Consider the following 56,263-nt stretch of genomic DNA (forward strand, 5'->3'; position numbering starts at 1 on the left):
ATGACGCGCGCGCGGTTCTCCGCCGTCCTTTTTGATATGGACGGCGTGCTGCTTCAATCTCGTCAGGTGATCGAACGCGCTTGGACCAGCGTGGCGCGCGCTTACGGCATTACCCTGACCGAGGCCTGCATACAGGCGCACATCCACGGGCGACCGGGCAGTTACACGCTAGACGCGCTGTTTGGCAGGGTCTCCGAGGCCGAGCGCCAGGCGATCAAGCAACGTGTCGACGCGGAGGAGGAAACCGCCCCTTGTGCCCTGGTGCCGGGCGTCGCCGAGCTGCTGGACGCCTTGCGCCATGCCCGGGTGCCGCTCGCGCTGGTGACGAGCAGCTGGCCGGCACGGATCGGCTACGTATTACGACAGCACGATCTGAGGAGCGCCTTTGCCACCGTGATCAGCCGTGACGACGTGGCGCTCGGTAAGCCGCACCCGGACAGCTACTTGCTGGCGGCTAGGCGGCTGGAGGTGCCGATCGCAGAATGTCTGGTGTTCGAGGATTCCGAGAGCGGGGTCAAGGCGGCGGTCCAGAGCGGCGCCCTGTGCGTCGGCATCGGCGGCGATCCGACCCTGCTGCGGCACGGCGCCAGCGCGATCTATCAAGACTTCCACGGTCTCATACCGCAGTTTGCCGACGTGCCAAGTCATTATGTCGAACTACGCGAGCCTGCTGCCCTGGTCGTGGTGAAAAGCGCGCGATCGTGAGGAGCCCGAAAAGGAATCAACGAGCATGTCGCGTGGACTCACACGGCTCGATCGCGCAGGTCTCGCGGGTGATGTACCGGAGCCCGACGAGATCACCGTTCACGATCTCGACGTGATGGGGGCGCTGCCGCCGGAGCGCGCGCCTCCCACGTGCGCCGCGCCAAGCAACTCTACCCCGACGGCTTCAGCGAGGGCAGGGGCGGCCGCACCTACCGCTATACCAGCACCCAGCCCTCCGTCCTCAAGGCCTCCCCCTCCGACTGACGGCGGATGGATCAGCCCAGCGATCACCCCCTCATGAAGATCCCGTGAGCGCACCGGCAGCTCCTCGTCCGCTGGCAGGCTGAACCGCTCGATAGCGATCTCGATTGCGAGCACGTGGCTCACTCTCCCTGCTCGAGCTTTCCCTTCACCAGGAGCAGCCGTGCCGCGCAGGTCGCGCTCGCGCGGGTGCCCGGCGAGGCCCAGCACCAGCAAGACGGTCGCTCGACGCGTGCAAAGCGCGCGAGACCGTGTCACGGTAGGTGTCCGCCGCGCAGAGCTCGATGCTGAGGACCCCGCGTACGACAGGCCACCTCCTCTTCCTGCTGCTCCTCCTTGTCGCCGCGCCGGTCCAGGCCGAGGAGGGCGAGGGCGCGCCGGGCTCGGCCGTGCCCGCGCCGAGCGCAGCGCCTGCGTCCGCCGCATCGAGCGCAGCGCCTGCGTCCGCCGCATCGAGCGCAGCGCCCGCGGCCGCCGCGCCGGCGAGGGAACACGTCTCCACCGGGCGGCGCGCCCTCGCCGCGGCCGGCGCGGTGGTCCCCGGGGTCGTCGCGCACGGCACCGGGCACTTCCTCCTCGGCGAGGCGCGCACCGGCTGGATCCTCCTGGGGCTCGAGGGCGCAGGGGCCGGGCTCGCCGTGGGCGGCCTCGCGGGCGCGGCGGTCTCCGGGGCCTCGCGGCGCGTCATCGCCCCCATCGTGCTCACCACCGTGACGGGCGCAGGCCTGTTCGGGATCTCCCTCCTCGCGGACCTCTATGGCGTGCTCGCCCCGGAGGGCGGCACCGGCAGCCCTCCCCGGTCGCTGCCCTGGGTCGAGACGCAGCTCGGCATGGCGTACGTGTACGACCCCACGTTCGCCTACCGCACGTTCCTCGTGCCGGGCATGGATCTGCGCCTGCGCTCGCTCCGCCTCTCGGGCTCAGGCTGGTTTTCCCTGAACGACGACAACGCGCGCCTCCGCGCCGAGGCCGCGGTCCGCTTCCTCGGCCCCGGCACGCCGGACGGCCCGCGCGCGGCCGACGGCTCGTTTCTCGAGCTCGAGGGCGCGCTCACCCATCATCGCTACACCTCCGACGACTTCTCGATCACCACCGGAGAGGTCACCCTCCAGGGCCGGCTCGATCTCGCCCACATCGGGCGCACGCTGCGGGGCTCGTTCGCGGAGATGGGGTGGGGGATCGCGATCGAGGCCTACCGCTACGGCCGCCGCCCGTTCGAGGGGAACGAGCTCTTGATTCCCCATTTCGCCTTCGGCATGTACCTCGGGCACGCCGGATATCCGCGCGGCGAGGCCAAGGTGTTTTACGACCACCGCCACGACGGGTATGCCGGCGGCGCGAAGATCCCCGGCCTCGGCAGCGGCGTCCCGGGCCACCTCGGCCTCGAGGGCCGGCTCTACGCCTCGCCGCGCTGGGGCCTGCTCGCCGACGTGGAGGCCGGCTCCGCGTACGTCGGGCGCCTGTCGTTGCTCTTCCGCCCTGGAGGCTCGCCATGATCCCGAGACACGCTCTCCTCGCGCTGCTCGCCCTCACCGCGCCGCTCACCCTGTCTTGCCTCGACGTCGCCGAGGGCCGCGCGCGCCGCGACCTGGAGGTGGGGAAGGCCTCGCGGGGCCAGGCGCGCGTCGCCGTGGACGAGGGGCTCGCGGCGATCCGCCGCCTCGAGCCGGGCGCGCTCTCGCTCTGGGCGAGCGCGCCCGCGCTCTCGATGCGCCTCACCGACGAGGCGGGCGGGCCGTGGACGATCACGATCGAGAACATGCTCGCCGACGCCGAGCTCTCGGCCCGCGTCGGCGACGAGCGCGTGCCGGTGGAGCTCGTCGAGGCGCCGTTTCCGACCCAGCGCACCTTCCGCCTCTCCCTGCCGCCCGGCGCCGAGGCGGCGCTCTCGCTGCGCCCGCCGGACGAGGCGCGGCTCGAGCCGTGGCGGTTCGCGGTGTTCGCCGACGTCCAGGAGAAGATCGACAGCGTTCAGGACATCTACGCGAAGATGAACGAGGCGGAGGGCGTCCGCTTCGCGCTCATCAGCGGCGATCTCACCTCGCGCGGCTCGCCCGAGCAGCTCGAGCGGTTCCAGCGCGAGATGAAGACGCTCCGTTTCCCGTGCTATGCGACGCTCGGCAACCACGAGCTCGGCACGCGGGACGACCTGTATCACGAGTGGTTCGGCCGGGGGAACTTCAGCTTCCCGTTCCGGGGCGTGCAGTTCACGATGCTCGACTCGGCGAGCGCGACGATCGATCCGCTCGCGTACGGGTGGCTCGACGGCTGGCTCGCCGAGGGGCGGGAGCGCCTGCACGTGGTCACGATGCACCTCGCGCCCCTCGACCCGGTGGGCTCGCGCAACGGCGCGTTCGCGAGCCGCGCCGAGGCGAACAAGCTGCTCACGATGCTCGCGGACGGGCGCGTGGATCTCACGTTCTACGGCCACATCCACTCGTTCTATGCGTTCGAGAACGCGGGGATCCCGGCGTACATCTCGGGCGGCGGCGGCGCGATCCCCGAGCGGCTCGACGGCATCGGGCGACACTTCGTCACGGTGGACGTCGAGCCTCCTGGAAGGATTGCGCAGGTCGCGGTCGTGCGCGTGGATTGAGTCGAGTCGCCCCGCTGTCCATGGCCCGCCGCGGCGACGCGCCGCGAGCCGTCGACCGGGGCGGGCGCGAGCGCCGGCGCCCGCGCTATCCTCGGCCCCCATGACCTCCCCCGAGACGCTCGCCGCGCAGGCGCGCCACTTCATCGACGACGCGACCGGCGCGGTCGTGCCGCCGCTCCACGCGAGCACGACGTACGCGCGCGACGAGGGCTATCGCCTGCCCGCCGCCCACGAGTACACGCGCGACGACAACCCGACGTACCGCGCGCCCGAGGCGCTGCTCGCCGCCCTCGAGCGCGGCGCCGACGCGCGCCTGTTCGCGTCGGGCATGGCCGCCGCGACCACGGCCGTGCAGGCGCTCGTGCGGCCCGGCGCGCGCCTCGTCGCCTCGCGCGCGATGTACCACGGCCTCCGCCTCTGGATGACCGAGTGGTGCGCGACATGGAACGTCGATCTCGAGCTCGTCGACGCGACCGACCTCGACGCCCTCCGCGCGGCCGTGCAGCGCGGCCCGACGTCCCTCGTCTGGATCGAGACGCCCGCGAACCCCACCTGGGACGTTGTCGACATCGCGGCCGCGGCCGACATCGCGCGCGCGGGCGGCGCGCGGCTCGCCGTCGACTCGACCGTCGCCACGCCCGTCCACACGCAGCCGCTCGCCCTCGGCGCCGACCTCGTGATGCACGCGGCCACGAAGGCGCTCAACGGCCACAGCGACGTCCTCGCCGGCGCGCTCGTGGCCGCGCGCGACGACGAGGCATGGCAGCGTATCCGCCACCTCCGTCACGTGCAGGGCGCGGTCCCCGGCCCGTTCGAGGCGTGGCTCCTCCTGCGGGGCATGCGGACGCTCTTCGTGCGCGTCGGCCGGGCGAGCGGCACCGCTCTCGCGCTCGCCCGCCGCCTCGCGGCCCACGGCGGCGTCGAGCGGGTGCTGTACCCAGGGCTCGAGTCCCACCCGGGTCACGCGGCGGCAGCGCGGCAGATGCAGGGCGGGTTCGGGTCGATGCTCTCCATCCTCGTGCGCGGCGGCGCCGAGGACGCGCTCCGCGTCGCCGGCCGCGTGAAGGTCTTTCTCCGCGCGACCTCCCTCGGCGGCGTCGAGAGCCTGATCGAGCACCGGGCGACCGTGGAGGGCCCGCGGACGCTGGCGCCGCCGAACCTGCTCCGGCTCTCGATCGGCCTCGAGTCGCTCGACGACCTCTGGACCGATCTCGACGAGGCGCTCCGGGCGCGCTGACGGCCGCCGACGGCGCTGACGGCCGCCGAGGGCCGCGGGGTGAGCTCGGCCGCCGCGCCGGCGTCATTGATGAACCGCATTCACAGATCTTCGTCTCCGAGGGCCGATTGTGCGCTGCGGCCGCCGGGTGCACCTTGCGACGCGTGACGGGGACCTCTGCCGGTCCCCGCGAGGAGAACGCCATGCGCGCCGTAGGACTCCACCGTTACCTCCCGATCGATCACCCCGAGAGCCTGCTCGACGTCGAGCTTCCGGAGCCGGAGCCGGGGCCGCGCGACCTGCGCGTGCGGGTGCGCGCGGTCGCCGTGAACCCGGTCGACGTGAAGGTCCGCTCGCCGAAGCCCCGGGTCGAGGACGCGCCGCGCGTGCTCGGCTGGGACGCCGCCGGCGTCGTCGAGGCGGTCGGCGCGGAGGTCACCGCCTTCCGCCCGGGCGACCGCGTGTACTACGCCGGGAGCATCGCGCGGCCCGGCAGCAACGCCGAGGTGCACCTCGTCGACGAGCGCATCGCCGGGCCGATGCCGCGGACGCTCGGCTTCGCCGACGCGGCGGCGCTGCCGCTCACCGCGCTGACCGCCTGGGAGGGGCTGTTCGAGCGCCTCGGCGTCGAGCCCGACGGCCGCGACGCCGGGCGCACCGTGCTCGTCATCGGCGGCGCCGGGGGCGTGGGCTCGATGGTGGTGCAGCTCGCGAAGGCCGCCGGGCTGCGCGTGGTCGCCACCGCGTCGCGCGAGGAGAGCCGGGCGTGGGCGGCGCTCCTCGGCGCCGACGTCCTCGTCGACCACCGCGCGCCGCTCCGCCCGCAGCTCGAGGCGGCGGGCATGAAGAGCGTGGAGCTGATCTTCAACACGCAGAGCACCGAGGCCTGGTGGGACACGATGGTGGACGTCGTGGCGCCGCTCGGGCGCATCGTGGGCATCGTCGAGACGTCGGGGCCGGTCGACCTCGGCAAGCTCATGTCGAAGAGCGCGAGCTTCTCGTGGGAGCTGATGTTCACGCGATCGCTCCACGGCACCGAGGACATGGCCGCGCAGCGGGAGATCCTCGCGCGCGTGGCGGCGTGGGTGGAAGCGGGCCGCCTCCGCACCACGCGCCGCGAGCACCTCGGCCGGATCGACGCGGCGAACCTGCGCGCCGCGCACGCGCGCCTGGAGTCGGGGCAGACCGTGGGGAAGATCGTGCTGGAGGGGTGGGGCTGACCGCGCGGCGGGGCGGGCCGCGCGCGCGGTCGAGGGCGCGGGCGCGGGCGCGGGCCAGGCAAGCTCGGCCGGCCCCGGCGACGCCCGCGCGCCCGCGGCGAGGCGGTGCGATCCCGGGGCGCTGCTACGCTGAAGGAGCATGTCCGAGCCCACGTGGAAGAAGCTCGTCGATCAGCTCAAGGACCAGGGGCACAAGAGCCCGTACCTCGACCGCCTCCGGCAGCGCCTGCCCGCGGCCGCCCCGTCGGATCTCGCCGGCGAGATCCTCAGGGAGATGGCCTCGGCGCTCGGGCGATCCGAGGACAAGATCAACGTCGCGCTGCTCGAGCTCGAGCTGCAGGGCAAGGCGCTCGATGAGCTCGCCCGCGGCCAGGGCGCCGACGCGCGGGAGCGGGCGGCGATGATCGCGGCCTACAACCGGCAGCGGGAGGTGGCCGCACAGGCGCTCTGGGAGCTGCGCGTGCACCGGGAGGCGCTCGGGTTCCGGCGGAACGACGACCTGGCCGCGATGTACCCGATCCCGCCGAAGCGGGCATAGCGTCTCCTGTCACAGGGTGTCACCGGACACCCCTGTGACAGTGTGTCACCCGCAGAGATCCGCGGAGAGGGCGCGTCGGCGCGCCGGCCGTGCGGAGCGCGGGTGTCGCGGCGCCTCCGAGGCAGGCGCCGCGCGGCCGCGAGACGGCTCGATCTCCGGGGATCGGCGCGATCGCGCGCCTGGCCTGCCGGTTGCTGAGCGTGCCTCCGCGAGCGCGCCGTCGCGGTGAATCGACGGCCGCCCAACCCGAGGAGGACTCATCATGAAGCTCGATCGACGTGTGCTCGTCCGCCGGACCTTGATCGCCGCCGCCGCCATGTTGCCCATCGGCGCCGCGGTCGCCGCGAGCGTGCCGAACGACGCCGTGGCCGGGTGCCAGATCACGGTGCGCGTGCACAACTCCGGCAGCCATGGTTTCGATGTCAACTGGGATGCGAGCAAGGTGAAGGCGAAGGGCGGCACGTGGGACAAGCTCGCGAGGAACTCGTCCGAGCGGGTCGACCCCGGTGAGACGAAATCGATCGTTTACGGGGCGCTCTTCAACTGCGGCACGAACCGCCGGTACCAGATCCAAACGACCAGGGATGGCAACGACGAGACGACCTATTTCCCGGGCGAAACCACCTGGACGACAGACCAGACGCCCACGATCAACATCTCGAGGTGAACCTGCCGAGAGCGCTGCCCGGGCCTCGCCGGACGCGCATCGGCGTCAGCGCGAGCCGAGCGCCATCGCGTCCTGGATCGCCGCCACGGGCAGCCGCACGCGGGCGGTGACGCGGGCCGCGCCGGAGCCGAGCACCTCGGAGGAGACCGCGATCGGGATCGCGACCTCGCCGCGCGCCGGCAGCGTCGCGAGCCTGGCGAACTCCTTCGCGGCCTCTTCGATCGCCTCCTTCGTGTCCCCGCGCGCCGCCACCAGCGCGAGGCCCGCCAGCGAGAAGACCCCGCCGGCCAGCGTCCCGCGCTGCCGCAGCGCCTCCAGACCGGGCGCCGCGCCGAGCGTGCGCTCGTCGCGCCCCGCGTCGGCGGCGATGCGCAGCCGGGCCACCACGACGGCGTCGTCCTCGCTGAACCCGAGCCACGTCCGCTGGCCCGCGGGCACGACGTAGAGATGCGCCGTGTCCGCGGGCGGGGCGCCCTTCGTGGGCGGCTTGGATCGCAGCTCGACGTGCAGCGTCCCCGCGGGCAGCGCGGCGGGCGCGCGGACGATCGCGTACGCGATGGGCTCCCTGTCCTCGCCCTTGCTCGCGCGGCCCACCGGCGCGCCGCCGGGCGCGCCCGCGCCGCCCGCCGCCTGCGGGCTCGCCTTGCGCCTGTCCAGCTCCTCGCCGAGCAGGAGCAGCTCCTTCACCCCGGCGATCCAGGTCTCGGCCGGCTCCTCGACCGCGACCAGGATCCAGCTCTGCAGCGCCCGGCGCGCCGCCTTCTGCGCGCGCGCGTTGCCCTTGCCGGCCTGGTAGGCCGCGATCGCCCGCTCCGCCGCCGCGCGATCCCCGCCCGCACCCATCACGAGGGGGCCGCCCGTGAGCGCCAGCGCGTCGAGGCGCTGGATGAACCGATCGAGCATCGCCGCGTCGTAGCCGTCGCTCACCCAGTCGTCGCGCAGCGCCCGGAGGAGGGCCTCGCGCAGCGGGGTGAGCTCCGCGCGCGACGCGCCCTGGGTGTAGACGCCGATGGCCGTGTCGCCCGGCAGGCGCAGGAAGGCCGGCGGCGGGGCGGCGTCCGGCGCCACGGCCGGCACGAGGGCCAGCGTGAGGGGCGAGCGCCGGCTCGCGAAGCGCATGGTGAAGCCGACGTCGACCTCCGCGCCGCCCCACCTGAGGTCCACGCTCACGCCCTCGAGCTCGCGCAGCAGCGCGCCGCCGAGCTCCCGGCCCAGCGCCCCCGCGCGGTCGCCGTCGTCGCCCGCGTCGGCCTCGCTCTTCATGATCTCGCGGAGGGCCCACTCCGTGATCTCGATCCGCGCGTCCGCCTCGATCGGCTCCCGGCCCACGACGTCCACGAGGTAGGGCGCGGCGGCGGCGACGTCCTTCGCGTCCTCGGCGCAGAGCAGGCGCGCGCCGCCCCGGCGCTCGCCGAGATCGAAGGCGCAGACCAGCGGCGCGGCCTCCTCGTCGGGCTCCGCGTCGCGCGCGCGCTCCACGCGCAGCAGGCGCCGGTGCTGCTTGAGCACGAAGAGCTCGTGCAGCCGCGGCACCGCCTGCTCCGCGACCGACAGGGAGACCACGAGGCGCGACGTCGCCTCCGTGACGCCGAACCAGGCGGCGTCGATCGGCTTGTCCAGATCGACCACGTCGGCGAGCGCCGGACCCAGCGTTTGCTCGAGCAGCATCTCCGGTGCCATGGGGCCGGCGACCAGCAGCCACGCGCCGGCGCGCGTGCTCGCGACGAGCCGCGTGAGGTGGCTCCAGCTCCGCTGCGGGTCGGCGACCCGCAGCACCGAGGAGAGCCCTTCCGGCGCGGTCACGGGCGGCGCCGCCGCCGGGGCGGGCTGGGCGCGCGCCGGGGGCGGCGCCGGAGGCAGCGCCGCGACAGGGCCGCGCTGGGGGGCCGGAGCGCCGGCGCACGCGGCGGCGAGGGCGATCGGCAGCAGGAGGGCGGCTCGTCTCATAGAGCGCCGAATCGTCGCGCCCAAACGGCGCGCGTGGCAAGCGGCCTCGGCAGGAGCAGGCCCGAGGCGGCCGGCGGGGCTCATTTCGGCAGCTTCATCACCGTGCCGGCGGCGCTGTTCGTCCAGTAGACGCTCGTGGCGTCCACCGCGATGCCGAGCGGATGATCTTGCCCTGTCGCGAGCGTCGTGATGTCGCCGCCCCCGACAGGCACCTTCTTCACGGTCCCGTCATCGTTCGTCCAGTAGACGCTCTCGGCGTCGATCGCGAGCTTCCGCGGGTTGCGCTGCCCCTCCGCGAGCGTGAAGGGGCCGCCTCCATCGAGCGTGGCCTTCATGACGGTGCCTCCGTCGTTGGTCCAGTAGACGAAGGCGGCGTCCACGGCGATGTCCTTGGGCTTCGTCTGCCCTTCTGCCAGCGTGACGACGTCGCCGCCCTCGATCGGCACCTTCATCACGGTGCCCCCTTCGTTCACCCAGTAGACGTGGGTCGCGTCCACCGCGACGCCGAGGGGCGACTCTTGCGCTGTCGCGAGCGCGACGGCGTCGCCGCCCTGGACCGGCACCTTCATGACGGTGCCCTGGTCCGCGCTCGTCCAGTAGACGTTCGCGGCGTCGGCGGCGATGTCCAGGGGGTACGTCTGCCCACCCGCGAGGATCTCGAGATCGCCCTCGAGCGACGACTTCATGATGATCTCGGTGCCGGAGTCCGTGAAGTAGACCATGCCGCCGTGGAGCGCGACGCTCCGGGGGGAGAAGGGGGGATCTCCCTCGACGAAGACGGAGGCATTGCCGCCGCCGGCCGGCACCATCATCACCTTGCGAGCGACGGCATCGGCCCAGTAAGCGTTGGTGTCGTCGACCGCGATGTCCACCGGCTCGGTTCCACCCGACGCCAGGAGGAGGGGCTCGCAGCGCCCCTGCTCGCACGCCTCTCCGAGGCAGTAATGGTCGCAAGCCCCGCAGTGCTCCGGATTGGAGCGCAGATCCACGCAGAGACCGGAGCAGGAGACCTCGCCCTCGTCGCAGCCGGGCAGGTCGACCCCGCCGCTCCCACCCCCGCCGGAGGTCGCCGCGCTCGTGGCAGAGGAGCCATCCGGCGTGAATTCCCGAGGCTCGGGGGCACACGCGACGGCCAGAGTCAGCATGCTGATCATGAGGAAGCGGTTCATGGCGCGCATTGTACACGGAACGCGGGCGCCGTCCGGCCCGCCCGCCGCCGGGCGCGGCGCCGCGACGACTCCACCGTTGCCGGAGCGCGTGCGGCGCGGGATGAACGAAAAATCATCAACGAGATCGAATGGTTGGGCGTCGCGATGCTACCTCGCGCCCAGGGCCGCCGCGATGCCGGAGCGCAGGGTGCTGAAGGTGGCGATGCCGCGCAGATCGATGCCGAGCTGCACGAGGACGTGGGCCATGGTCGGCTGAATCCCGGTGATCAGCACGCGGGCCCCGAGCAATCGCACGGACTGCGCGGCGCGGATCATCGCGTTGGCCGCCTGCGTGTCGATCGTCTCCACGCCGGTGACGTCCAGGATCACCGTGGAGGCGCCCTCCTTCGCGACCCCGTGGAGCAGCCCTTCCATGATCTGCTCGGAGCGCCGGGTGTCGATCGGCCCGACGAGGGGCATGGCGAGCACGCCGGGCGCGAGGGGCAGGAGCGGCGTGCCGAGGGCGCGGATCGTCTCCTGCTGCGCCGCGATGAGCTCGGCGCTCCGCCGCAGCTCCGCGGCCCTGGCCTCGGCGGCCTGCCGCGCCCGCACCTGCTCGGTCAGCTCGACGCTGAAATGGCACACCCCGACGATCGCGCCCGCCCCGTTGCGAACAGGCGCGTACACGACGTTGAACCAACGTTGCTCGTCGCGGCCGGTCGCGGGGTCGCGGACCGCCACCGGGAGCTCGCTGGCGATGAAAGGATTGCCCGTGCGATAGACCTGGTTGAAGAGGTCGAGGAGCCCCTGCTCCTTGGCCTCCGGCGCGACCTCGACGAGCGGCCTGCCCAGGAACTCGCGGCCCGGCAGGGCGGCGCAGTAGGCCGGGTTCACGAAGGTATACGTGAAGTCGTCGCCCTGCCACATGGCGGTGGGCGCCGGCGACTGGTTCAGCACCTCGACCAGGCCCTGGTACCCCGCCCGCGCCTCGTCCAGCGCCGCCCGCGTCTGGCTCAGCGCCGCCCGCGCCTCCGCCAGCGCGGCCTGCGCGTCGGCCAGCGCGCTCTCCAGCGCGCCTATCTGCTGGCGCGCCGCGGCGAGGTCGGAGGTGGACGCGTCATCATGAACCACCTCTCCGTTCATTCGTTCTCCCTCAGCGGACCGATGTCAGGTCCTCGTTCCACGATTCACCAACGCTCGATGTGTCGTGCGCTACAAAGGACGATGGCGCGCTCCGGCGAAATATCGAGTCTATACCGCAGCAAGGGCTCAGCGTACAGGCTGAGGTGGCACATCGGCAGGACACCGCCTCGGCGCCTCTGTAGTGCGTCGCGCGACACCGGCCTGCATGGCCAGACCTGCGCTATCCGCGGAGCAGCACGTAGACGCCGGTGCCGAGCATCACCGTTCCGGCGGCCATGTTGAGCCTTCGTCTCGCCGTGGCGTTCTCGAAGAACGACGTCGCTCGCTCCGCCGCGTACGCATAGCCGAGCTTCACCCCGCCCACGACGACGGTGGCGGTCGACATGAGGATGGCCGTGTCGGCCAGGGACACCCGGGAGAGAGCCAGGAACGCGGGCATCGTGCCGAGCAATGCGACGATGTTGCCAGGGGTCATGGGTCGCGTCCGGAGCAACGAAGAGGCGCCGCGAGGGCGCCCGCCTCAGCGCGCCGGCTCGGTGTCCCCGTGGTCGAGCGCCGGCCACGCCGGCCGGAGCGGGAGGACGAGCGCATCGAACGGAGCGGGCAGGGACACGGGGGCCCTCGCGTGCACGCAGAACTCCCGGCCAGGCCCGAGCACCATCTGGCGCATCCACAGGCCGGCGCCCGCCTGGTCCAGGACCGGCGCGAGCCGGGCGAAGAGCTCACCGTAGGACATGCCGTCGGGCTTGCCGAACCAGTGGGCGCAGCCGGGCGCGCGCAGCGCTGCTCCGCCCCGCAGGCGGTACAGTCCCCCGGCCCCGCCGCTGGCAACAGCGGCGGCGGCATCGTGCGGCGCCGAGCGGCTGGCCGAGACCGCGGCCTCGTTCAATGCGCCGAGCGCGCCGAAATCTTGCACGAGGTACCAGTCCTCGTAGACGTCGCCGCCGCCGGCCGCCCAGGGAGCCCCGGAGAGCCCGACGCTGAACGACCCTAGAAAGCCTGGCGACGGCGCTGCGGCCAGGGCCGCGTGAAAGGCGCGCTGCCGGCTCTCGTAGTCCTTCGCGGCGGCCTGCGGCTGTCTCCAGTGCCAGAACACGTAGGCCAGCATTTCAACCCTTTTCCGAGGCTGGGTGCTTCATGTTCATGTAAACGCCGCCCGCCTCGAGCTCATCCAGCATCTGGAGAAGCCGTTTTTCCTTGGTCTCCTGGCGCTTCGCCCGGTCGATCCACCCGATGTAATCGTTCTGCTGGTAGTCAGGGCGCTGCTTGTAAGCAAGCATCAAGCCACGCTCGTCCAGCGCGTTCTTGACGAAATCCGGCATCGGGTACCTGGGCCGCTTCAGGCCTGACGAATCGGCGCTCATGGCCTCCTCGTTATACCGGTGACCGGCGCGGAGGTGAAGGGGCCCCGTCCGGTTCAGCAGGGCGGCCCGGCGCCCGGAGCGGACGGAGACGCGCGCGTCGGCCGGCCGCTCCGGGGCGCGGCCGGCCGCGCCGGTGCGCGTGCGCGGGGACCGCACCCCCGACGCTCACGGGATGCTGACGTTGATGCTCGTGAGGATCTGATTCTTCGGGAGCGAGCAGGTGACCAGGTACGATACGAATGGCCCCTTCATCGAGTCGGGCACCGTCACCGACTTCCATTGCGCTCCGGGCGCGATACTGAAATTGAGGTTGCCGACCTCGGTCCCATTCCAGTTGGTGGCCGTCACGGAGCAGAGGGTGGCAGGCCGGGTGGTGTCCCTGACGTTGACTTCGACCTCATTGATCTGCTCCCCGGTGGTGACGAGCGGGCAGGCCACGTTGACGCTTTGCAGTGCCTCGATGCCCATGGCCGGGTAGTACACCCGATTGGCGTGCTCCGGGGCCTGGGCGCGACAGATCCCGCCGTGGTGGTTCTGGACCGCCGCGTCGGCGACGGCGGAAACACTGAAGATGGTTCCCATGAGTGCGATGCTTTGAATGGTCTTCATGAGGTCTGTTCCTTGCTCTGTATCGCCTTCGTGCGACGCACGGCTCGGTGAGCCTCTCGGTCAGCTCGTGCCGCCCGAGCGCCTCACCGTTCGTCGATGAGGGTTTATGCGAGGCATGCGGCGCGGCTGACATCCATCGAAGAGCAGGGCAGAGCGCCCCCGCGGGGCCGATGCCCGATCGACCCAGGAGCCGAGCCGCCTCCCGGCGGCCGGAGCGACGTCGGGCGCGCCGCCCGCCGTTCCCCCGTCCGCGGCCGAGGCGACCCCGGCGAGGGGGTCGCCCCGGGGGGGACGCGGCCCTGGTGGGCGATGGAACTTTCGATGCCGTGGCGCGTCTCAGCTCGCCGGAGGTTCCGCCCGATGCCCCGACGTCGTGGTCTCTTCCTTGTGCTGTCCCTTCTTGGCCCGGCGCCGCTCTCCGCCGGGTGTGCCCGGCCGATCGACGCCCCGGACGGCACCGCGTACGTGCTGCTCGATCCCGCGGCGCGCGCTCGCTGGACCGTGGAGAGCGACGGCTGGCGCGGCGCGCCGGTCCTGCCGGTCGCCCTCGACGCCGCGGAGCCGGCCCTGCTGCGCGGCCCCGGGGGCGCGGAGGTGCTCGAGCTGCGCGGGGGCATGCTCGCGCACGTGCGCGGCGGAGGCGGCGAGGTCCGCTGGCTCGCGGTGGGCGAGGAGGCGCGCTACGACCGCCTGACCGTGCGCGCCAGCGAAGCGGCCGCGGCGGCGCTCGCGGCCCTCGTCGATGGGGAGATCACCGCGTGGCGCGACGGCCTGTGGACGCTCGCCGCGCCGGACCTGCTCGATCGCGGCTCCTTCCTCGAGCCGCCCGCGGGCGTGATCGAGGCCCTGCCCGACACGCCGCGCGATCGCGCCTCCTTCACGCCCTCGGCCTCGCAGGAGGCCCTCGACGCGCTCGCCGCGCCGGCCGCGGCCGCCGCCGGCAGCGCGGCCGGCGCGCAGGAGCCTGGCAGCGCGGAGGCGGAGCTGGTCGGCCTCTACGCCGCGGGGCTGCGGACGCTCCTCCTGGACGCCTCGGGCGGCTTCACGATCGAGGACCGCTGCACCGGCGCGGTGATCGCGACCGGCGACTACTCGGCCGCGGGCGATCGCGTGACGCTGCGATCCCGCGGGGCGGCGCCGATCGTGCTGGGCCGGGATCGGGAGAGGCTGCTCCACCCGGACTGGGCGGAGTTCGCGCCGCTCGCGCCCGAGCCGTCGCGGCGCGCCGAGCCCGAGAGCGAGTTGATCGACGATGCCGGCGCGGTCGCCGGCGAGGAGTGACCATGAAGCGCAGGCATTTGCTGGGAGCGACTGCAGCTGGGCTCGCGGCCACCGCGTGGCCGGCGTTCCTCCGCGAGGCGTTCGGCGACGGCGCCGCGTGCGACGAGACGGGCAAGCCGGCGGCCGCCGCGGGGTCGCTCGTCCAGGTCTCGGCGGCGTTCCGCCGCGCCCGGCAGGCGAAGCGAGCGCTGCTCGTCTTCGTGATCCCGGCCGACGACAACGCCAAGTGGGAGCGCGGCCACGCGTTCGGCGAGCTGCTCAACTTCGGCGCGGACCGGGATATCGCCCCGCTCGCCGGCGTCGAGGTCGTCTGCGCGACCATGGCCGATCTGAAGAAGCTCGTGCCGAGCGCAGGCGACGGGGAGCCGCTCCTCGTGGTGGTCAGGACCGACAAGGTGCCCGTCGCCGCGACGCAGCTCGACGTCGCGCTCCCGAGCTACGACGGGATGCGCCTCATGACCGGGAACCGGGAGGAGCTGCTGAAGCGCGACGACGCGATCGCGGCGAAGCGGATCGGCGCGCTCGGCGCGCTGCTCCGCAAGGGCCTCGGCGCCGGCGCGGACAACCTCGAGGCCCGGGCCGCGAGCGTGCGGGCGCGGCTCGTGAAGGCGCCGCCGGCGGGCGCGCGCTGGGCGATCGCCAGCGGATGCGGGACCGAGGTCGAGGGGGTCGACGAGACCGGGCTGATGGCTTGCGGCATGGGGCATGTGCCCTCCAAGTCCCGGCGTTTCCTCTACTTCTTCGCGGTCGAGGGGCGAGGGGCACCCCCGCGTTGATCCCGGTCGGCCTCACGCTCCAGCCCGACGCGGCGTTCCTCGATCTGCTCGGCGAGGCGATCCTGCGCGACGCCGACTACTACGAGGTGGCGCCCGAGACGCTGTGGCGCGCGCCGGACGACGCCGGGGCCGATCTCCAGGAGAACGGCTTTCACCGCCGCTTCGCCGAGCTCGCGCGCCGGTCGGATCGGCCGTTCGTCGCGCACGGCGTGGGCTTCTCGATCGGCGGCGCCTCGGCCGCAGACGCGGGCCGGCGCGCCCGATGGCGCGCGGCCCTCCGGCGCGATCACGCGATCTTCCGTTTCCGCTGGTACACCGATCACCTCGGGGTCAGCGCGCCGGCCGGGCTCTCGGCCGGGCTGCCGCTCCCGCTGCCGATGAGCGCGCACAGCGCGGCCGTCGCCCGCCGCGCGCTCCGGGAGATGCAGGCCGTCGTGGAGGACGTCGGCGTCGAGAACAGCGTCAGCTACTTCGTGCTCGGCGATCCGCTGGATGAGCCGCGCTTCCTCGGGCGCATCCTGAGGGCGCCGCGGACGCACCTGCTGCTCGACCTGCACAACGTCTTCACCATGGCGCAGAACTTCGGCTTCGATCCGGCGGAGTACGTGGCCCGGCTCGATCTGGCGCGGGTCATCGAGATCCACCTGTCGGGCGGCGGCCCGAGCGATCCGGGCTGGCTGCCTTCCGGCCGGGTGATGCGGCTCGACGGCCACGACGACGCCGTGCCGGAGCCGGTGTGGCGCCTCCTGGAAGAGGTCGCGCCGCGGTGCCCGAACCTGCGCGGGGTGACGCTGGAGCGCATGGAGGGCACGGTGCAGGGCGCGGCCGACGCGGCCGCCGTGCGGGAGGAGCTGCGCCGCGCGCGGCGCGTGCTCGGCCGGCGCGGGGGGCGCAGGTGACGGGGCGCGCGGCCGGCCGGAGTGCAGGGGAGCGCGCGGCCCGCGGCGGCGCGGCGGGGCGCGCGAGCGGCGGGGGGGCAGGGGAGCGCGCGGCGGCGCGGCTGACCGGGGCGCAGGCGCACGCGCGTTACGAAGCGCTGGTGGCCCGCGCGATGACCGCCGAGGACCCCGTGGCCGCGCTCCGCGCCGCGGCCGGAGATCCGGCGCTCCCGCCCGCGCTCCGGCGGGCGCTGATCGCCGCGGACGAGGACGGCGTGCGGATGTCGGCGCTGCTCGTGGCGCGGCTCCGCTTCGAGCGGCTCCTGCGCGGATCGCCCGAGGCCGAGGCGTGGTTCGACCGCGATGCTGCGGAGTTCAGCGCCGCGTTCCGGCGCTACCACGCCGAGGTGCCGCCCACGGCCTTCTTCCCTCCGGGCGAGGCCGGCCTGTTCCGCCGCTGGATCGAGGCGCGCTCCGCCGCGCAGGTCGACCCCGGGCAGATGCAGCCCGCCTTGGATGCCGTCGTCCAGACGCTCGCGGGCGCGGCGGAGCCAGCCGACGCTGGCCCTGCGAGCGACCCCCGATGGCGAGCTCGGTGAGCCGGTCCATCGGGTCCCGCGGGTCAGGAATCCCGCCAGAAACACCGGTCGACGACGAGCTGCCGCCGGAAGCAGCAGCGATCCTGACACGGGTCCTGCCCTTCTTCCTGCTCAGCCTCGTCGGCGCCGGCATCGCGCGCGGCTCCCCGACGCCGAGGCCGTGCGCGGTCTCTCCGTCTACGTCCTCTGGCTCGGCTTCCGCGCTCCTCCATCGCTGGCGCCAACCTGGATCGACCGCCTCACGGCGTCGTCATGGACGGCGCGGGAGCGCACGATGCGGGCGTGCGGGCCCATGGCTGGGTCCGTGATGAAGTGCCACAGCACCCAGGTCCACGAGCGGTGCGAGACCAGCGTGTCGTAGTGGCGCCTGGCGATGCGGTGCAGCGCGGGCAGGCGCCAGCCGGGCACGTTCATGAAGTCGTGGTGCTCGACGTGGTAACCCACGTTGAACGTCACGTGGTTGAGCGGCCCATAGTAGCTGTAGGTCTCCTGCTCGGGCGCGTACACGTAGTGCTCGTGCACGAAGTGGCCGGCCACCGGGTGCAGGCTGTGGCCGATCAAGGTCGACAGCAGCAAGTAGGTGAAGCCGGGCGCGCCGAGCAGGCGCCACGAGAGCCACGCGGCGGGCAGCTGGATGGCCAGGTTGATCCACTCATCGCGGGTCGGCAGCTTGGCGAAGCGCGCGGCGCGGCCCAGGTAGGCCACGAAGTAGAAGAACAACCACAGGAACTTCCGCGCGCGGCCGGTGCCGATCAGGCGCACCTCGAGCGAACGCGGCAGATCGGTGTCCTCGCCGGCCACACCGAGCAGCGCGTGGTGCGCGAGGTGGTAGCGGCGGAAGCTCATCGCCACCGGCAGCACCATCGGCAGGTTGGCGATCAGCGCCAGCAGCTTGTTCGAGCGCGCGCGGCGCGCGGCCAGATCGTGCGCCGCTTCGTGGATGGCCATCGCGCACCAGTGCGAGAGCACCGCGCCGAACGTCGCCGCCGCCAGCGTGACCACCCAGCAGCGCGCGCCGAGCACGCCGAGCAGCCAGGCGACGGCGAACTGCGCGAGCACCACCGCCAGCGTGACCGCGATGGTGCGCCGATCGTAGCCGAACAGCGCGCGGATCTCGGGGTGCTCGCGCAGGATACGGCGCCGGCGCGCGCGGTGTGGCTCGGCGCGCGTGACCCATTCGAAGGAACGCATGCGCCTCGATCTAGGCAGCGCAACCGGCGCCGCCCATTCGCATTCCCGGCGCCGCGCCCGCGCGCGCCAGCGGCCGTCAGTCGGGCCGCAAAAAGCCGTACAAAAGCCGGGTAAGCTCGGCCTGCGCGGCCGGCGCGCGCAGCATGTCGCCCTCGCGGAAGGCCGCCATGCCCAAGGTGTTTCGCATTGCGTGGAGCAGGAAGAAGCCGCCGAGCTGCGGATCCACCGCGCGGGTCTTGGGCCGGATGCGCACCAAGAGCTCCGCCAGCGCGGCCTCGGCCTGGCGATCGGCGTCGGCGATCAGATCGAAGTCGCCCACCCGCACGAACCACTTCATGAGCGCCTTTGTCACGCGCGCGTGGGCCAGCTCGAGCTCGATCAGCCGGCCGGCCAGCCGGTGCAACGCCGCGTCCAGCGGGAGCGGCTCGACCTCGTCGAGCACCCGGCGGATCTCGGCGAAGCGCTTTTGCACGAAGCGGCGCAAGAGCGCCGCGACCAGCGCCTCGCGGTTGGGGAAGTACTGATATAACGAGCCCACGCTGACGCCGGCGCGCTCGGCGATGTGCGTGGTCGATACACGGTTCTGCTTCGCCTCCTCTTCGCGCTCGATCAGCTGACCGGCGGCCTCGAGGATGGCGTCGACCGTGCTGCGCGAGCGCTCCTGGCGCGGATCCTTGCGCGGCTTCTGCGGCGATGTGGTCACGCCGCACATTCTCGCACGGCCGCCGCTGGCCGCGTGAGGCCGACGTGCCGGGCGGCGCTGCACCTCATGAGGAGAAGGCATCCGCGAGGGAGGTCGACCAGCGTCGGGCGGTTCGTCTCCATCGCTGCTCCCCAGCAGCGCACCTCGCCGGACGCTGACGGTCAGTCCTTCAGCGCGCAAAGATGCAAAATGAAGAACATGTGTTCTTTTCGCGCGTTTGCGCCTTTGCGTTGCGCTCTCTCTCCGGATCTCTGGCGGGACTGCTGGCGGGTGGAGCTAGCTCGAGCTCCTCCAGAAAGCCTGAGCGCCCCCCGCGCTCACGGCGTCGTGACGGCCCCGCACGTATGGCGCGCGAGCTGCTCTTGCGTGAGCGTCCGGAGCACGTCGACCAGCGCGGCCACCCCGTCCGGAATCGGGACGCAGCCCGGCGCTTCCCCGCATTCGTAACCGACATCGACGACCGCGTCGTCGACCTGGATCCGGAACAAGCTCCCGTCCACGGGTCGCGCGTCTCTCCCGTACAGCACAGGCGCCGCCGCGAGCGCCGCGACGACATCAGGATGGCCGAGCGCATTCGCGACGTCGCCGGCGCTCACCCCCTCCTCGCAGGCTTCGAGCTCCTGCGAGCACGTCATCAGCAGCGTGTCGCCCCGGATCGCGCGCCGCTCGAACGAGAAGTCACGGCACGGCGAGAGCGCGCTGGTCTCCTCGTTCGGGGTGAACCCACCGAAGTATCCCCAGCGGATCGTGTCCTCCACGCAACCGCAGCCGTCCGAGCCGCCGCTCCCGTCGGAGCTCGACCCGTTGCTCCCGCTGGAGCTCGAACCGCCGTCCCCGGGCAAGCACCCCGTGGCCCATCCCCCCAGAAGCCCGCTCGCCACAAGCATCAATCCCCAGTAATTCCGCATTTCAAAGCCTCCGGCCGCGGCCGCGGCAAGATCCGGACCGGGCGCGCTGTCTCGACGAAGAGCCCGCTCGACCGCTGGGTCGTATGACATCGGCGCCCGGTCGGCCAGATCGTGCCGTCACACCACGAGCCGGTGGAACGCGTCGACGACCCGTCGCTCCACGCTGCCGTGCGCCGCTGCTCGAACCGCGCTGCGCGCCGTCGCGCGCGCCGGTGTAGCCTGACCGCATGCGCGCCCGCCGCCTCCGCCACGCCCTCGCCTTCGCCGCGCTGGCGGCCGGCGCCGGCATCGCCGGGTGCTCGTGGCGGGCGTCCGAGCGCCCCTCCGCGCCGCACCAGGACGCCGCGAGCGCGGCGGTGCAGCCGTCCGCCCCGCCGCCTCCCTCCGCCAGCTCGGCCGCGGGCGAGCCGGCGCCCGGCGCTGCGCGGCAGGAGAGCGCGCCGGCGGGGCGGCCTCTCCTGCTCGTCACCGATCGCGCGGCGCTCGCCGAGCTCGAGGCCGCGGGCCTCGACTTCGGCGCGGTGCTCACCGGCGCGCCGCGCGCGCCGGCCGCCCTCTCCGCGCTGTACCGCACCCCCGAGCTCGCGTCGGTCGCCGGCGTGCTCGCGGAGGATCTGCGGCAAGTCCAGCGCGCCGATCCGAGGAGCGGGACGAGCGTCGCGCGCCACGCGCACCGCCTCTTCGACGAGCGGTGGCTCTCCGCGGAGGGCGCCCGCTTCGAGCTCATCGGCGTGGTGAACCGGATGGATCGCCGCCCGTTCCACGCCTCGGCCTGCGGCGAGACCCGCCTCGTGTACCGGCTCGCCTACGCCGTGAAGCCCCCGGACGGCGCGGCCGGCGCCGCGGCCGCCGCCTCGCGCCTCCCGATGACCGCGGCGTTCGAGCTCCTCGCCCCCGGCGGCGACGCGCCCGCGTGCCGCCGCCTCGCGCAGGCCTGGTCGCGCGCGGCGGAGCTCTCCGGCCCGGCGCTCGCCCGCTGGCTCACCTCGGCCGGCGGCCCGCTCGCTCCCCCGGCCGTCGATCGCGCGAACCTCGCGCGGCTCGTGGTGAACCTGCAGAGCGTCCGCTGGCCGTCCACCGTGCGCCCGGACCTCGGCGGGCACGCGGAGTACGTGCTCCGCGCCTTCCGCTGGGACGCGCGCGCCGGGCGCTACGCGCCCCTCGCCCTGGAGAACACCCCCGACGTCGCCCGGATCGCCCGCGACCCGAAGCAGCGCGACCGGCTGCGCGCCTGGCTGTCGGCCCCCGAGAACCTCGCGCGCATCGACGAGGGCACCGCGCTCCTGCCCGGCGAGTTCCTCGCGACGAAGGCGCTGTCGGCCACGCCCCACGGCCTCGCGCGCCGCGCCAACCGGCCGTTCCGCGTCCTGTTCGAGCCCCGCGACTTCGCCGGCGTCGATTTCGGCGGCCTCTCGCGCGTCCGCTCGCCGGAGGGGCTGCTCCGGCGGCTCGACCAGATGACCTGCCCCGGGTGCCACCAGAGCGGATCGATCGCCGGCTTCCACCTGCTCGGGCAGGAGCCTCCCGGTCGCGTCCACGACGCGCTCGCCGCCGCCGAGTCCGCGCACCTCGCGGGCGATCTCCCGCGCCGGCAGGCGGTGGTCGAGGCCGTCGCCCGGGGCGCGGCGCCGGACCACGGCGTGCCGTATCCGGAGCGGGCCGACGGCGCCCGCGCCGGGTACGGCGCCCGCTGCGGGCTGGGCGACCCGAGCTTCGCGGGCTGGACGTGCGCGGAGGGGCTCGTGTGCTCCGCGTACGATGCGCCGCGCGAGGACCGGACGACGGTCGGCGTCTGCCTGCCGGCGGCGCCGGAGGTCGGCGACCCCTGCCAGGTCGGCGCCGTCGTCCCCCACGCCGACCCGCACCGCGACCGCGCCGCGGCGGCGCAGCCCGGGGCGTGCCCGCCCGCCGCGGTGTGCAACACGAGCCCTGTCGGGTTCCCCGGCGGCATGTGCACCGGCAGCTGCGGCGCGCTCCCGGCGGAGGGCGTCTGCGGCGCCATCGCCGTGCTCGATCCGTTCAACCGCTGCCTCGCGCGCGGGACGCCGTTCACCGAGTGCTTGAGCCGCCACGTCGCGCCCGCGGGCCTGCGCCGCTGCTCGAGCGAGGCGCCCTGCCGCGAGGACTACGTGTGCGCCAGGACGAGCTCGGGCGAGGGCGCCTGCATCCCGCCGTACTTCCTGTTCCAGCTCCGGGTCGACGGCCACGCGGTGCCATGAGCCGCCCGGCGCCCGCTGCGCCGGGGCCGAGGAGGCAGTCCACCTGGGCACCGGGAGCCTCCGGACCGCGCGCCTCGCCTCCAGCGAGGGCGAAGCGCGGGCGCGATGGCAGCGGGGACAGGCTTCGTGGGTCGACGATGCATGACGCGCGAACCCCTGGGCGGGGATGGGTCATCCGCTCGTCTGCCGGCTCGAGCCCGCCGCCATCCCGTGAACGGCCGCAAAGCCGCGATCGATCAACGCGATGAACGCGGCGTTCGCCTTCTTCGCCGAGCCTCCGCGCTCGAACACGCGGATCCCCTCGCCGTACGCCGTGCGCCACGTCAGCACGACCATGCCGGCGACGAGCCGCGCGAGGCCATCGGGCTTCGGACCAGCGAGCTCGATCGCGAGCCCCTCGACCACCTCGTCCCCGATTTCGCGGAGCCGCGCCTTGAGCGACGGGCTCGCCGCAACGACGCGCCACCAGCCGACGGTCTGGCTGTCGATGCGCGCGAACGGATGCTTCTGCTCGCACAACCTGTCGACGAGGCGGCGGAGCGCGTCGAGCGGCGACTGCCCTTGTGGCCTCTCGCCGATGGCCTCGCGCAGGAGCTGCTTCACCTCGTCCTCGCGATCCAAGAGGAGGTCCTCCTTGCGCGCGAAGTAGTTGAACACCGTCATCTTGGAGACATCGGCGGCGGCGGCGATCTCTTCGACCGTCACCGCGTCGAAGCCGCGCGCGAAGAACAGCTCCGTGGCGACGTCGGAGATCCGCTGCCTGGTCTCGCGCTTCTTCCTTTCGCGGAGCTCGCCCATGGATCAAATCTTAGACTAAGACAAAAATTGTGCTTGCACAAGTTTTTACCGAGTCTACGTTTTACGTCATGACTCACGACGTGGTCATCGTAGGCGCTGGCCCGGTCGGGCTCTTCCTCTCCATTGAGCTCGCGACCGCGGGCGTGAAGCCGCTCGTGCTGGAGCGGCTCGCGGAGCCCGACCGCACGATAAAGGCCGCCGCGGTCGGCGCGGTGGCGGCCGAGGCGCTGGAGCGACGCGGGCTCGCGGGCGCGCTCGACGACGAGCACCGCGCCGCCATGGCGCTGATGATGCCGGCGCTGAAGGCGCGCTTCGGAACTGGAACGGTGAAGAAGCCGGGAGGCCATTTTTCCGGGCTGTTCTTGATCGACCAGGGCCTCCAGCGCGACCCGGAGCGCCGCATGCGTCCCGTGCCGCAAGAGGCGCTCGAGAAGATCCTGAGCGCGCGCGCGACGGAGCTCGGGATCGAGATCCGTCGCGGCATCACGGTGGAAGGCCTCGAGCGGGACGACGACGGCGCGACCGCGCAGACGAGCGCGGGCCCGGTGACCGCGAAGTACCTCGTCGGCTGCGACGGCGGGCGGAGCCGCGTCCGCAAGCTCGCTGGCTTCGAGTTCCCCGGCACGGATCCGACCATCACCGGCTATCAGGCTGTCGTCGAGCTCGATGCGCCCGAGAGGCTGCCGACGGGTTGGCACCGAACGCCGCGCGGCCTCGTCGCGTCCGGCCCGACGCCGGGGCGCGTCTTCACGGCGGAGTTCAACGGGCCGCCGCCCCACCGGGACGCGCCGATCACGCAAGCCGAGGTCGAAGCGGCGATCCAGCGCGTGAGCGGCACCGACGTCAAGATCCTGTCGATGACGATGGCGACGCGCTGGACCGATAACGCGCGGCAAGCGACGACCTACCGGATGGGCCGCGTCTTTCTCGCCGGTGACGCCGCGCACGTCCACTCGCCCTTCGGCGGCCAAGGCTTGAACCTCGGCCTGGTCGACGCCGCGAACCTCGGCTGGAAGCTCGCCGCGGCGGTGAAGGGGCGCGAGCATCTCCTCGACTCGTACACCGCCGAGCGCCATCCCGTCGCCGCGCGCGTCCTCGAAAATACCCGCGCGCAGGTCGCGCTCATGCGTCCTGACCCGCTGACGAGCGCGCTCCGCGCCATCGTGAGCGACCTGATGAAGCTGCCCGAAGGCAATCGCTACTTCGGCGAGATGATCACGGGCGTCGGCGTTCGTTACGACCTCGGTGACGACGACCCGCTCGTCGGCACGCTCGCGAAGGACCAGCTCCTCACGCTCAAAGGCGGCGGCGAAGAGCGGCTCTACGCGCTGATGGAGAGAGGTGGCGGCCTCTTCATCTCGCCTCTAAGGCGGTCACTCCCGCAAGACGTGCAAGTCGCGCGCACCCAAGACGGCCCGTCGATGCTCGTTCGCCCCGACGGCTGCATCGCGTGGACAGACGCGTCGTCGACGTCGCTCGACGACGCGCTCGCGCGCTGGTTCTGAATCAGCGCGACGCCCCCGTCGCCGCGCCGCCAGGCTCGAGGTCCCGAAGGGGCCATCTCCCGCGCCGGGATGAGATCGCGGGGTCGTAGGTGGGATGCGATGACGTGTGCGTCTGTGGCAGGAGCTGCCGGCGCCCCCATCGCTCCAGCGCTGCCGGAGACCTCTTGTGTTTTGGGCATTGACCCAGTTGCTCGTCCGATCAATGGTTGCGGGCCGATGCAGGTCCATCTTCAGGGCGGGCGAACGGATTCGATGCGGGACGCGGTGCGTGAACCGTGGCGCACGCCGCGCCCGCGCCTCCGGGAGAGCTGTTGCCCGGAGGTGACCGATGGCCAAGATGACGTTTTCCGGAGAGACCACGTGGAGCGGTGAGGGCACGCGCGCCGAGGTGCGCGTGCGCAACCACCGGTTGATCGTCGACGAGCCGCCCGAGCTCGGCGGCAAGAACGAGGGGCCGAACCCGGTCGAGCTGCTCCTCGGCGGGCTCGGATCGTGCCTGACGGTCCTGGCCTCCCTCTACGCCCCGACCCACGGCGTCGATCTCCGGGGCTTCCGGGTGCGCGTCGACGGCGACCTCGATCCGGACGGCTTCCAGGAGAGAGCGCCGGTCCGCCCGGGTTTCCTCGAGATCCGCTGCCACATCGACGTCGACTCGCCCTCGCCGGCGGAGAACGTGCAGGCGCTCGTCGCGCACATCCGCCGGATCTGCCCGGTCCGCGACACCCTCGCCGGCGTCCCGGTGGAATTCGTGGCCGCCGGCGCGCCATCCGAGCTGCCCTCCCGCGAGGAAGAAGCTCGCGCATAAACGCCGGTGGCGCACGCGCGGTCGTCCGGCTCGAGCACCGGAGTGAACCGCGCGTGACCCGGGGCTCGCGCCCACGGCCTGCGGCGAGGTGCGCGCGTCTGTCGCCGTGTCCATCACCGTGGTTGCCGCGACGTCCGTGCCGCTGTGTCCGGCGGTTTACGCGATGTGCCCGTCGTGCTGCAACACAGAATCAACTTGACAGCGGGAGAGGCCTCTGCAGAGTTTATATTGTAAAGACTGATCACTTTGCTCGGGACACAGCTTGTCGGACGCCGTATGCTCCGCGACGCTGGAGGCTCTCTCAGCACATCTGCCGCGTCCTGACGCGGTGGGCCCCGATCCGCGTTCTCCATTCGAAGAATCAGTGAGGTAGTTCTATGTCCCTCTTCATCTTACGCAGCCCAGCTGCTTTCCTGGCTCAGGTTGGTTTGCTCGCCACGGCTTCCTTGGGCTTCGCCGGGTGCGGCCCGGCGGATCGCCTGGACGGTCCCATCGGCGCTCATGGGGATGCCGTCGTCGACGGCGAGCCCGGCGACGACGGCGATGAGGCCAGCGCCGGCGAGGGAGCCTCCTTCGCTTCGCGCGAGATCACACGAGGCCTCCAGTCTCCGATGCGGATCGTCCTGGGGCCGGACGGCTTCCTGTGGTTGACGGAGCGCGTGTCGAAGCGGGTCCTGCGCGTGCGGCCGGAGGACGGCCAGCAGACGACCGCGGTCACCATCGAGGAAGCGTTCCAGTCGGGGGGGCAGGACGGGGTGCTGGGCCTGGCGCTGCACCCGGATCTGCTCCAGGGCAAGGGCAGAGACTACGTGTACGTCTCCTTCACCTACGACGTCGATCCCGGCACAGCCGTGGACCGCAGGACGAAGATCCGCCGCTACACGTATGATCCGGGGACCGGGACCCTGGGGAGCCCGCTCGACATCATCACCGGCCTGCCCGGGAGCGACGATCACAACTCCGCGCGGCTCCTCTTCGGCCCGGATCGGAAGCTCTACTACTCGGTCGGAGATCAGGGGAACAACCAGTTTGGCAGGAAGTGCCTCCCCATCCGGGCGCAGGCGCTGCCCACGGCGGCGGACGTCGCGGCGCAGGACTGGTCGAAGTACGCCGGCAAGGTCCTGCGCTTGAACGTCGACGGCTCGATCCCGCACGACAACCCGCAGATCGACGGCACGCGCAGCCATGTCTATTCGTACGGCCACCGCAACCCGCAGGGCCTCGCGTTCGGCCGGGGTGGCAAGCTGTACGCGAACGAGCATGGGCCGAAGAGCGACGACGAGCTGAACCTCATCCTGCCCGGCAAGAACTACGGCTGGCCGCACGTCGCCGGCTATCAGGACGACCAGGCGTACACGTACGACAACTGGTCGGCCTCGAGCCCCACGCCCTGCGAGGCGCTCGAGTGGAACGACTTCGAGACGCCCCCCTCCGTCCCGCAGCAGGAGGAGAGCGCCTGGAGCCACCCCGACTTCCGGGAGCCGCTCCTCACCTTCTACACCGTCGAGGACGGCCACGACTTCCGCCATTCGGTGTGCGGAGAAGACTTCTTCTGGATCTGCTGGCCCACGATCGCGCCCTCCTCGCTCCACTACTACCCCGCCGGGCGCGGCGTCCCGGGGTGGGGGAACTCTCTCCTGATCACCAGCCTCAAGAGGGGCGCGGTGCTCCGGGTGAAGCTGAGCGGGAACGGGGAATCCGTGGTCGGCGAGCCTGTCCGCGAGCTCGCCACCAGCAACCGCTACCGCGACCTCGCGATCGGCCCGGACCGCCGGACATTGTACGTGATCACGGACCCGTCGGGGGGCACGGGCGGACCGACCGGCCTCGGCACGACGGTCCTGGACAACCCGGGAGCGATCCTCGAGTTCACGTACACGGGATCGCACTGAGCCAGCACCCGAGGGGCCGGGCCTGCGTCGTACCGGCGCAGGCCCTGTCCCTGCCGGGGCCTGTTCTATTCGTTCGTTTGCGCCTTTGCGCCCTTGCGCCTTTCCGTTGAATTCTCTCTCCGGATCCCTGGCCGCGGCTCGTGGTGGGTGGAACCAGGTGAGGCGCTAGGACGTCGAACGGGTTGAAACCCCGGGAAAATGAACCACGGAGGGCACAGAGGGCACAGAGGGAAGAGAAATAAAAATCCCATTTCTTCTCTCCCCTCTGTGCCCTCTGTGCCTCTGTGGTTCGAATCTCTTCATTCTTGGGCGTTTCAAGCTGATCGGTGCTCTAGCCCCCAGGCGGGCTCACCTCAGGTAGCCTTCGATCGCTTCGTACCAGACGCCCGCCATCCGGGCGTAACCCGCCTGGTTGGGATGGACGTTGTCGCCGAGCTCGGACGGCGGGAAACCCGTGAACTGATCGGCGAAGATGATGTGCGCGCCCGCGGCGGCCCGCTCCTCGACCATCGCGGGGATGGTGGCGTTGAACGTATCGACCGCGCTCGCGGCGAACGGCAGAGGGATGATGTTGCTCACGACGATCAGCGCGTCGGGCGCCTCGTCGATGAGCTTGTCCAGGAGAGCGGCCAGGCGGGTGTCGGCGCCGTTCGCGCCTTGCACCATGTCATTGGTGCCCGCGTGGAGCAGCACGATGTGCGGCATCTCGTTGAGCGCCGGGCTCGGCACACGACCGGCGATCTGCTGGATGGTCTGCCCGCTGATCCCCTCGTGATTGCGGGGGAACGTCACGCCGTCGACCATCGCGGGGCCGTTCTTCTGCTGCGTGCCGGTGAAGGTGATCTCGTGGTCGTCCTGCAGGGCCAGGCGGAAGAGCTCGACCCGGTACCCGCCGTCGAAGCCGAGACCGAAGGTGATCGAGTCCCCGAGGGGCAGGACCTTGCAGGGGCCCGTCGCGGGGCAAGGCTGGAACCCCGGATCGGGAGCGCCCCCACCGTCGCCCGAGCCGCCGGAGGTCGCGCTCGTGGAAGAGCTTGCTCCGCCCTCCCCGGCGCTGGTCGTCGCGCCGCTCCCCGTCGTCGCGCCGCTCCCCGTGGTCGCGCCCCCGCCGGAGCCACCGGTCCCGGTCGCGCTGCCCGCACCGCTCGTGGTCGAAGCGCCGCTTCCGGTCGTCGGAGCGCCGCCGGAGCTCGCCGTTCCAGACCCGCCCGAGCCCGAGGACGACCCGTCAGAATCGCTGGAGCAGGCCAGGGAACCGGCGAAGAGAAGGCACGCGAGGGGAATCGCGCGGGCGAAGGCGCCGAATGCACCACGGCGGACGACAAGCGGAGAGGTCGAAGGCGACATGTGAGCAGCGCTCCCGGTCGTAGGCGACCAAGTGGTGGAAAATTATGTTTATGGCCTAAATTCGGCGGGCTCGGCCCATTGCCACACCGCCCGCGCAGCCTCTGCGAGAAGTGGCGGAAGGGTACGAGGCGCTCGCAGCGATGTCGTTCAAATTCCCGGCGAAGGTTTTCAGGATCTCGACGTGCTGGGTCCGATCCACTCGGCGCAAGCGAGCAGAGCTGCGCGCTGGGACGCGGCCCGCGCACGAAGGGCTTGACCGCTGTGTTCCTCGATGCCGACGATGCTCCTGGCGACGCCGAGCATGACCGCGCAGCTTCCAGCAAAGTACGGAGTGGCCCTCACCGGATCGGACTGGGTGGGGCTGCCTCTCCGGATCGGGCACGTACCCGAAAGCGGCCGGTTCGAGGCGCTCTCCAACGAATCGGATGCGGTCCTGGTCTGGACCGGAGGCCCCTCGCACGTCCACATCTGCTTCGCGGACCCGACGTCAGGAGAGGTCCGGGAGCACTCCTTCGAGCGGCTCTCGGGCATGATGGACCTCTTGCCGCGGAGGACCAGGCTCCACAGCGTCGAGTGGCGGGGGCGGCCGTCCGTGTGCACGGCCGTGAACTTCCCCGAAGCATCGATGTTGGCCCTCTGCTCGTCTCCGTCCCCCGGCCTGGTTCCGGAGCGGGGCCCGCAGTTCGGCCTGGTCGACGCCCACGTGGTCGACCTGGTTCTCCGGCTTCAGGCGCAGGCCGAGGGGCAGGAGTACCTGGGAGCCGTGTACGTCCAGTCGCTCTCCCTGGCGCTGGCCTCGTATCTCTCGGCGCGGTACGGCGCGGGGGCCAAGGCGGAGAGCTCGCTGCGCAGCACGAGCCTCTCGATCAGCCAGCGCACCCGGATCGAGAAGTTCGTGGACAGCGAGCTCTCCTCGAACTTCGGGCTCGTCGACCTGGCGGGGATGGCGGGCTACTCGCCCGACCATTTCTCGCGCCTGTTCAAGCACGCCTTTCGCCAGACGCCCTATCAGTACGTGCTCTCGCGCCGCATCGAGAGGGCGATGGCCATGCTCCGGGACGAGCGGCTGTCCATCGCCGAGATCGCGCTGGCTTGCGGCTTCTCCAACCAGGGGCACCTCACGACGGCGTTCAAGCGCCGTACGGGGATGACGCCCGGCGCGTATCGAAAGAGGTGACGGGCCGCGCGGTCGCCGGTGCTCGCGCCGCCGACGGTGGCGCCGCTCGCGGGCAGGTCGCCGGCGCTCCAGCGAGGTCCGCCCCTGCCTTGACAAGGCAATCTACCAAAGGTAACTTACCAAGAGTAACACACCTTCGCCCGTGACCGTCGCGCAGGAGGTTCTGCATGCACGCGCTCATCGTCGTCTCGCATCCCGAGCCCACGTCGCTCACCCATGGCGTCGCCGCGCAGATCGCCGAGGAGGTGTCCCTGTCCGGCGATTCCTTCGAGATCGCGGACCTCGCTGCGGAGGCGTTCGATCCGAGGTTCACCGCGGCGGATCTCGCCGTCCATCGCAGGAAGGCGCCGCCGCCCGCCGACGTCGCCGCCGAGCAGGCGAGGATCGATCGCGCGGACGCCCTCGTGCTGGTCTATCCCGTCTACTGGTGGTCGATGCCGGGGCTCCTCAAGGGGTGGATCGATCGCGTGTTCTCCAACGGCTGGGCCTTCGACTTCGGCCTGGAGTCCGGGCTGGTGAAGAAGCTCGGCCGCCTCCGGGTGCACCTCGTCGCCATCGCGGGCAGCGACGCGCGGGTCTACGCGCGGCACGGCTATCTCGGCGCCATGAAGACGCAGATCGATCACGGGATCTTCGATTACTGCGGCGCGCGCGTCGCGACCTCCGAGCTCCTGTTCGACTCGGAGACGCAGGATCCGGCCGCTCATCTGGCCGCCGCGCGCGCCATCGGCCGCGAGCTCTTCGAGGCCTCCAGGCGGCTCGAGGCCACCGGGACGGCGTGAACGCGGAGGGCGCTGGGCCGGCGGGTCTACCTACGGCGGGCGCCGGGGCCTCGGGCGCCGTTCAGGGCGCCTGGCAGGACACGCGGTGGATCGGCTCCTTTTTGCCTTCGCCGATCATCACGTAGTCCCAGCCGCCGGGCATCCACGCGATCGCCTCGGCCTGCTCCTCGTCGGCCGACGGCAGCACGCAGGGCGAGCCGGCCAGCGCCTGCGCCACCGTCTGATCCGGCGTCATCGGGTAGTAGAGCACGTGCGAGGAGGTCCGCAGCAGCACCCCCGCGCCGTCCGGGTGCACGTCGCCGCCCGTGAAGCGCGCGCTCCCGGCGGGCGGCTGGAGGGAGCCCGCGTGGACGAGCGTCGCCGGCGCGCCCGCGGCGGGGAGCGCCGGCAGCTCGTAGACCTCCGAGACGCCCTTGTTGACCTTCGTCACCACGGTGAGCGCCCCGGTGGTGGGGTGAACGAGCAGCGTCTCCGCGTCGTGGCTGCCGTCGGGGTACGAGATCACGAACACCTCGGCGGTCGAGGCGCGCGGGGCGCCGCCGAGCGCGTCCGGCTCCTGCACGCTGTAGATCGCGTAGCTGTCGCGCTCGCTGTCGTTGTCGCCGATGTCCGCGAGGAAGAGGCAGCTGCCCTCGCCCGTGCGGCAGGGGCCGCGCGCGATGTCCTCCCAGTCGATCGCGGCCGCGCCGGCCACGTCCACCTCGGCCCGCAGCGCGCCGCCGAGCCCGATCGCGAAGAACCGGGGGTCGTCGCCGTGGTCGTTGTGCACATAGAGCGCGTCCGGGTGCAGCCCGCTGGCGACCACGCCGGAGCACTCGTCGATGTCGCCCTCCGGGAGCGCGCCGACCCGCGCCACCCCGGCGCAGAGAGGGCAGCCCGTGACCCGCACCTCCGGCGGCGGCGGATCCGAGGCTCCGCAGCCCGGAAGGAGCAGCGAGAGCGCGAGCGCTGGCGCCGCCGCGCGCCGCGCCAGGGCCCGTGTCGCAGGCCCGCCGCGCGGGCGGGGCGCCCGGAGGGGGCGCGGCGGCAGCAACGGGGCGCGGAGGATCTCGGTCGCGGGCATCGGTGACATGAGGTTCCCTGTGGGGTGAGATTCTCGCACGCTTTGCTGCCGCTCGCCGCGGGCGGCGCTAGGGCGCCGCGTTCGCCTCCCCCGGGGTCGGCGCGGTGACGGCGCCCTCGCCGGTCAGATCGGGCAGCCTGCCCCACGTCTCGCCGTCCGCTGCCGCCTCGATCGGGTACTCCAGCTGGGTGAGCACCTGGCCGTTCGCCGAGATGAGGTGGACGGTCTCGCCCCTGGAGGCGCTGACCTTCCAGGTCGCATAGAAGCAGCTGCTCGGGCCGCCGTCCGGCAGACACGTGGTGTGGGGCCCGGGGCCGGCCTCGGCGGCCTGATCGCCGAGGACGAGCAGGTATGCCCCCGGGGCGAGCTGCGTGCCCTCGGGGAACGTGAGCGCGTCGGCCGTGTTGCACGCCCCGCTGTCGTCGGAGTCGCAGAGGCCGAGCCCGCTGAGATCGGCCGACCCCGGGCCCGGGTTGCCGAGCTCGATCCAGTCGCCGCCCTTGGCCGAGATCTCGTTCACCACGACGGTCGTCGACGCGGGCCCGCCGCCCGTCCCCGTCCCCGTTCCCCCGGACCCGCCGCCGCCGGAGCCGCTCGTGGCCCCGCTGGTGCCGCTCGCGGCCTGGGACGACGCGGCCGTCGTGGTGGCGTCCCCCGGCTCGTCGCTCGAACCGCAGCCTCCCGCGCAGATCGCGGCAAAGCAAAGCATGATGAATCGACCTTGTGCCATCACGATGTTCTCCTCGGCGCACAGCACACGGCGGCTCCGGCGGTGCGTCAATGGGGGCGGCGCGCGGGCGGCTCCCGGCCGTGGGTCCTCCTGCGCGTTCCAGCGCCGCGCTCGAGTCGGCGGGATCACCAGCGCGGCCGCCCTGCGCCGCCGGTCGCAGCGCCGGTGGACGCGCCCGGCGCGCCATCGGCTCAGGGGGCAGCGCCGCGGAGGTGGGGTACCATGCCCAGCGCCGTGGTGCGGCGAGAGCGGTCCGAGAGCGGTCCACGCCGCTGCCAGCCTGCTCTCGGGGTGAGGAGGACATGATGCGACGATCGCTGGAGCTGATCTTGTGCCTGTCGATGGTGACCGCGCTCGAGGCCTGCGCGGACGACTCGAGCGGAGGGGAGGGGACGACCGACACGGGGGGCGCCGGAGCGGCGAGCGCGTCGGGCAGCGGCGCGGGCGGCGCCGGCGCGGGATCGCCCGCGCACGAGGGCGGCGGCCCGGCGGCGGGCAACCCCGACGGGAGCTGCGCTGTGCCGGCCGAGGCGCAGGCCGCCGACACCTCGTCCCCGACCACGGTGATCGGCGACGGCACGCCGGAGAGCTGCACCTCGGAGGCCGTCGTCAGCGGCGTCGCGGCCGGCGGCATCATCACCTTCGACTGCGGCCCCGACCCGATCACCATCACGCTCGAGGAGACCGCGAAGATCTTCAACGATACCGGCCCCGAGATCGTGATCGACGGCGGCGGGCTCGTGACGCTGAGCGGCGGCGGAGAGCGGCGCATCCTCTACATGAACACCTGCGACGAGGCCCAGGTGTGGACGACGCCGAACTGCGACAACCAGGATCACCCGCGGCTGACCGTCCAGAACCTCACCTTCATCGAGGGCGACTCGACCGGCGATGACGACGAGGGCGGCGGCGCCATCTTCGCGCAGGGCGGGCGCCTGAAGGTCGTCAACGCGCGCTTCTTCAACAACGCGTGCGACGCCGCCGGCCCCGACGTCGGCGGCGCCGGGATCCGCGCCTTCATGCAATACGACGGTCTGCCGGTCTACGTGGTGAACAGCACCTTCGGCGGCGCCGAGGGCTACGGCAACGTGTGCGCGAACGGCGGCGGCATCAGCAGCATCGGCGTCTCGTGGACGGTCGTGAACAGCCTGTTCTCCCACAACCGCGCGATCGGGAACGGCGGCAACCCCGCCATGGCGGGGACGCCGGGCGGCGGCAGCGGCGGGGCTATTTACAACGATGGCAACACCATGACGCTCACGCTCTGCGGGACCCGGATCGAGCGGAACGAGGTGAACGCCCACGGGAGCGCGATCTTCTTCGTGAGCAACGACCACTCGGGGAACATCGTCATCGATCGGTCGGTGATCACCGAGAACATCGGCGGATCCTGGTACCCGACCTACCCGCAGATCTCGAACCACGACGACACGCCGATCGCGGTGACGGACTCGGTCATCCAGTGAGCCCCGCGGCCCGCGCGCGGGCCGCTTCTCCGGCGGCGTCCGGTGCTTTGATGCACTATGCTGAAGGCATGCCGCTCAGCGAGGACGTCCCCGAGTGGAAGGCGCTGCGAGACACCCTGCGCGCTCTGGTCGCCCGCGCCGGGGCCGCCGCGGCGGCCGTGATCGACGAATCGAACAACATCTGGTGTGCCTGGCCGGTCGCGTCGACCGTCCTTCCGCTCGCCGCGCGCTTCGCCGAGCGGGAGCTCGCCGGACGTCCGGGGCCGCCCCTCCGCCGAGGCGGGCGGCTCCGCGTCGCTCATCCCGCTGGATCTCTTGACGATTCGTACATGGCGGAGTCGTTCGGAGGCATCTACGTGCTGGTGCTCTGGTTCAATGGCCCGTTCGACCCCGACTTCCAGCGGGCTCGCCTGCGGCGCGAGCTCCCGCGGGTCGAGGCGCTGACGGTCGCGCTGCCGCCCCCGGACGGCCCGGACGCGACCGAGGGCGCCGCGAAACAGCGCGCTTGAGGCGCCGCGCGCTGACCGGGCGCCTGGCCGGGCGAGGCCGCTTCGAGGCCCGCGCGCTCAGAACATCACGTACATGGTGTCGGACACGACCTCCCGCTGCGCGCGAGGAGGCACGTGGCCGACGATGCGAACGCCCTTCGCGATGACGGGGGCCAGGGCGCGCGCGAGCTCGGGCGAGCTCCAGCCGCTCGTGATCGCGCGCCCGAAGGCGTCCGGCTGCGCTGGGCGCCGCTCCAGGACGCGCGGATAGGAGGTCGCCGGGTCGATCCGCTCCCACCGGCCATCCGCCGGAGAGAGCGTGGCCGCCCCTGTCTTGGCGAGCCCTCCCGCGATGTCCGTGACCGCGGGCATGAAATCGCGGTCGAAGAGGCGCTCGAGCGGCCGTGTCAGCTGCTCGGGCGCCGGAGCCCCGACGGACGCCCACTCGTCGTACGCGCCGCCCTTCTCCGGCCACGGCGGCTGCTGCTCCTTGAGGAACAGATGATCCTCGATGAAGAGGGCGTCCATGTCGGTCCGCATGAAGCAGCGGTAGGCATCGTAGGGCGTGTTGACGATCGGCTCGCCGCGCACGTTGAACGACGTGTTGACGATCACCGGGCAACCCGTCTTCTCGGCGAACGCGTCGATCACGGCCCGGTAGGTGGGGTGCGCCTCGCGGGTCACGGTCTGCACCCTGGCCGAATAGTCGACGTGGGTCACCGCCGGCACATCGCTGCGGGGCGCCCGGACGACCTCGAGCAGATCCTCGGAGCTGCCGCGGGAGAACGGCTTGCGCTTGTCCTCCACGAGCGGCGCGACGAGCAGCATGAACGGGCTCTCGCCCGCGCAGTCGAAGTACTCGTTGGCTCGCTCGGCCAGAACGGACGGCGCGAACGGTCGAAACGACTCGCGGTACTTGATCTTCCGGTTGAGCGTGACCTGCATCTCGCTGCTGCGCGCGTCGCCCAGGATCGAGCGCGCGCCGAGCGCGCGCGGGCCGAACTCCGCGCGCCCGCTGAAATGCCCGACGACCCGACCCGAGGCCAGGAGCTCGGCGACGCGGGCAGCCCGGCTGGACGGCTCGAGGCGCTCGCACGGAAGGCCGTGGGTCTGCACGAAGGCCTCGACCTCGCTGGACGAGAACGCCGGCCCGAGATAGGAGCCGCGCTGCGCGGAGCCGGGCGAGCTCGCCGGGCGCCGAGGTTGTCCGAAGTGGCTGTGGTAGGCGTCGAGCGCTGCCCCGAGCGCGCCTCCCGCGTCCCCGGCGGCGGGCTGGATCCAGATCTCGTCGAACGGCCCTTCCCGCAAGATGCGCCCGTTGGCCACGCAGTTGAGCGCCACCCCGCCGGCCATGCACAGCTTGGAGGCCGAGGTCAGGCGATGCGCGTGCGCCGCCATCTTGAGGACCGCCTCCTCGATCACGACCTGCACGGAGCGAGCCAGATCCATCTCTCGGCGCGTGATGCGCGCGGCGGGATCCCTCGCCGGCCCCTCGAAGAGCGCCGCGAACCTCGCGTTCGTGATGGTGTCCTCCCCGAAGAAGGTGAAGTATTCCAGGTTCAGGCGGATCGAGCCGTCGTCACGGATCTCGACGAGATTCTGGAGGATCCTGTCGACGTAGCGCGGCTCGCCGTAGGGGGCCAGGCCCATCATCTTGTATTCGCCGCTGTTCACCTTGAAGCCGGTGAACTGCGTGAAGGCGGAGTAGAGCAGCCCGAGCGAGTGGGGGAACCGCATCTCCTGAAGGAGGCGCAATTCGGAGCCTTTGCCGACGCCGATGCTCGCGGTGCTCCACTCGCCGACCCCATCGATGGTCAGGATCGCCGCCTCCTCGAACGGGGACGGGAAGAACGCGCTCGCGGCGTGCGAGCGGTGGTGCAAGTTCTCCAGCACGAGGCCTCTGTAGGCGAGCTCGTGCTCCAGCACCTCGGCGATCCGGAGCTTTGTCGACAGCCACGACGGGAGCATGGCTGCCCACGGATCCCGCGCGGATCGGCCGGCGGCCGCGGCGCTCGAGAGGACGCGCTCGAAGGCCAGCGCGCTGTCATCGTAGTAGGCGATCGCGGCCAGATCCGAGAGCGCGACGCTCGCCTCCTCCAGGCAGAAATTGATGGCCTGGCGCGGGAAACCTCGGTCGTTCTTGACCCGGGAGAACCGCTCTTCCTCGGCGGCCGCCACCACCTCGCCGTCGCGCACGATGCACGCCGCGGAATCGTGGTAGAAGCAGGAGATCCCGAGGATGTACTTCTCGCGCGGGCGGGCATGCCGCGGCTGCGCGACGACGCCTCCGGCCGCCGGCGCGCTCCGCGCCGGGGCTGGCGCGCTCCGCGCCGGGAGCAAGCCACGATCTTCGATGTGCCGCGCGAGGATCCTCGCGACCTGCTCGTGACCTTCCGGGCTGAAGTGCGGGTCGATGGGGAACGAGATGCGCTTGCGCTCGTCGAACGGGAGCCGCGCCAGCTCCCCGAGCAGGTCGAGGTGCTCGCAGCCGAGATCGCGCGCCGTGTCCGCGAAGAAGGCTTGATAGCTCGCCGCGCTCGGGATCTGGCAATAGTAGCGGACCGGGACCGGCATCAGGAGGACCGGACGAGGGCGAGCGGCCTCGACGAACCTGGCGATGATGGCTCGCAGGAGCCTGGACCCGTCCGACGTCGGCTGATCGTAGTGCGCCGAGCAGGGGCGAAAGCCGAGCATCCGCTGTATCCATGGCCGGAATGGCCTGATGTCGTCCCACGATCGAGGCGCGGCGAAACGAACGAGCTGATCGAACAGAGGCTGCCCCTGCAGCCGCTCCATCACGTCCGAGGCCGCCCGCGTGATGGGGGTCATGTTGGCCGGCTCGACGGGGACGCCGCGCAGCTGGCTGTACAGCATGGCCAGCCCGGGCATGCTGGGGAAGTGGTGCTCCCACGCCAGCCCCGCGTCCGGCCTGTCTCGCGGCACCGGCTGCTGGCGAACCACGAGCTCGCCATCGACGAGCTCGAAATAGGGCTTCGGCACCAGGAGCTTGCGTCCGGTTGCGCTGTCGATCGAAACGCGGTGCGTCGAGAGGACGCGATCGACGTTGTCGATGTACACGGCGAGGACGATCAGGTCGGCCTCGACCCCGGCGGCGAGCTCCTCGAGGATGAGGGTCTGTTGGTCCGTGCCCGACCCGGAGAGCCCGTAATTGTAGACCTCCGCGGAGAGGAGGCGGCCGAGGTGCTCGGTGTACCGCTCGTGGTTTTCGCAGCCGTCGCCGGCGGTCATCGAGTCCCCGAACACGAGTATCCGCGGCTTGCCCTGCCGCCGCGGCGCGTAGTCGACATCGGCGCGGAAGCCCTGCGCGTTGGTGCGGACCAGATAGCCGCCGCGTTCATGCGGGACGCGCGCCTTCTGGTTGGGGACGTACAGGTGGCCGATCCGAGGGTGATACGACACGAGCATCCGGTGGGTCTGTTGAGCGAGGAGAAACATGGCTTTGCCCTTCGGGGTGCTGGTACCTGTGCTGGCGCCGGCGTTGCTCGGCTCGTGCTGCGGCCTCGCCGGAGGCGAAGGAATCGTGCTGACCCGCTCGCCGCGGGCGGCGTGGTGGACGTAGGCGCTCCCCGCGCCAGACGCCTCCGATGCACGGGTGGGTCGCGACATTCACGGACCGCGGCAGCGGGTGATCGGCGGGCGGAGCGCGGCGGCCGCTCGTGCGTCCGGCCGGCTGCCGAGGCCACGGCTCGGCCGTGTCCTTTATGGCGGAAATTTGTGCGTTGTAACGGACGAGTCGCGGCGAGGATGGGCAGGCTGCAGCGCGGCGGCGAGCGGCTCGCGGCGCTGACGGCCGCGCGGGCGAACCCCGGACGGCCCGCGGGTGAACGAGGGCGTGGCGAGGCGGCGCTCGGCGCGCCGCGCCCGCCGCGCGATGGGCGAAGGGGGGCTACGGGTCGCCCGTGGGCGTCACCGTCGCCGCCTCGATCATGAGCACCACGGTCTTCTCCGTCGCGCGCGTGCGGTGCAAGACCCCTTTGGGCACCGTGTAGCCCATGTGCTTGCCCAGCGTCACCGTTCCTCGCCCTTCGACATCGAGGTAGAGCTCGCCCTCGAGCACCACGAAGCACTCGTCTTCGACGTCGTGCTTGTGCCAATGGTACTCGCCACGGAAGATGCCGAGGCGCAGCAGGGCATCGTTCACCCGCGTCAGGGTCTGGTTGAACCACGGCTCGTGGGCGGCCACCTCGGCCGGAATGTCGATCGGCGTCAGCGTGCCGTACTTGTTATCCATGCGCGTGATGTAGCGGTCGTCGAAATTCGTGGCCATCGCGGGGCCTCCTCGCCGCAGAACGTAGGCGCGCCCGGCGGCCCCGTCTCGTACGGGCGAAACCCCGCTGGTACGCTCGCAACCTCGGCGGTACGCTCACGTTGATGTCGTGCCGTCGCGCCCCGCAAGAGCTGCCGCTCCCCGCGCGCCGCGAGTACATGACGGGCGAGGCGTCGCTGCGCGGGCTGCGGCTCGCCGTTGCCCTCTACCCCGGCGGCATGCGCATCGGCGAGCACGCGCACGAGAAGCCTTCGCTCACCGCGATCGCCGGCGGCGGGCTCGTCGAGGTCCAGCACCGCGGCGCGCGCCCCGCGCGGTGCGAGCCGGGCGCCGTCGTCCTGCGCCCCGGGGGAGAGCCGCACGCGAACGACATCTCGAGCGCGGGCGTCGTCAACGTCGAGCTCGAGATCGACCCCGCGTTCCTGGACGAGTGCGGCCTCCGCATCGATCGCGCCGCGGTCCTCGCGCGCCCCGCCGTCACGGCCCTCGCGTCGCGCCTGCGGCGAGAGCTCGGCGCGAGCGACCGCGCGAAGGCCCTGCTCGTCGAGGGGCTGGCGCTCGAGATGCTGGCGCTGTCGCTCGCGGACGACGGCAGGCGCCCGGCGTCGCCCGCGGCGTGGCTCACGCGCGCGTACGAGCGGGTCCGCACCGAGTTCCGCGAGAAGCTCACGGTCGCGGCGCTCGCGGCCGATGCCGGCCTGCACCCGGTGTACTTCGCCCGCGCGTTCCGTGAGGCGTACGGCGTCGCGCCCGGCGATCTGCTGCGCAAGCTCCGCATCGCGTGGGCGGCCGACGAGCTCGTGCGCCGGCCGGCGCGCTCCATCGCGCGGATCGCCTCGGACGCGGGCTACTGCGATCAGAGCCATTTCGCGCGCGCGTTCGCCGCGACGACCGGCCGCAGCCCGCTCGCCCATCGCGCGGCGTTCGCGCGGCGCCCGGTAGCGATGCCCGGCGCTACCCCCTCCGAGCGCGCGAAGGCTCGGGCGAAGGCCGCCCCGGGGCGGTAGCTGTCGGGACCGAAGCCACGATTCAGCGGTGAGCGCGCGAGCGACGGCGTGCTACTTCGTCCGCGCAGCTTTCTGCGCCCGGGCAAGGTCGTCCTCCAGGCGCGCGATCACGGCGACGATGCGGTCACGCGGCGCGGCGTCGAGCCACATCTGCAACCCGTGGCTGCTCGCGAAGTCGACGAGCGCGGGCACTACGCGACCCGGCTCGGCGGTGCTCACCGTGGCGAAGGGGTGGATCCACCCCTGGTCGGTCGCGAGCTCGTCCTCCGCGGTCAGATAAGGCCGCAACGCCACCTTGAGCGCCGCGGGCGTCATGCTCTCCGTAGTCTCCTGGGAACGCCGCCCGAACGTGGCGGAGAGTCGGACCGGGCCGCCGTCCATCCACTCCGCGGTCCCGCCGGCGCGCTGGATCTGGAAGCCGTAGCGCGCCGGGATCCGCGCCGACGTGGCGATGAGATAGCGGTCCGCGATCACCGCCCTGCCGTCGAGCGAGCCGGCCACGGCGGCGGCCCTCGCGGCGTCCGGGAACGAGGCCCAGAGTCGCGCGCGCTCGGCGCTCGGCGGGCGAGCAGCGAGCCATTGAGGCCAGCGGGCCTGACCGGGGAGCGGGGCCAGCTCGGCGGCGAGGTGGGCGCCGTGCCTCTCGGCGATCGCCTGGAGCTGCAAGAGGGTGCCGTGGAGCGCTCCCAGATCCGGCGCCCCGGAGGAGAGCGACACGTGGCGGACCGGGACGGGGCCGTACAGGTCGAGGCCGCGCCTCTCGAGGACGGCGACGTCGTCCACCGCCAGCGCGATCTCCGCCGCCTCCAGCGAGGCCGCGTCCTCGAACCGCAGGCCCGCCACGATCTCCACCGGATCGTGCTCGTGGACGCCGGAATACACCGCTCGTCCGCCCCGCTTCCACAGGAGCGCTCGCAGCGACGGGAAGTCGTCGTCCACGGCCATGTCGGTGTGCACCATCACGGTCCGCCCGACGCGCGCGATCGAGTCCGGCGCCACCTCTCCGTCCCCCAGGCGGATCCCCTCGCGCTCCAGGAGCGATCGCCACTCTTTCCCGAACGGCTCGCCCGGAATCCATCCCGGCAAGAGATCGTCGATGTAGCGGCGGGCGTCGTCGAGCTCCTCGAAGCGCCCGACGAGCACGCAGTCGCCGCTGTTGTTGCCGGAGAACCCCTGCCAGATGCGGATACCGTCGGAGAGCCGAGCCTTGCGCCGCGCGGGGCGGGCGCAGCCCGGGAGCGGCGCGGGCCCGAGGAGCCGCGCTCGCTCGGCAGACCAGGCGGCGAGCACGTCGTCCGCCGACCGGACGGGCGTTCCCCGCTTCTGGAACGAACAGGCCTTGAGCGTGCGATCCGAGGTGATCGTCACGAAGTCGAGGCCGGCCCCACAATCGCCGTCCACGCCCTCGAAGAGGCGCGGTACGGGCTCCAGCCGGTCCCCGAAGCAGACCGACAGCCGCGCCCGAACAGGGCTGTCCGCGATGATCTCGGCGAGGCGACGCTCGCCCTCCGGGCCGAGGTGGTTGTCCGGGTCGAGCCCTACATACCGCAGCAGCGCCACGTCGCGGCACCCGAGCTGGGCGAGCCGCGCGAGGAGCGCGGGCAGCGAAGGGAGCAGCGCGGGCGTCGCGAGCACGTTCACGCCGAACGTCACGCCCGCGGCCGCGAGCAGCTCCAGCCGGTCCTCCCAGGGCGTGTCTCGATACACCGAGACGCGGATCTCCCCGACGTGCGGCGCGAGCGCGCGCAGCCTCCGCTCCGTGAGCAATGTGCCGTTCGTGGTGAAATGGAGGGCGAGCCCGGTCCGTTCGGCGAGCCGCGTCAAGAGCTCGTCGAAGCCGGCGAATGCGAGCGGCTCCCCTCCGCCGAACGCCACCTCGAGGAGGCCGCGGCGCGCGAGGCCCGAGAGCACGTCGAACGCCCCGTCCACCGTCCACTCGCTCCCCGCTTCCCGGTCCCGCGAGCAGAACGAGCACGCGAGGTTGCACCGGTTGGTGATGCCGAACAGCGCGACGCGCGGGGCCCGCCTCGTCAGCCGGCGCGTCTCGGCCCCGTCCCAGCGCACGTTCGTCCCCGTCCGCGGGTGGAACCAGAGGAGCGCCCCGTCGAGCGCGTGCGGCCGGAACTCATCGCGTGACGGGAGGGGGATCGCGTCTTCCATGGCGCGAAGGATACTCATTTTGCGCGTCCGGAACGCGAGCTCGCCCCGGACGACAAAAGCCCGCAGGTGCGCCGCAAAACAAAGTCCTTGCTCGACGTTATCCGTTATAGTAGACGTTCATCCTGTAAAACGGATAGGCGGACGGAGACCGCTGCCTGTTCCCTCCTGGCCTCGTCAGCGCTCGGAGCGCGCGCCGCCGGAAGCTCGTCTTCTGCATTCATCCTCTCCGCTTCCTGGACGAGACGCCTCCGTCCGAGCTCACGGGCCGGATCTCACGGGTGCCCGGCCGCGAACGCGCGGCCGGCGGACGCCGACCTCCATGCAACCAACGGAGCTGAACGCCATGACCATCGATTCTCACGATCGCGATCCCCGGAGCGATGCTTCGACGCCCGACGCCCAGAGCCCCGAGGGCGCCGCGGCGCGACCGAGGGCCGACAAGGCGGCTGGCCGGCGCGCCTTCATGGGCGTCGCCGGCTCGCTCGCGGTGGGCGGCGTCCTCGCCGGGAGCCCCGGCGTCGCGCAAGCGGCGCGGGGCAGGGGCGTCGACGACCTGCTCGACGGGATCGGGTCGCTGCGCCGCGATCCGCGCGTCTCGCCGCTCGATCACGAGCTCCGCCTGCGCGCGCTGCGCGTGCGCGTGGAGGCCGCGGTCGACCAGTTCGAGGAGCCCATCGCGCCTCACCCGGACAACGGCGACGAGGAGCGCTATCCCAACAAGATCGGGACGGACACGCGCGGCCTGCCGCACGACGCGCGAGGCGAGGTGGATCGGGCCGCGTACCGCGTCGCCTCGCGCGCCCACGCGTCGCGCGAATGGGACGATTTCGAGGCCATCCCGCTCGGCGGCACCCGCAAGCTGGTCAGTCCGATCGGCACGCTCGCCGTCAGCCTGATCGGCACGACCCCGGCCCAGATCGGCGTGCCCCCGGCGCCCGCGCTGGCGAGCGCGGAGAAGGCCGCCGAGGCGGTCGAGGTCTACTGGAAGGCGCTGCTGCGGGACGTGCCGTTCGAGAGCTACGCCGACAGCAGCGACGTGGCCGACGCGATCGAGGAGATCGATCGCCTCTCGGGCTACACCGGCCCTCGCGCCGGCGGCCGCGTCACGCTGGAGACGCTGTTCCGCGGCAGCGTCACCTACGCCGATCCCCGGGATCGCTCGGGCAGGACGGCCAAGCACGTGGTCCCTCCCGGCGTGCTCGACGGCCCTTACATCTCGCAGTTCCTCCTGCGCGACATCCCCTATGGCCCGCAGGTGCTCCAAGGCGCGTTCCGCACGGCGCTGCCGGGCAACGACTTCCAGACCGATTACAACGAGTGGCTCGCGGTGCAGAACGGGCTCAGCCCCACCCGGTCGATCGCGTACGACCCGGTGCGCCGCTACCTCTCGACCGGGCGCGATCTCGCGGAGTACGTGCACGGCGGCGCGGCCAGCTTCTGGGGCGCGGCGCTGCTCCTCGGCGCGGCGCGCAGCGCGAACCCGGGCGTGCCGGGGGGCATCGCGGCGCCCCTGAGCCCCACGAACCCCTACCTCACGTCGGAGACGCAGGCCTCGGCCGCCGCGACCTTCTCGCTCGCCTACCTGCAGGGCCTGCTCCCCTTCGGGACGTCGCGCGCGATCCGCGCCGCCTACTGGCAGAAGTGGTTCGTGCACCGCAGCCTCCGCCCCGAGGCGTACGGCGGGCTGGTCCACAACCGCCTCGCGAACGGGCGCGATTACCCGCTGCACGACGACATCCTCGGCTCGCTGGCGGTCGAGCTGACGTTCGACACCTTCGGGAGCTACCTCTTGCCGCAGGCCTTCCCGGAGGGCGCCCCGCTCCACGGGTCGTACCCGGGCGGCGCCGCCGCCATCGCCGGGGTCAACGTGACGCTCCTGAAGGCGTTCTTCGACGAGGACCACGTCATCCAGGATCCGTTCGTCCCCGATCCGGCCGACCCGACACGGCTCGTCCCCTACAGCGGGCCGCCCCTGACCGTGGGCGGTGAGCTGAACAAGCTGGCGACCAACGCCGCCTTCGGGCGCAACTGGGCGGGCATCCACTGGCGCACCGACGCCGCGGCGTCGCTGGCGCTCGGCGAGGCGGTGGCGATCAGCCTGCTCCGCGACGAGCGCCGGACCTTCCGCGAGCCGTTCGACGGGTTCACCTTCACCCGGTTCGACGGCACGCGAATCACCATCTGAGCCGGCCTCACCGCCGTCGGGGCGGCCCCGCCTCCCAGGCCGATGGTTTGCGCCGCGCCCGCGGCGTGAGATAGGATGCTCGCCGGGTCTCAGGTCCATCCCCGGCGGCACGCGGAGCGGCAAGACTGCAGGGGAGGTCGCGTGGCGGCCGCCGGCCAGGAGCGTCGCGCGGACGGCCACGGAAAGCTCCGCCCGTCGTCACGGCCTTCCTATGTCGGATCCGAAAGATAGAAAGCGCACGCCGCCGTTCCTGCCGGGGCCCCAGCAAGAGCAGCTCTTACGGCACATCATCTCGACGTTCCCTTACAGCATCTGGTGGAAGGACCGCGACTGCGTCTACCTCGGCACCAACGAGATGAGCGCCCGGGGAGCGGGGCTGAGCCGCGCCGAGGACATCATCGGCCTCACCGACTACGACCTGCCCTGGACCCGCGACGAGGCCGAGCACTACATCCGCATCGACAAGGCCGTCATGGAGTCCGGCGAGCCGATGCTGAACATCGAGGAGACCCAGCGCCAGGCCGACGGCAGCACCCGGTACCTGCTCACGTGCAAGGTGCCGCTCAAGGACGAGAACGGCGAGGTGTTCGGCATCCTCGGCTCCTGGACCGACATCACCGACCGCAAGCTCACCGAGATGGCGCTCGCCCGCGCCAAGGACGAGGCGGAGCGCGCCAAGGACGAGGCGGAGCGCGCCAACAACGCGAAGAGCGACTTCCTCGCCGCGGTGAGCCACGAGCTGCGCACGCCCCTCACCCTGATCCTGTCCCCGCTGGAGCGGCTCCTCGAGGCCCAGCACGCGGCCCTGCCGGGCGACGTGCGCGACGAGCTGGAGCTCATCCGCCGCAACACGGCGCGGCTCCTCAACGTGGTGAGCGACCTGCTCGACTTCTCCAAGGCGGAGGCGGCGCGCATGGAGGTCGACTGGGAGCCCGTGGATGTTTACCGGTTCACCGCGCTGATGCTGAACGACATCCGGCCGAGCGCGGTGGCCCGCGGCCGCACCCTGTCGATGAGCGGCGACGCGCTCGGCGTGGTCCTCCTGGACCGCTACAAGTACGAGCGCATCCTGCTCAACCTCATCAGCAATGCGCTGAAGTTCTCCCACGCCGGCGGGCATGTCGAGGTCTCCCTGCGCGCGCTCGACGACGCCTCGTTCGAGCTCAGCGTGCGCGACGAGGGGATCGGCATCCCGCGGGGCGAGCTCGGCAAGCTGTTCTCGAAGTTCACCCAGGTCGACGGCTCGGTGAAGCGGAGGTACGAGGGCACGGGGCTCGGGCTCTCGCTGGTCAAGCAGTTCGCGGAGCTCATGCGCGGCGCCGTCGCCATCGAGAGCGAGCTCGGCCAGGGGACGACCGTCCGCGTGCGCCTGCCGCGGTCGGTCGAGGACGGCCCGCCGCAGAGCGACGAGCCGAGGTCGCGCAGCGAGAACAGCACGGCGCAGACGCGGCGCTGGCTGAGCTCGCTGCCGCCCGTGGGCGCCGCGCCCGACGGCCAGGGGCTGGAGGCGGACGCCGGGGCGCCGCGCGCCGCGCGCACGTCGAGCCGCCCGCCGGGGGCCCCGCGCGCCGCGCGGCCGGCCGCGGAGGCGGAACGGCCGCTGCTCCTGCTCGTCGACGACAACCCGGACATGCGGCAGTTCATGCGCGCGCTGCTGTCCCCGAGCTACCGCCTCCTGGAGGCGCAGAACGGCATCGAGGCGCAGGAGCTGATCGAGCGCTCGCCCCCGCAGGTCATCGTCTCCGACGTGATGATGCCGCGGATGTCCGGCATCGAGCTCACCGCCTGGCTGAAGGCGCACCCCGTGCTGCGCCACGTGCCGGTCATCCTGGTCACGGCCCGCGCGGACGACGAGGCGATCGCGTCGGGGCTCGACGGGGGCGCCGACGAGTACCTGGTGAAGCCGTTCTCGCCGCGGGAGCTCCTCGCGCGCGTGCGGTCGATGGTGCGGCTCTACCGGTCGTACCAGCAGCTCGGCGCGGAGCAGGCCGAGATCGCGCGGCACTCGGGCATGGCGCAGGTCGCGATGGACGTGCTCCACAGCGCGGGCAACACGCTGAGCAGCGCCGGGGTCACGGCCGATCTGGTGCGGGATCGCCTGGCGAGGTCGCGGCTGCCGCGGCTCTCGCGGGCGCTCGGCGAGCTGCTCGCGGGCGGCGGCGCGGACCTCGCGGAGCCGGCGGGCGAGCCGCGCAGCGAGAGCCTGCGCCGCTACGTGGAGCTGGCGCTCGCCGCCCTGGAGCAGGAGCAGGCGGAGACGACGGCGGACGTCGAGCGCCTGCGCGAGCAGCTCGACGTCATCCGCGACGCCATCCGCGCGCAGGAGCGGTACGCGTACAGGAACGCGTACCGCACGGAGCGGCTCTCCGTGAGCGAGGTGATCCACGAGTCGCTGCACGCGCACGGGGTGGCGCTCGTGAACGCGCGCGTCGCGCTGCAGCTCGATCTGCGGCCGGTCGACGACGTCGTGGCGAACCGCCACGATCTCCTGACCATCCTCTACAACCTGCTCGACAACGCGCGGGCGGCGCTCGGCGAGGCGGAGGCGCGCGAGCCCTGGATCGAGATCTCGACGTGGCAGGACGGGGCCGAGGTGTGCTGCGCCGTGGAGGACAACGGGCCAGGCATCCCCGAGGCCGCGCGCATGCAGGTGTTTCAATACGGGTTCACGACCCGGGAGGGCGCGAACGGCATCGGGCTGCACTTCTCGGCGAACCGGATGAAGAGCTTCGGCGGATCCATCCGGATCGAGGAGGGCCGCGAGCGCGGGGCCCGGGTCGTGCTCACGTTCGCGGCCGCCCCCGGCGCGGGCGCGCGCGGCCGCTGAGGGCGCCGCGGCGCCGGGCGCGGCCGCCGGCCCCTCAGCGCGGCCGCGCGGCGTGGTCGGCGATCACGCTCGCCACGCAGCAGGTCAGCTTCTTCCCCATGCCGAGGTGCAGGAACTCGTTCGGCCCGTGCGCGTTCGACTGCGGCCCGAGCACGCCGGTGATGAGGAACTGCGCCTCGGGGAACTTCTCCCCCAGCATCGCCATGAAGGGGATCGTCCCGCCCTCGCCGATCCCCATCGCCGGCCGGCCGAAGAACGCCTGCGACGCCTTGCGCACCGCCGCCTCCAGCCAGGGCGCCGTCGCCGGCGCGTCCCAGCCGGGCGACGGCTCGCTCACGCGGAACCGGACCTCGGCGCCGTACGGCGGGTCCTGCTCCAGCGTCTCCTTCAGGGCCGCCGCCGCCTTCTTCGGGTCGACGCGCGGCGGGATGCGCATCGAGAGCTTCGCCCGCGTGAACGGGCGCAGCACGTTGCCCGCGCTGGCGATGGGCGGGAGGCCGTCGGCGCCGGTCACGGAGAGCGCGGGGCGCCAGGTGCGGTTCAGGAGGAGCTCGGCCACCTCGGCGGTCACCGGCCGCGCGCCCTGCACCCACGGCAGCTCGCTCACGACCGTCGCGCCCAGGACCTCGGCCGCGGCCCGCGCCTGCGCGACGCGCTCCTTCGGGATCTCGACGTGCAGCGCGTCCACGAGGACGCGCCCGGTCCGCTCGTCCTCGATGCGCGACAGGAGCTGCCGCAGGATGCGGAAGCTCGAGGGCACGACGCCGCTGCCCACGCCCGAGTGGATGCCGTCGCGCAGGATGCTCACCTCGAGCGTGCCCTGGAGGAGCCCGCGGAGCGACGTCGTGGTCCAGAGCTGGTCGTAGTTGCCGCAGCCCGAGTCGAGGCACACGACCAGGCTCGGCTTGCCGATGCGGTCCGCGAGCGCGTCGATGTAGGCGGGCAGGTCCGGGCTGCCGCTCTCCTCGCAGCCCTCGATGAGCACCACGCAGCGCGCGTGCGGGAGCCGCTGCTCGTGCAGGAGGCGCAGCGCGGCGAGCGACGCGAAGCCCGAGTAGCCGTCGTCGGCGCCGCCGCGGCCGTAGAGCCGATCGCCCTCGCGCACCGGCTCCCAGGGCCCGAGCCCCTGCCGCCAGCCCGTCATCTCGGGCTGCTTGTCGAGGTGGCCGTAGAGGAGCACCGTGTCGTCGCCCCTGCCCGGCACCTCCATCAGGATGACCGGCGTGCGGTTCTCGAGGCGCACGACCTCCACCGTGAGCCCGGGGATCGGCTGCGCCTTGCACCAGGCGGCGAGGAGCGACGCCGCCTTGTCCATGTGGCCGTTCTCGCGCCAGGCGGGGTCGAAGGCCGGCGACTTGTTGGGGATGCGGATGTAGTCGTGCAGCGCGGGGACGATCTCCTGCTCCCAGCAGCGCTCGCAGGACGCGACGGCTTCACTCTCGTCGAGCTTCGTCAGCATGGACCTCTCCAGGGGTTGAGGACGGCGGTATTCTCCGGGGCCGACTCTACAGCGCCGGGGCGCGAGGCGCTCACCACAGGCTGTCGATCCCCGGCATGCCGCGGCTGCGCCCGTCGAGGCAGTCGAGCAAATAGCAGGCGAGCCCGGCGTCCCCGGTCAACAGGCTGTAGCGCCACTGGCCGGCCCGGTGGCGCTCGGCCTCGGACTGCGCGACGGCCCACATGGCGAACGCGCGGGCGCGATCGAGCCAGGAGGCGTCCTGCGTGCGGCGGTAGATCTCGAGCAGGGCGGCGCCGTTGCCGTCGGTGCCGTGGCACAGGGCCACGCCCTTGGCCAGCGGCCCGGCGGCCACGATCGACCGCGCGCCTTTCAGGAGCAGCGGCAGCGCCTCGGGCAGATCCGCGTGGCGCAGCGACGTGATGATCCCGGGCGCGCCGTGGCACCACTGCAGGAGCGGCTTCGACGGCGGCCCCGCGTGCGCGGGCCAGTTGGCGAGCTCGCCGTCGATCGTCGCCAGGCGGCCGAGCCCCTCCAGCGTCCGCGCGCGCAGCTGCGATCGCTGCTCCGGGCTCAGCAGGGCGTGGGCGCGCCAGAGCGAATAGAGGTTGCCGGCCCACCCGTGCGCGGCGCCGACATAGCGGACCCGGCGGCCGTACAGGTCCTGCTCCCACAGCCAGACGCCGAGGGCCTCGTCGCGCATCCAGCTCTCCCACAGCGCCGCCGCGCTGTCGCGGATCAGCGCCGCCCAGCGCTCGTCCCCGGTCGCCTCGTGCAGGAACAGCGCCGCGAGCATCGTCCCGGGCGCGCCCCACAGCGCCTCGCGCGCGGGGTTGTCGCGGTTGTCGCGGACGATCTCGGCCAGGCGATCGGCCTTGCGCGCGTCCGGTCGGGCCAGACAGCACACCGTCAGCAGGGCGCTCTCGCCGAGGAACCACGACGGCACGCGCTGGCCGTCGTCGGGCGAGCGGAGGTACGCCTCGAGCACCTCGTCGAAGATCTCCGGCAGGCGCATCGGCAGCTCGCAGAACCCCGCCGCCGCCGCGCGGGCGAGGGCGAGCCAGACGCCGCAGGCGCCGAAGTACAGGCCCTGGTACGGGCGGGGCGCCCCCGGGCCCGGGGCGTCCTCGGCGTCGCGCGGATGCACCGGCCAGCCGTGCCGGCCCCGCGCGGCGAGCGCGTCCGCGGCCCATCGCTCGAGCCACGCCTGCGCCCGCCCGGGGTCCCAGGGCTCGGGCGGCAGGGTGACGTGCCGTGTCGGATCGTAGAGGGTCATGCGGCCTTGGACGCCGCGACGGCGCGGCGGCCCGGCCGAGGATAGCAGCGAAGCGGAGCGCGACACGCGGGACGGCGGCCGGGATCGCGAGCGCGGCCGCCGTGCTCCCTCGCCTGCGCGACCCCCGTCATCGGTGAGGCTTCATCGCGCGGAGCGCAGAGGGGAGGGACGCGACCGCGGCTCAGGGGCAGCAGGTGAAGAGCGCGCTGGTGGCCGAGGCCTCGGGGCAGAGCAGCACGCCTGTGCCGTAGCCGATGTGGAAGAGCTGCTGGCCGGTCTCCGCGCACAGGGCGCTGGCCTCTTCATCGAGCGTCTGCACAGGCTGGCACACGTCGCCGTGGTCGATCTTGCTCGTCCAGCACGCGGGCGAGGGCAGGGGCTCCGCCGCCGGGCAGCACTCGTAAAAGGCCCTGGCCGTCGTGATGCCGGTGCAGCCAGGGCTGTCCCTCTCATAGTCGAACATGGCGAGGTCCGCGCCCTGGTTCCTGCACGTGATGTAGGCCTGATCCTTCAGCTCGACGCCGTAAACGCACGTGAGCCCGTCCCCCAGCTCGCCGCCCCAGCACGTCTCCGGCGGAGGAGGGGGAGGCGGCAGCTTGTCGCCATCGCAGCTCGATCCGTGATCGGCGTCGGCGCTCTCCACGCCCGCCGAGACCGTATCGCTGTCAGGGTCCGGAAGCTCGGGGCTGATGCAGCCTGTGCCGGCGAGGAGGCCGGGAATCGATAGGGTGAACAAGAGACCCATCGTGCAGAAAGAACGCATGATATCCTCCGTCAAGCCCGGCTCCGGCCGGGCAGCGTCGACGCGCGCGCCGCCGGAGCTCCGGTCGCCGCGCTCTCTTCGTCGTTCCGCGCTCTATCAACCGCGGCCGGCCTGCCGGTTTCCTCCGTCAGGCCATCTTGCGACCGCGGCTCACGGGCAGCAGGTGAAGAGCGCGCTGGTGACCCATGCTTCGGGGCAGAGCAGCACGCCTGTGCCGTACCCGATGTGGAAGAGCTGCTGGCCGGTCTCCGCGCACAGGGCGCTGGCCTCTTCATCGAGCGTCTGCACGGGCTGGCACGCGTCGCCGTGGTCGATCTTGCTCGTCCAGCACGCGGGCGAGGGCAGGGGCTCCGCCGCCGGGCAGCACTCGTAAAAGGCCCTGGCCGTCGTGACGCCGGTGCAGCCAGGGCTGTCCCTCTCGTAATCGAACATGGCGAGGTCCGCGCCCTGGTTCCTGCACGTGATGTAGGCCTGATCCTTCAGCTCGACGCCGTGAACGCACGTGAGCCCGTCCCCCAGCTCGCCGCGCCAGCACTCGGTCGGCTCGCCGTGGGCGCACGTGTGCTCGATACGGCCATAGCCGCCGCCGCTGCACGGATCGAGCAGCCTGACCTCGCCGAGGGCGAGGCCCTGCGCGCCGCAGCTCGCCTCGGCCTCGCGCCACAAGGCCTCCGCCGTCCGGCAGCTCGTTTCCTCGTGCGGGGGCCTTGGCTCCGCTGTTCCAGGTTCGTCCGGGCCCGCCGCGCTGCTCTCGGCGCCGTGCTCCCCGTCTTGTCCGGCGCCCTCCGCAGGGGCGGCTGCGCCGCCGGAGCTGCGGTGCCACGAGGGGGGCTGTCCGCGCGACGCATGCGGGGACAGACCTCTCTCCGGCGCGTCGACCCATCCCCGGCTCGACGGGAGCGCGACGGCCGGCGGCTGGGTACGCGCGCGTGGCGGCGGGGGCGGGACGCGGTCGACGGGGAGCTCGCTGCGGCGCCGCCCCGAAGGCGCCTCGCGCACGTCCGGCGGCGCCGCGGAGCTGTGCGGCGGAGGGGGCGAGGTCCGCGGCGACGGGGCGATCGGGCGGGACGGGCCTCGGAGGAGCGGGGCGTGGATCCGGGGCGGCGCCGCCTCGTGGTTGTCGGCGGGCGTGCGCTCGGGGAGCCCGCCGTCTCCATCAGGGCGATCGCCGGTGATGCCGACCGCCGGATGGGCGGGGCTGCGCGTGGAGACCTCGGGGGGCGCAGGGCGCTGGAGGGCGGCGCCGAAGACGACCGCGGCCGCGCCGGCGGCGACCGCGAGCACGAGCGGGCGTCCCACGCGCCCGACGAGCGAAGGGCGCGCCCCGCGCAGCCGCGCGAGGGCGCGCGCCCCTCGTCGGGGCGGCGGCGTCGCCGCGGCGAGCCGCTCGTCCACCTCGCGCAGCAACGCGAGCAGGTCACGGTCTCGCGTCATGGCTTCACCTCCCATCCGGCGTCGCGGAGCCGCGCGACCGCCCGCTGAATCAGCTTGCACACGTACCCTTTGGAGTGGCCGAGGACGCTCCCGATCTCCTCCTGCTCCTTGCCGTCGAGATAGAACATCGAGAACGCGACTTGCTCCTTGGGAGGCAGCTTGCCCAGCGCCTCGAACGCCCGGCGAAGATCGTCGCGCGCGATGGTCACGTCTTCCAGCGCCGGGCGCGGATCGGCCTGGTCCTGCCCGAGCAGCCAGCGGATGGGCGGGAGGGCGAGGAACCGGTCCCGCCGCAGTCGGTTCAGACATCGATTCGAGGTCGCCCGGTACAGCCATCCTTCGAGGTTGTCTCGATCGCTCAGCGTCGCGAGCGCCTTCATGAGGTCGAGGAACACGTCCTGCGTCACGTCCTCTGCCCAGGCCACGTTGCCGTGGCCGTAACGGAGGGCGAGGCGGTACACCAGGCGATGGTGGCGGCGGTACAGCGCCTCGAGCTCCAGCGCCGCCGCGCCCGAGGGCCGCGCCGTGGCCGGGGTACCCGGCGGCGGCGCCGGACCGACGCGCTCGGTCGGGTCGTCGCGCCCGTCGTCGCCCGGAGGGGAGAGCATCTCTTCGGCCCGGGCCTGTGGGCCGAGCTGAGATCGCGCGGCGAGGTTCACGGGAGCCTCCGCGCGAGGGACCCGTCCGCCGCGACGCACCATGAGCCGACCATGAGCTCCGCCATCTCGCCCTCACCACAACCGAGCTCGCCGTCGGTTTCCTCTCCGCGCGCCGGCGGCGACGATCGCGCGGCCGGACCCGGGCGCGCTCGCGGCGCGCGCCCCCTCGCGGAGCGCGCGCCCGGGTCGCGGCGGTCCGATGCGCGTCGAGCGGCGACCGCCGCCGCCCTCCTCGGCAGCGCACGCGCTGCGCCGCTCCGATCGCCCTGCGACGTGCTTCTTTGATATACAGGGCGGAATAGGACCGGGGGAACGGATGGCATTTGAGGCGGATTGCAGCGGTATCGTCGCGGAGAACCAGCAGCTGAGGCAGCGCATCCGGGAGCTGGAGCAGGCCGCGGAGGAGCGGGATCACCTCCGGGCGGCGCTGCGCCGGAGCGAGGAGCATGTGCGCCTCTTCGTCACCTACACACCGGCCGCGGTGGCCATGTTCGATCGGGACATGCGCTACATCCTGGCCAGCAGCCGATGGCTGGTGGATTACGGCTTGAAAGAGCGAGAGATCATCGGCCGGAGCCATTATGAGCTCTTCCCCGACATCCCCGAGCACTGGAGGGCGGTCCACCGGCGGTGCCTCGCGGGGGCCTCGGAAGGCCATGATGGGGAGGCCTTCCCGCGGAGCGACGGGCACGTCGACTGGGTGCGCTGGAAGATCTTCCCGTGGCACACGACGAGCGGCGAGATCGGCGGGATCATGCTGTTCACGGAGGTGGTCACCGAGCGAAAGCGGCTCGAGGATACGCTCCGGATGCAGGCGAAGACGCTCCAGGAGCTGTCGACGCCCATCGTGCCCATCAGCCAAGGCGTCCTCGTGCTGCCGCTCGTGGGCGTGCTGGACGCGGCGCGGGCGCAGCAGATCATGGAGAACCTGCTGGGCAAGGTGGTCGAGCGGCAGGCGCGGGTGGCGATCATCGACGTCACCGGCGTGCCGCACATCGACACGGCGTCGGCCAGCGCGCTCCTGCAGGTGGCGCGGGCGGTCCGGCTGCTCGGGGCGCAGGTCGTCCTGACGGGCATCCGGCCCGAGGTGTCCCGGGCCATCGTCGGCCTCGATATCGAGCTCGGCGGCGTCGTGGTCCGACGCGATCTGCAGAGCGCGATCGCGTTCGCGACCGCGGCGGGCTCGCCGGCGGCGCCGCCGGCGGCTTGACGCTGCCTGCCGCGGGGGCAGCTGCTCGCTCACCGCTCGGGGGCGGAAGGATGCGAGACGTCCTCGCGGGAGCTGCCCTGCTCGATCACGAGCGCGTCGAGGAGGGGGCGGGCCGCCGGACGCCGCCTGCGGCTCACAGGTACACGACGATGTGCGCGACGTTGAGCTGGTGCTTCGGATCGGTCCCGGTCCAGCCGATCATCAGCTTGTCCCCGAGCCACGCGAGCGACGGCACCGCCGCGCTGGTATCCTCGAAGGTGGCCTTGCTTCCCCACGTCCGGCCACCGTCGCGCGACGCCATCATGTTGAGGTGTCGCTGCGCGTCGCGCCCGGTCCATGCCATGTAGGTGACGTTATCGCTGGCAGGCGCGAAGACCGGGGCGAGATCGCTCGAATCCCCGAGCGTCACCTTGTTGCCGAAGCTGCGGCCGTCCTTCGACTGAAGGAGGTTGAGGCTCCGGTTCGCGTCCGTGCCGCTCCAGCCGAGGTAGATCGTGCCGTTCACGAACGCCAGCGAGGGCGCGGCGCCGCTGGTCTCGCCGAGGGTCACCTTGTCGGAGAACTGGCGGCCGTTCGTCGAGGAGATGACGTTCAAGCGGCCGTCCGTCCCCGTCCAGGCGAGGTAGAGCGTGCCATTGCCGTAGGCGAGGGCCGGCGCGGCGTTGCTGGTCTCTCCGAGCGTGACCTTGGTCGCGGGCGGGAACGTCCGCCCGCCGTCGGACGAAGCGATGACGTTCAGGTGGTGCGGGTCGTCGGTGCCGGTCCACGCCACGTAAAGCGCCGCGCCCCCCGACGCGATGGCCGGCTGCCCGATGGACGTCTCAGGCAGGGTCACCTTGCCGCTGAGGGAACGGCCGTCCTTGCTCTGAGCCACGTTGACGTGGTGCTCCTGGTCCGTCCCCGTCCACGCGACGAGCAAGGGCGAGGCGCCGCCGAGCGTCGTCCCGCCGAGCGCCGTGTCATCGAAAGTAACCTTTTGCTGAAGCGTGATCTTCATGTCGAGCTCCTGTCTATATCGGTTATGCCGCCACCGCTGACATCACTGTGTTCGCGGATTGCAAGCGCATGAGATGACTCGCCTCATCGGGCATGTGGCATCGTCGGATGCATCGACCGATGAGGAGCGCTTCCGTGAGGCTGTGACTCAGCGGCGCCGAGGTTGGGTCCTTGTCGGGCCTCGATGCCCGCCGCGATGACCCTGAGACGCTTCATTGCAGTGCTCGTGCCACGCGCGCGAGCGAGGCAAACCGCGGCGAAGGCGGCGTTTGCGGCGCTCGGGACGGCCCCCGAGCGCTCGCGGGCCTGCGCGCGCGGGCAACGGTTTGCCGGCAACAAGCAAGTACTTGCCAGGTTGCCGGCGAGAGCACGCTGGCCATCGACGGGTCCAGGACAGGCCTGCCGTCGACGAGGGGCAGCTTGCCGTACAGCGCGGCCGTGAGGCCGAAGACGATGCCGCTCTGGAGCTGCGCCTCGATGCCGAGCGGGTTCACCGCCGTGCCGCAATCGACGGCGCAGGTGACCTCGTGGACGCGGATGCGCCCCTGGTCGATCGAGACCTCGGCCACCTCGGCGACGATGCTCCCGTACGACTCGTGCACGGCGAGCCCGCGGCCGCGCCCGGGGTGGCTCGCCCTGCGCGCCGGCCCTGGCCATGGCGGCGCGGGACCTGGCACAACGCGGCTCACGGGACGCTGTGCCAAGCGTACAAGTGTCGGAACTTGATGGTTTACTTCGCCATGTCAGGCGCCGGCCGGCGTGGCATACGGCATGCTCACGGGGCGGGTATGACGGCGAGCTCATCCCGCGATCGCCGCCCGCGTCGCGCGCGCCGTGCGCGCGCGCGGGCGGGCCTGTTGTCGTTGGCCACCTTCGTCGGTTGTTCGGGCGAGACGCCCGATCCGCCGCCGGAGCAGACGTCGACGAGCTGCGACTTCGTGCTCCCGGCGGGCGGCGCGCCCGCGCCGAGCGGCGATCTGCGCATCAACGAGGTGATGACCGGCAACGACGGCGCGTGGGTCGACGAGATCGGCGAGACGGACGATTTCATCGAGCTCGTCAACATCGGCGATCGCGCGCTCGATCTCGGGGAGTACGCCCTGGGGGAGAAGCTCGGCGAGGCGACGCGGCTGCCGCAGCAGACGCTGGGGCCGGGCGAGACGGCGCTCTTCTGGGCCGACGACGCGCCCGAGCAGGGCCCGCGGCACCTGCCGTTCAAGCTCTCGAGCTCGGGCGCGCGCGTGCTGCTCTGGTCGCCCTCGTGCGCGCTGGCCGACGCGATGGACGTGCCGGAGCTGCCGCGCTCCGAGAGCTACGCGCGCTTGCCCGACGGGACGGGCGAGCCGTCGATCTGCCGCTACGCCACGCCCGAGCGCGAGAACGGCGAGAGCTGCGATCCGCCCGAGCCGCCGAGCCTCGACGACGACTTCAAGTTCGCACCCTACCCGTGGCCGGAGCCGTTCCCGGCCATCGCCGGGCCGCTGGTCATCTCGGAGCTCTCGCTGCGGCCCGCGGGGTTCGTCGAGGTGCTGAACGCGAGCGGCGAGGCCGTGGCGCTCGACGGCTTCGCGCTGCGCCTCTCGGCGCTCGCGCCGGGGCAGGCGCTGCCCGGCGAGGGCGCGGGCGTGCCGCTCGCGTGGCCGGCGCCGTCCGCCGCGCTCGCGCCCGGGGAGCGCGTGAGCGTCCCGGTGAGCGCGGCGGACACCGCCGAGATCGAGGCCTCGCCGGACTTCGAGGGCGTGGTGACGCTGTGGCAGGCCGGCCGGCCGGAGCCGAGCGATCGGATCGACTTCATGGCGTGGCCCGAGGGCGCGTCGCTGGCCCGCGTGCCCGACGCCACCGGGGCGCCGCGCTTCTGCGAGGCGGCGAGCCCCGGCGCGGCGAACGATGGCTGCGCCGAGCTGTCCGGCCGCCCGCTCGCGAGCGGGCGCGCGCGCCGGCTGGAGACCGCCGGCGATTTCGACGCGCTGTCGAAAGGCG

General features: G+C 72.4%; 50 protein-coding genes (2 of these 50 only partly in view). 26 read left to right on the forward strand and 24 right to left on the reverse strand.

All coding sequences use genetic code 11. The annotated features are described in order from the left end of the window. A protein-coding gene (locus WME83_RS00830; protein WP_437317353.1) for an MFS transporter crosses the window boundary here: on the forward strand, positions 1 to 35 show its 3' end. 1,132 nt of this gene lie to the left of the window's left edge; only the last 35 of its 1,167 coding nucleotides appear in the window; its start codon lies beyond the left edge, outside the window; its stop codon occupies positions 33 to 35. Continuing rightward, the gene (locus tag WME83_RS00835; protein ID WP_437317354.1) at positions 1 to 705 is read left to right on the forward strand and encodes an HAD family hydrolase; all 705 of its coding nucleotides are present in this window, start codon (positions 1 to 3) and stop codon (positions 703 to 705) included. The genes WME83_RS00830 and WME83_RS00835 overlap by 35 nt, the downstream gene beginning before the upstream one ends. Before the next feature lie 545 nt (positions 706 to 1,250). Further along, a complete protein-coding gene (locus WME83_RS00840; protein ID WP_437317355.1) occupies positions 1,251 to 2,462 on the forward strand; it encodes a hypothetical protein in 1,212 nt (403 codons plus the stop codon). Next, a complete protein-coding gene (locus tag WME83_RS00845) occupies positions 2,459 to 3,562 on the forward strand; it encodes a metallophosphoesterase family protein (protein WP_437317356.1) in 1,104 nt (367 codons plus the stop codon). Before WME83_RS00840 ends, WME83_RS00845 begins: the two co-directional genes overlap by 4 nt. Before the next feature lie 100 nt (positions 3,563 to 3,662). Beyond that, a complete protein-coding gene (locus tag WME83_RS00850; protein WP_437317357.1) occupies positions 3,663 to 4,799 on the forward strand; it encodes a trans-sulfuration enzyme family protein in 1,137 nt (378 codons plus the stop codon). Positions 4,800 to 4,981: 182 nt separating this feature from the next. Beyond that, positions 4,982 to 5,998, forward strand: a complete 1,017-nt coding sequence (locus tag WME83_RS00855; RefSeq protein ID WP_437317358.1) for a zinc-binding alcohol dehydrogenase family protein — start codon at positions 4,982 to 4,984, stop codon at positions 5,996 to 5,998. A 139-nt stretch (positions 5,999 to 6,137) separates the two neighbouring features. Then, a complete protein-coding gene (locus WME83_RS00860; RefSeq protein WP_437317359.1) occupies positions 6,138 to 6,536 on the forward strand; it encodes a hypothetical protein in 399 nt (132 codons plus the stop codon). Between the two features lie 262 nt (positions 6,537 to 6,798). Further along, the gene (locus tag WME83_RS00865) at positions 6,799 to 7,203 is read left to right on the forward strand and encodes a hypothetical protein (protein ID WP_437317360.1); all 405 of its coding nucleotides are present in this window, start codon (positions 6,799 to 6,801) and stop codon (positions 7,201 to 7,203) included. Positions 7,204 to 7,248: 45 nt separating this feature from the next. Here the strand turns inward: WME83_RS00865 and WME83_RS00870 are convergent, their stop codons facing one another. The 7 genes from WME83_RS00870 to WME83_RS00900 all read right to left on the reverse strand — a co-directional run bounded on the left by WME83_RS00870 (position 7,249) and on the right by WME83_RS00900 (position 13,414). Next, entirely contained in the window at positions 7,249 to 9,150 is a 1,902-nt protein-coding gene (locus WME83_RS00870) for a hypothetical protein (protein ID WP_437317361.1), read from the reverse strand. A gap of 80 nt (positions 9,151 to 9,230) precedes the next feature. Then, positions 9,231 to 10,319 (reverse strand): hypothetical protein, encoded by a 1,089-nt coding sequence (locus tag WME83_RS00875; protein WP_437317362.1) that lies wholly within the window; start codon positions 10,317 to 10,319, stop codon positions 9,231 to 9,233. A gap of 147 nt (positions 10,320 to 10,466) precedes the next feature. After that, positions 10,467 to 11,429, reverse strand: a complete 963-nt coding sequence (locus WME83_RS00880; protein WP_437317363.1) for an STAS domain-containing protein — start codon at positions 11,427 to 11,429, stop codon at positions 10,467 to 10,469. A gap of 232 nt (positions 11,430 to 11,661) precedes the next feature. After that, positions 11,662 to 11,916: a hypothetical protein gene (locus WME83_RS00885; protein WP_437317364.1), complete on the reverse strand. Its 255-nt coding sequence runs from the start codon at positions 11,914 to 11,916 to the stop codon at positions 11,662 to 11,664. 45 nt (positions 11,917 to 11,961) lie between these two features. After that, on the reverse strand, positions 11,962 to 12,549 hold the full coding sequence (locus WME83_RS00890; protein ID WP_437317365.1) for a hypothetical protein: 588 nt from the start codon (positions 12,547 to 12,549) through the stop codon (positions 11,962 to 11,964). 1 nt (position 12,550) lies between these two features. Further along, entirely contained in the window at positions 12,551 to 12,805 is a 255-nt protein-coding gene (locus tag WME83_RS00895; protein WP_437317366.1) for a YdeI/OmpD-associated family protein, read from the reverse strand. 165 nt (positions 12,806 to 12,970) lie between these two features. Continuing rightward, positions 12,971 to 13,414: a hypothetical protein gene (locus tag WME83_RS00900; protein WP_437317367.1), complete on the reverse strand. Its 444-nt coding sequence runs from the start codon at positions 13,412 to 13,414 to the stop codon at positions 12,971 to 12,973. A gap of 360 nt (positions 13,415 to 13,774) precedes the next feature. Between WME83_RS00900 and WME83_RS00905 the strand changes: the two genes are divergently transcribed. The 4 genes from WME83_RS00905 (at position 13,775) to WME83_RS00920 (ending at position 16,948) form a co-directional block, all read left to right on the forward strand. After that, a complete protein-coding gene (locus WME83_RS00905) occupies positions 13,775 to 14,695 on the forward strand; it encodes a hypothetical protein (protein WP_437317368.1) in 921 nt (306 codons plus the stop codon). A gap of 2 nt (positions 14,696 to 14,697) precedes the next feature. Then, positions 14,698 to 15,471: a hypothetical protein gene (locus WME83_RS00910; protein WP_437317369.1), complete on the forward strand. Its 774-nt coding sequence runs from the start codon at positions 14,698 to 14,700 to the stop codon at positions 15,469 to 15,471. Further along, positions 15,468 to 16,370 (forward strand): DUF692 domain-containing protein, encoded by a 903-nt coding sequence (locus WME83_RS00915; protein WP_437317370.1) that lies wholly within the window; start codon positions 15,468 to 15,470, stop codon positions 16,368 to 16,370. The genes WME83_RS00910 and WME83_RS00915 overlap by 4 nt, the downstream gene beginning before the upstream one ends. 140 nt (positions 16,371 to 16,510) lie before the next feature. Then, positions 16,511 to 16,948 carry a hypothetical protein gene (locus WME83_RS00920; protein WP_437317371.1) on the forward strand — a complete coding sequence of 146 codons (438 nt, stop codon included), beginning with the start codon at positions 16,511 to 16,513 and terminating at the stop codon, positions 16,946 to 16,948. Positions 16,949 to 17,125: 177 nt separating this feature from the next. On the opposite strand, the gene WME83_RS00925 is transcribed toward WME83_RS00920, so the two are convergent. From WME83_RS00925 to WME83_RS00935, 3 genes are all read right to left on the reverse strand, one after another. Continuing rightward, positions 17,126 to 18,139 (reverse strand): fatty acid desaturase, encoded by a 1,014-nt coding sequence (locus tag WME83_RS00925; RefSeq protein WP_437317372.1) that lies wholly within the window; start codon positions 18,137 to 18,139, stop codon positions 17,126 to 17,128. 76 nt (positions 18,140 to 18,215) lie between these two features. Next, positions 18,216 to 18,842 (reverse strand): TetR/AcrR family transcriptional regulator, encoded by a 627-nt coding sequence (locus WME83_RS00930; RefSeq protein ID WP_437317373.1) that lies wholly within the window; start codon positions 18,840 to 18,842, stop codon positions 18,216 to 18,218. 317 nt (positions 18,843 to 19,159) lie between these two features. Then, complete coding sequence (locus WME83_RS00935; RefSeq protein ID WP_437317374.1) at positions 19,160 to 19,723, reverse strand: hypothetical protein; 564 nt, start codon at positions 19,721 to 19,723, stop codon at positions 19,160 to 19,162. A 254-nt stretch (positions 19,724 to 19,977) separates the two neighbouring features. On the opposite strand from WME83_RS00935, the gene WME83_RS00940 reads away from it, so the two are divergent. Continuing rightward, the gene (locus WME83_RS00940; protein WP_437317375.1) at positions 19,978 to 21,969 is read left to right on the forward strand and encodes a hypothetical protein; all 1,992 of its coding nucleotides are present in this window, start codon (positions 19,978 to 19,980) and stop codon (positions 21,967 to 21,969) included. A gap of 171 nt (positions 21,970 to 22,140) precedes the next feature. Here WME83_RS00940 and WME83_RS00945 read toward each other — a convergent pair whose 3' ends face one another. Then, entirely contained in the window at positions 22,141 to 22,767 is a 627-nt protein-coding gene (locus WME83_RS00945) for a TetR/AcrR family transcriptional regulator (RefSeq protein WP_437317376.1), read from the reverse strand. 68 nt (positions 22,768 to 22,835) lie between these two features. Here WME83_RS00945 and WME83_RS00950 point away from each other — a divergent pair, with 68 nt between their 5' ends. From WME83_RS00950 to WME83_RS00960, 3 genes are all read left to right on the forward strand, one after another. Beyond that, a complete protein-coding gene (locus WME83_RS00950) occupies positions 22,836 to 24,272 on the forward strand; it encodes an FAD-dependent monooxygenase (protein ID WP_437317377.1) in 1,437 nt (478 codons plus the stop codon). A gap of 328 nt (positions 24,273 to 24,600) precedes the next feature. Then, positions 24,601 to 25,077 carry an OsmC family protein gene (locus tag WME83_RS00955; RefSeq protein WP_437317378.1) on the forward strand — a complete coding sequence of 159 codons (477 nt, stop codon included), beginning with the start codon at positions 24,601 to 24,603 and terminating at the stop codon, positions 25,075 to 25,077. Between the two features lie 377 nt (positions 25,078 to 25,454). Then, complete coding sequence (locus WME83_RS00960) at positions 25,455 to 26,969, forward strand: glucose/sorbosone family PQQ-dependent dehydrogenase (RefSeq protein WP_437317379.1); 1,515 nt, start codon at positions 25,455 to 25,457, stop codon at positions 26,967 to 26,969. 348 nt (positions 26,970 to 27,317) lie between these two features. Here WME83_RS00960 and WME83_RS00965 read toward each other — a convergent pair whose 3' ends face one another. Further along, positions 27,318 to 28,316, reverse strand: a complete 999-nt coding sequence (locus WME83_RS00965) for an SGNH/GDSL hydrolase family protein (RefSeq protein WP_437317380.1) — start codon at positions 28,314 to 28,316, stop codon at positions 27,318 to 27,320. A gap of 271 nt (positions 28,317 to 28,587) precedes the next feature. Here WME83_RS00965 and WME83_RS00970 point away from each other — a divergent pair, with 271 nt between their 5' ends. Together WME83_RS00970 and WME83_RS00975 are read left to right on the forward strand one after the other, a co-directional pair. Then, a complete protein-coding gene (locus WME83_RS00970) occupies positions 28,588 to 29,493 on the forward strand; it encodes a helix-turn-helix domain-containing protein (RefSeq protein WP_437317381.1) in 906 nt (301 codons plus the stop codon). A 167-nt stretch (positions 29,494 to 29,660) separates the two neighbouring features. Then, entirely contained in the window at positions 29,661 to 30,275 is a 615-nt protein-coding gene (locus WME83_RS00975; RefSeq protein WP_437317382.1) for an NAD(P)H-dependent oxidoreductase, read from the forward strand. A 61-nt stretch (positions 30,276 to 30,336) separates the two neighbouring features. On the opposite strand, the gene WME83_RS00980 is transcribed toward WME83_RS00975, so the two are convergent. Continuing rightward, the gene (locus WME83_RS00980) at positions 30,337 to 31,347 is read right to left on the reverse strand and encodes a hypothetical protein (RefSeq protein WP_437317383.1); all 1,011 of its coding nucleotides are present in this window, start codon (positions 31,345 to 31,347) and stop codon (positions 30,337 to 30,339) included. Between the two features lie 58 nt (positions 31,348 to 31,405). Beyond that, positions 31,406 to 32,068, reverse strand: coding sequence for a lamin tail domain-containing protein (locus WME83_RS00985; protein ID WP_437317384.1), 663 nt, complete (start codon positions 32,066 to 32,068; stop codon positions 31,406 to 31,408). Positions 32,069 to 32,370: 302 nt separating this feature from the next. On the opposite strand from WME83_RS00985, the gene WME83_RS00990 reads away from it, so the two are divergent. Continuing rightward, on the forward strand, positions 32,371 to 33,534 hold the full coding sequence (locus tag WME83_RS00990; RefSeq protein ID WP_437317385.1) for a hypothetical protein: 1,164 nt from the start codon (positions 32,371 to 32,373) through the stop codon (positions 33,532 to 33,534). A 68-nt stretch (positions 33,535 to 33,602) separates the two neighbouring features. Beyond that, a complete protein-coding gene (locus WME83_RS00995; RefSeq protein ID WP_437317386.1) occupies positions 33,603 to 34,043 on the forward strand; it encodes a hypothetical protein in 441 nt (146 codons plus the stop codon). Positions 34,044 to 34,100: 57 nt separating this feature from the next. On the opposite strand, the gene WME83_RS01000 is transcribed toward WME83_RS00995, so the two are convergent. Then, on the reverse strand, positions 34,101 to 37,478 hold the full coding sequence (locus tag WME83_RS01000; protein WP_437317387.1) for a carbamoyltransferase N-terminal domain-containing protein: 3,378 nt from the start codon (positions 37,476 to 37,478) through the stop codon (positions 34,101 to 34,103). Between WME83_RS01000 and WME83_RS01005 the strand changes: the two genes are divergently transcribed. Next, positions 37,477 to 37,602: a hypothetical protein gene (locus tag WME83_RS01005; RefSeq protein WP_437317388.1), complete on the forward strand. Its 126-nt coding sequence runs from the start codon at positions 37,477 to 37,479 to the stop codon at positions 37,600 to 37,602. The genes WME83_RS01000 and WME83_RS01005 overlap by 2 nt on opposite strands. A gap of 327 nt (positions 37,603 to 37,929) precedes the next feature. Here WME83_RS01005 and WME83_RS01010 read toward each other — a convergent pair whose 3' ends face one another. Next, a complete protein-coding gene (locus WME83_RS01010) occupies positions 37,930 to 38,310 on the reverse strand; it encodes a cupin domain-containing protein (RefSeq protein WP_437317389.1) in 381 nt (126 codons plus the stop codon). Between the two features lie 104 nt (positions 38,311 to 38,414). On the opposite strand from WME83_RS01010, the gene WME83_RS01015 reads away from it, so the two are divergent. Then, entirely contained in the window at positions 38,415 to 39,317 is a 903-nt protein-coding gene (locus WME83_RS01015; protein WP_437317390.1) for a helix-turn-helix domain-containing protein, read from the forward strand. A 51-nt stretch (positions 39,318 to 39,368) separates the two neighbouring features. On the opposite strand, the gene WME83_RS01020 is transcribed toward WME83_RS01015, so the two are convergent. Next, positions 39,369 to 41,477, reverse strand: a complete 2,109-nt coding sequence (locus WME83_RS01020) for a radical SAM protein (protein WP_437317391.1) — start codon at positions 41,475 to 41,477, stop codon at positions 39,369 to 39,371. Positions 41,478 to 41,820: 343 nt separating this feature from the next. Between WME83_RS01020 and WME83_RS01025 the strand changes: the two genes are divergently transcribed. Continuing rightward, on the forward strand, positions 41,821 to 43,662 hold the full coding sequence (locus WME83_RS01025) for a vanadium-dependent haloperoxidase (protein ID WP_437317392.1): 1,842 nt from the start codon (positions 41,821 to 41,823) through the stop codon (positions 43,660 to 43,662). A 211-nt stretch (positions 43,663 to 43,873) separates the two neighbouring features. After that, positions 43,874 to 46,489, forward strand: coding sequence for an ATP-binding protein (locus WME83_RS01030; RefSeq protein WP_437317393.1), 2,616 nt, complete (start codon positions 43,874 to 43,876; stop codon positions 46,487 to 46,489). Between the two features lie 34 nt (positions 46,490 to 46,523). Here WME83_RS01030 and WME83_RS01035 read toward each other — a convergent pair whose 3' ends face one another. The 5 genes from WME83_RS01035 to WME83_RS01055 form a co-directional block, all read right to left on the reverse strand. Next, positions 46,524 to 47,948, reverse strand: a complete 1,425-nt coding sequence (locus WME83_RS01035) for a M20 family metallopeptidase (protein ID WP_437317394.1) — start codon at positions 47,946 to 47,948, stop codon at positions 46,524 to 46,526. A 70-nt stretch (positions 47,949 to 48,018) separates the two neighbouring features. Beyond that, positions 48,019 to 49,221 carry a lanthionine synthetase C family protein gene (locus WME83_RS01040; RefSeq protein ID WP_437317395.1) on the reverse strand — a complete coding sequence of 401 codons (1,203 nt, stop codon included), beginning with the start codon at positions 49,219 to 49,221 and terminating at the stop codon, positions 48,019 to 48,021. A gap of 181 nt (positions 49,222 to 49,402) precedes the next feature. Continuing rightward, positions 49,403 to 49,984: a hypothetical protein gene (locus WME83_RS01045; RefSeq protein ID WP_437317396.1), complete on the reverse strand. Its 582-nt coding sequence runs from the start codon at positions 49,982 to 49,984 to the stop codon at positions 49,403 to 49,405. Between the two features lie 150 nt (positions 49,985 to 50,134). Next, positions 50,135 to 51,418, reverse strand: a complete 1,284-nt coding sequence (locus WME83_RS01050; RefSeq protein ID WP_437317397.1) for a hypothetical protein — start codon at positions 51,416 to 51,418, stop codon at positions 50,135 to 50,137. Further along, positions 51,415 to 52,077 (reverse strand): RNA polymerase sigma factor, encoded by a 663-nt coding sequence (locus WME83_RS01055; RefSeq protein ID WP_437317398.1) that lies wholly within the window; start codon positions 52,075 to 52,077, stop codon positions 51,415 to 51,417. Before WME83_RS01055 ends, WME83_RS01050 begins: the two co-directional genes overlap by 4 nt. Positions 52,078 to 52,393: 316 nt before the next feature. On the opposite strand from WME83_RS01055, the gene WME83_RS01060 reads away from it, so the two are divergent. Beyond that, on the forward strand, positions 52,394 to 53,287 hold the full coding sequence (locus tag WME83_RS01060; protein WP_437317399.1) for an STAS domain-containing protein: 894 nt from the start codon (positions 52,394 to 52,396) through the stop codon (positions 53,285 to 53,287). 133 nt (positions 53,288 to 53,420) lie between these two features. Here the strand turns inward: WME83_RS01060 and WME83_RS01065 are convergent, their stop codons facing one another. Together WME83_RS01065 and WME83_RS01070 are read right to left on the reverse strand one after the other, a co-directional pair. Next, entirely contained in the window at positions 53,421 to 54,284 is an 864-nt protein-coding gene (locus WME83_RS01065) for a sialidase family protein (protein ID WP_437317400.1), read from the reverse strand. A gap of 211 nt (positions 54,285 to 54,495) precedes the next feature. After that, a complete protein-coding gene (locus tag WME83_RS01070; RefSeq protein ID WP_437317401.1) occupies positions 54,496 to 54,885 on the reverse strand; it encodes a molybdopterin cofactor-binding domain-containing protein in 390 nt (129 codons plus the stop codon). A gap of 255 nt (positions 54,886 to 55,140) precedes the next feature. On the opposite strand from WME83_RS01070, the gene WME83_RS01075 reads away from it, so the two are divergent. Further along, positions 55,141 to 56,263, forward strand: the beginning of a protein-coding gene (locus tag WME83_RS01075; protein WP_437317402.1) for a PEP/pyruvate-binding domain-containing protein. It continues 1,877 nt past the right edge of the window; only the first 1,123 of its 3,000 coding nucleotides appear in the window; its start codon is at positions 55,141 to 55,143; its stop codon lies off the right edge, out of view.

This window comes from Sorangium sp. So ce385, assembly GCF_051474135.1.
Lineage (GTDB): Bacteria > Myxococcota_A > Polyangia > Polyangiales > Polyangiaceae > Sorangium > Sorangium cellulosum_D.

Excerpts from the sequence above, each read along its gene's own strand:
- WME83_RS00835 (WP_437317354.1), top strand. The coding sequence starts at position 1 with ATGACGCGCGCGCGGTTCTCCGCCGTCCTTTTTGATATGGACGGCGTG.
- WME83_RS00840 (WP_437317355.1), top strand. The coding sequence starts at position 1,251 with ATGCTGAGGACCCCGCGTACGACAGGCCACCTCCTCTTCCTGCTGCTC.
- WME83_RS00845 (WP_437317356.1), top strand. The coding sequence starts at position 2,459 with ATGATCCCGAGACACGCTCTCCTCGCGCTGCTCGCCCTCACCGCGCCG.
- WME83_RS00850 (WP_437317357.1), top strand. The coding sequence starts at position 3,663 with ATGACCTCCCCCGAGACGCTCGCCGCGCAGGCGCGCCACTTCATCGAC.
- WME83_RS00855 (WP_437317358.1), top strand. The coding sequence starts at position 4,982 with ATGCGCGCCGTAGGACTCCACCGTTACCTCCCGATCGATCACCCCGAG.
- WME83_RS00860 (WP_437317359.1), top strand. The coding sequence starts at position 6,138 with ATGTCCGAGCCCACGTGGAAGAAGCTCGTCGATCAGCTCAAGGACCAG.
- WME83_RS00865 (WP_437317360.1), top strand. The coding sequence starts at position 6,799 with ATGAAGCTCGATCGACGTGTGCTCGTCCGCCGGACCTTGATCGCCGCC.
- WME83_RS00870 (WP_437317361.1), bottom strand. The coding sequence starts at position 9,150 with ATGAGACGAGCCGCCCTCCTGCTGCCGATCGCCCTCGCCGCCGCGTGC.
- WME83_RS00875 (WP_437317362.1), bottom strand. The coding sequence starts at position 10,319 with ATGAACCGCTTCCTCATGATCAGCATGCTGACTCTGGCCGTCGCGTGT.
- WME83_RS00885 (WP_437317364.1), bottom strand. The coding sequence starts at position 11,916 with ATGACCCCTGGCAACATCGTCGCATTGCTCGGCACGATGCCCGCGTTC.
- WME83_RS00890 (WP_437317365.1), bottom strand. The coding sequence starts at position 12,549 with ATGCTGGCCTACGTGTTCTGGCACTGGAGACAGCCGCAGGCCGCCGCG.
- WME83_RS00895 (WP_437317366.1), bottom strand. The coding sequence starts at position 12,805 with ATGAGCGCCGATTCGTCAGGCCTGAAGCGGCCCAGGTACCCGATGCCG.
- WME83_RS00900 (WP_437317367.1), bottom strand. The coding sequence starts at position 13,414 with ATGAAGACCATTCAAAGCATCGCACTCATGGGAACCATCTTCAGTGTT.
- WME83_RS00905 (WP_437317368.1), top strand. The coding sequence starts at position 13,775 with ATGCCCCGACGTCGTGGTCTCTTCCTTGTGCTGTCCCTTCTTGGCCCG.
- WME83_RS00910 (WP_437317369.1), top strand. The coding sequence starts at position 14,698 with ATGAAGCGCAGGCATTTGCTGGGAGCGACTGCAGCTGGGCTCGCGGCC.
- WME83_RS00925 (WP_437317372.1), bottom strand. The coding sequence starts at position 18,139 with ATGCGTTCCTTCGAATGGGTCACGCGCGCCGAGCCACACCGCGCGCGC.
- WME83_RS00940 (WP_437317375.1), top strand. The coding sequence starts at position 19,978 with ATGCGCGCCCGCCGCCTCCGCCACGCCCTCGCCTTCGCCGCGCTGGCG.
- WME83_RS00945 (WP_437317376.1), bottom strand. The coding sequence starts at position 22,767 with ATGGGCGAGCTCCGCGAAAGGAAGAAGCGCGAGACCAGGCAGCGGATC.
- WME83_RS00950 (WP_437317377.1), top strand. The coding sequence starts at position 22,836 with ATGACTCACGACGTGGTCATCGTAGGCGCTGGCCCGGTCGGGCTCTTC.
- WME83_RS00955 (WP_437317378.1), top strand. The coding sequence starts at position 24,601 with ATGGCCAAGATGACGTTTTCCGGAGAGACCACGTGGAGCGGTGAGGGC.
- WME83_RS00960 (WP_437317379.1), top strand. The coding sequence starts at position 25,455 with ATGTCCCTCTTCATCTTACGCAGCCCAGCTGCTTTCCTGGCTCAGGTT.
- WME83_RS00965 (WP_437317380.1), bottom strand. The coding sequence starts at position 28,316 with ATGTCGCCTTCGACCTCTCCGCTTGTCGTCCGCCGTGGTGCATTCGGC.
- WME83_RS00970 (WP_437317381.1), top strand. The coding sequence starts at position 28,588 with ATGCCGACGATGCTCCTGGCGACGCCGAGCATGACCGCGCAGCTTCCA.
- WME83_RS00975 (WP_437317382.1), top strand. The coding sequence starts at position 29,661 with ATGCACGCGCTCATCGTCGTCTCGCATCCCGAGCCCACGTCGCTCACC.
- WME83_RS00980 (WP_437317383.1), bottom strand. The coding sequence starts at position 31,347 with ATGTCACCGATGCCCGCGACCGAGATCCTCCGCGCCCCGTTGCTGCCG.
- WME83_RS00985 (WP_437317384.1), bottom strand. The coding sequence starts at position 32,068 with ATGGCACAAGGTCGATTCATCATGCTTTGCTTTGCCGCGATCTGCGCG.
- WME83_RS00990 (WP_437317385.1), top strand. The coding sequence starts at position 32,371 with ATGATGCGACGATCGCTGGAGCTGATCTTGTGCCTGTCGATGGTGACC.
- WME83_RS00995 (WP_437317386.1), top strand. The coding sequence starts at position 33,603 with ATGCCGCTCAGCGAGGACGTCCCCGAGTGGAAGGCGCTGCGAGACACC.
- WME83_RS01005 (WP_437317388.1), top strand. The coding sequence starts at position 37,477 with ATGGCTTTGCCCTTCGGGGTGCTGGTACCTGTGCTGGCGCCGGCGTTG.
- WME83_RS01000 (WP_437317387.1), bottom strand. The coding sequence starts at position 37,478 with ATGTTTCTCCTCGCTCAACAGACCCACCGGATGCTCGTGTCGTATCAC.
- WME83_RS01010 (WP_437317389.1), bottom strand. The coding sequence starts at position 38,310 with ATGGCCACGAATTTCGACGACCGCTACATCACGCGCATGGATAACAAG.
- WME83_RS01015 (WP_437317390.1), top strand. The coding sequence starts at position 38,415 with ATGTCGTGCCGTCGCGCCCCGCAAGAGCTGCCGCTCCCCGCGCGCCGC.
- WME83_RS01020 (WP_437317391.1), bottom strand. The coding sequence starts at position 41,477 with ATGGAAGACGCGATCCCCCTCCCGTCACGCGATGAGTTCCGGCCGCAC.
- WME83_RS01025 (WP_437317392.1), top strand. The coding sequence starts at position 41,821 with ATGACCATCGATTCTCACGATCGCGATCCCCGGAGCGATGCTTCGACG.
- WME83_RS01030 (WP_437317393.1), top strand. The coding sequence starts at position 43,874 with ATGTCGGATCCGAAAGATAGAAAGCGCACGCCGCCGTTCCTGCCGGGG.
- WME83_RS01035 (WP_437317394.1), bottom strand. The coding sequence starts at position 47,948 with ATGCTGACGAAGCTCGACGAGAGTGAAGCCGTCGCGTCCTGCGAGCGC.
- WME83_RS01040 (WP_437317395.1), bottom strand. The coding sequence starts at position 49,221 with ATGACCCTCTACGATCCGACACGGCACGTCACCCTGCCGCCCGAGCCC.
- WME83_RS01045 (WP_437317396.1), bottom strand. The coding sequence starts at position 49,984 with ATGCGTTCTTTCTGCACGATGGGTCTCTTGTTCACCCTATCGATTCCC.
- WME83_RS01050 (WP_437317397.1), bottom strand. The coding sequence starts at position 51,418 with ATGACGCGAGACCGTGACCTGCTCGCGTTGCTGCGCGAGGTGGACGAG.
- WME83_RS01060 (WP_437317399.1), top strand. The coding sequence starts at position 52,394 with ATGGCATTTGAGGCGGATTGCAGCGGTATCGTCGCGGAGAACCAGCAG.
- WME83_RS01065 (WP_437317400.1), bottom strand. The coding sequence starts at position 54,284 with ATGAAGATCACGCTTCAGCAAAAGGTTACTTTCGATGACACGGCGCTC.